General features: G+C 71.6%; 53 protein-coding genes and 3 tRNA genes (2 of these 56 running past the window's edge). 31 read left to right on the forward strand and 25 right to left on the reverse strand.

The features are described from left to right. On the forward strand, nucleotides 1–1,361 hold the 3' portion of the coding sequence (locus DEJ34_RS00545; RefSeq protein WP_110910735.1) for a S53 family peptidase. It extends 439 nt beyond the left edge of the window; 1,361 of the gene's 1,800 nt are visible here — the last part of the coding sequence; its start codon lies beyond the left edge, outside the window; the stop codon is at nucleotides 1,359–1,361. After that, a complete protein-coding gene (locus tag DEJ34_RS00550; RefSeq protein ID WP_110910734.1) occupies nucleotides 1,358–4,084 on the forward strand; it encodes a hypothetical protein in 2,727 nt (908 codons plus the stop codon). The genes DEJ34_RS00545 and DEJ34_RS00550 overlap by 4 nt, the downstream gene beginning before the upstream one ends. A 196-nt stretch (nucleotides 4,085–4,280) precedes the next feature. On the opposite strand, the gene DEJ34_RS00555 is transcribed toward DEJ34_RS00550, so the two are convergent. Beyond that, nucleotides 4,281–4,805, reverse strand: coding sequence for a MarR family winged helix-turn-helix transcriptional regulator (locus tag DEJ34_RS00555; protein ID WP_181422188.1), 525 nt, complete (start codon nucleotides 4,803–4,805; stop codon nucleotides 4,281–4,283). A 175-nt stretch (nucleotides 4,806–4,980) separates the two neighbouring features. On the opposite strand from DEJ34_RS00555, the gene DEJ34_RS00560 reads away from it, so the two are divergent. Further along, nucleotides 4,981–5,292 carry a hypothetical protein gene (locus DEJ34_RS00560; RefSeq protein WP_110910732.1) on the forward strand — a complete coding sequence of 104 codons (312 nt, stop codon included), beginning with the start codon at nucleotides 4,981–4,983 and terminating at the stop codon, nucleotides 5,290–5,292. A gap of 183 nt (nucleotides 5,293–5,475) precedes the next feature. On the opposite strand, the gene DEJ34_RS00565 is transcribed toward DEJ34_RS00560, so the two are convergent. The 3 genes from DEJ34_RS00565 to DEJ34_RS00575 form a co-directional block, all read right to left on the reverse strand. Then, on the reverse strand, nucleotides 5,476–7,281 hold the full coding sequence (locus tag DEJ34_RS00565; protein WP_284180693.1) for a pectate lyase-like domain-containing protein: 1,806 nt from the start codon (nucleotides 7,279–7,281) through the stop codon (nucleotides 5,476–5,478). Nucleotides 7,282–7,577: 296 nt separating this feature from the next. Next, nucleotides 7,578–8,525: an alpha/beta hydrolase gene (locus DEJ34_RS00570; protein WP_181422187.1), complete on the reverse strand. Its 948-nt coding sequence runs from the start codon at nucleotides 8,523–8,525 to the stop codon at nucleotides 7,578–7,580. A gap of 111 nt (nucleotides 8,526–8,636) precedes the next feature. Beyond that, entirely contained in the window at nucleotides 8,637–9,512 is an 876-nt protein-coding gene (locus DEJ34_RS00575; RefSeq protein ID WP_110910729.1) for a DUF808 domain-containing protein, read from the reverse strand. 103 nt (nucleotides 9,513–9,615) lie between these two features. On the opposite strand from DEJ34_RS00575, the gene DEJ34_RS00580 reads away from it, so the two are divergent. After that, nucleotides 9,616–10,494 (forward strand): serine hydrolase domain-containing protein, encoded by an 879-nt coding sequence (locus DEJ34_RS00580; protein ID WP_110910728.1) that lies wholly within the window; start codon nucleotides 9,616–9,618, stop codon nucleotides 10,492–10,494. 148 nt (nucleotides 10,495–10,642) lie between these two features. On the opposite strand, the gene DEJ34_RS00585 is transcribed toward DEJ34_RS00580, so the two are convergent. Both DEJ34_RS00585 and DEJ34_RS00590 read right to left on the reverse strand, forming a co-directional pair. Beyond that, nucleotides 10,643–11,839 (reverse strand): PP2C family protein-serine/threonine phosphatase, encoded by a 1,197-nt coding sequence (locus DEJ34_RS00585; protein WP_181422186.1) that lies wholly within the window; start codon nucleotides 11,837–11,839, stop codon nucleotides 10,643–10,645. 25 nt (nucleotides 11,840–11,864) lie between these two features. Further along, on the reverse strand, nucleotides 11,865–12,362 hold the full coding sequence (locus DEJ34_RS00590; protein WP_110910726.1) for a MarR family winged helix-turn-helix transcriptional regulator: 498 nt from the start codon (nucleotides 12,360–12,362) through the stop codon (nucleotides 11,865–11,867). Between the two features lie 119 nt (nucleotides 12,363–12,481). Between DEJ34_RS00590 and DEJ34_RS00595 the strand changes: the two genes are divergently transcribed. Both DEJ34_RS00595 and DEJ34_RS00600 read left to right on the forward strand, forming a co-directional pair. After that, nucleotides 12,482–16,018 carry a proline dehydrogenase family protein gene (locus DEJ34_RS00595; RefSeq protein WP_110910725.1) on the forward strand — a complete coding sequence of 1,179 codons (3,537 nt, stop codon included), beginning with the start codon at nucleotides 12,482–12,484 and terminating at the stop codon, nucleotides 16,016–16,018. A 59-nt stretch (nucleotides 16,019–16,077) separates the two neighbouring features. Then, nucleotides 16,078–16,290: a hypothetical protein gene (locus DEJ34_RS00600; RefSeq protein WP_110825686.1), complete on the forward strand. Its 213-nt coding sequence runs from the start codon at nucleotides 16,078–16,080 to the stop codon at nucleotides 16,288–16,290. Nucleotides 16,291–16,365: 75 nt separating this feature from the next. Here the strand turns inward: DEJ34_RS00600 and DEJ34_RS00605 are convergent, their stop codons facing one another. The 7 genes from DEJ34_RS00605 to DEJ34_RS00635 form a co-directional block, all read right to left on the reverse strand. After that, nucleotides 16,366–17,688: a hypothetical protein gene (locus DEJ34_RS00605; protein ID WP_110910724.1), complete on the reverse strand. Its 1,323-nt coding sequence runs from the start codon at nucleotides 17,686–17,688 to the stop codon at nucleotides 16,366–16,368. Between the two features lie 101 nt (nucleotides 17,689–17,789). Then, a complete protein-coding gene (locus tag DEJ34_RS00610) occupies nucleotides 17,790–18,143 on the reverse strand; it encodes a hypothetical protein (RefSeq protein WP_110910723.1) in 354 nt (117 codons plus the stop codon). Beyond that, entirely contained in the window at nucleotides 18,140–19,138 is a 999-nt protein-coding gene (locus DEJ34_RS00615) for an SDR family oxidoreductase (protein ID WP_110910722.1), read from the reverse strand. The genes DEJ34_RS00610 and DEJ34_RS00615 overlap by 4 nt, the downstream gene beginning before the upstream one ends. Nucleotides 19,139–19,219: 81 nt before the next feature. Next, nucleotides 19,220–20,020, reverse strand: a complete 801-nt coding sequence (locus DEJ34_RS00620) for a YqjF family protein (protein ID WP_258368195.1) — start codon at nucleotides 20,018–20,020, stop codon at nucleotides 19,220–19,222. Beyond that, complete coding sequence (locus tag DEJ34_RS00625; RefSeq protein ID WP_110910721.1) at nucleotides 20,017–20,859, reverse strand: nitroreductase family protein; 843 nt, start codon at nucleotides 20,857–20,859, stop codon at nucleotides 20,017–20,019. Before DEJ34_RS00625 ends, DEJ34_RS00620 begins: the two co-directional genes overlap by 4 nt. Nucleotides 20,860–20,891: 32 nt before the next feature. Further along, nucleotides 20,892–21,197, reverse strand: a complete 306-nt coding sequence (locus DEJ34_RS00630; RefSeq protein ID WP_110900843.1) for a hypothetical protein — start codon at nucleotides 21,195–21,197, stop codon at nucleotides 20,892–20,894. Nucleotides 21,198–21,283: 86 nt separating this feature from the next. After that, nucleotides 21,284–21,721: an Lrp/AsnC family transcriptional regulator gene (locus DEJ34_RS00635; RefSeq protein ID WP_110825680.1), complete on the reverse strand. Its 438-nt coding sequence runs from the start codon at nucleotides 21,719–21,721 to the stop codon at nucleotides 21,284–21,286. Nucleotides 21,722–22,004: 283 nt separating this feature from the next. On the opposite strand from DEJ34_RS00635, the gene ddaH reads away from it, so the two are divergent. Both ddaH and rocD read left to right on the forward strand, forming a co-directional pair. Continuing rightward, nucleotides 22,005–22,829, forward strand: a complete 825-nt coding sequence (gene ddaH, locus DEJ34_RS00640) for a dimethylargininase (RefSeq protein WP_110825807.1) — start codon at nucleotides 22,005–22,007, stop codon at nucleotides 22,827–22,829. After that, nucleotides 22,829–24,064 carry an ornithine--oxo-acid transaminase gene (gene rocD, locus DEJ34_RS00645; protein ID WP_110889581.1) on the forward strand — a complete coding sequence of 412 codons (1,236 nt, stop codon included), beginning with the start codon at nucleotides 22,829–22,831 and terminating at the stop codon, nucleotides 24,062–24,064. Before ddaH ends, rocD begins: the two co-directional genes overlap by 1 nt. A 212-nt stretch (nucleotides 24,065–24,276) precedes the next feature. Here rocD and DEJ34_RS00650 read toward each other — a convergent pair whose 3' ends face one another. Beyond that, nucleotides 24,277–25,278: an SDR family oxidoreductase gene (locus DEJ34_RS00650; RefSeq protein ID WP_110910720.1), complete on the reverse strand. Its 1,002-nt coding sequence runs from the start codon at nucleotides 25,276–25,278 to the stop codon at nucleotides 24,277–24,279. A gap of 59 nt (nucleotides 25,279–25,337) precedes the next feature. Next, nucleotides 25,338–25,877: a hypothetical protein gene (locus tag DEJ34_RS00655; RefSeq protein WP_284180694.1), complete on the reverse strand. Its 540-nt coding sequence runs from the start codon at nucleotides 25,875–25,877 to the stop codon at nucleotides 25,338–25,340. A gap of 331 nt (nucleotides 25,878–26,208) precedes the next feature. On the opposite strand from DEJ34_RS00655, the gene DEJ34_RS00660 reads away from it, so the two are divergent. After that, nucleotides 26,209–27,219, forward strand: a complete 1,011-nt coding sequence (locus tag DEJ34_RS00660; protein ID WP_110900846.1) for an aldo/keto reductase family protein — start codon at nucleotides 26,209–26,211, stop codon at nucleotides 27,217–27,219. 192 nt (nucleotides 27,220–27,411) lie between these two features. Here the strand turns inward: DEJ34_RS00660 and DEJ34_RS00665 are convergent. The 3 genes from DEJ34_RS00665 to DEJ34_RS00675 all read right to left on the reverse strand — a co-directional run bounded on the left by DEJ34_RS00665 (nucleotide 27,412) and on the right by DEJ34_RS00675 (nucleotide 27,706). Continuing rightward, nucleotides 27,412–27,484 (reverse strand) — tRNA-Phe (locus DEJ34_RS00665). A 1-nt stretch (nucleotide 27,485) separates the two neighbouring features. Further along, a tRNA-Asp gene (locus DEJ34_RS00670) sits at nucleotides 27,486–27,562 on the reverse strand. A gap of 71 nt (nucleotides 27,563–27,633) precedes the next feature. After that, nucleotides 27,634–27,706: transfer RNA gene (locus tag DEJ34_RS00675), tRNA-Glu, on the reverse strand. Nucleotides 27,707–28,036: 330 nt separating this feature from the next. Here DEJ34_RS00675 and DEJ34_RS00680 point away from each other — a divergent pair. Then, the gene (locus tag DEJ34_RS00680; RefSeq protein WP_146236874.1) at nucleotides 28,037–29,338 is read left to right on the forward strand and encodes a M23 family metallopeptidase; all 1,302 of its coding nucleotides are present in this window, start codon (nucleotides 28,037–28,039) and stop codon (nucleotides 29,336–29,338) included. Between the two features lie 30 nt (nucleotides 29,339–29,368). Further along, a complete protein-coding gene (locus DEJ34_RS00685; RefSeq protein ID WP_110910718.1) occupies nucleotides 29,369–30,820 on the forward strand; it encodes a C40 family peptidase in 1,452 nt (483 codons plus the stop codon). A 103-nt stretch (nucleotides 30,821–30,923) separates the two neighbouring features. Here DEJ34_RS00685 and DEJ34_RS00690 read toward each other — a convergent pair whose 3' ends face one another. Continuing rightward, nucleotides 30,924–31,415 carry an inorganic diphosphatase gene (locus DEJ34_RS00690; RefSeq protein WP_110825673.1) on the reverse strand — a complete coding sequence of 164 codons (492 nt, stop codon included), beginning with the start codon at nucleotides 31,413–31,415 and terminating at the stop codon, nucleotides 30,924–30,926. Nucleotides 31,416–31,481: 66 nt separating this feature from the next. Between DEJ34_RS00690 and tilS the strand changes: the two genes are divergently transcribed. From tilS to DEJ34_RS00760, 14 genes are all read left to right on the forward strand, one after another. Then, nucleotides 31,482–32,519, forward strand: coding sequence for a tRNA lysidine(34) synthetase TilS (tilS, locus tag DEJ34_RS00695; RefSeq protein WP_110910717.1), 1,038 nt, complete (start codon nucleotides 31,482–31,484; stop codon nucleotides 32,517–32,519). A gap of 9 nt (nucleotides 32,520–32,528) precedes the next feature. Beyond that, the gene (hpt, locus tag DEJ34_RS00700; protein ID WP_110889508.1) at nucleotides 32,529–33,080 is read left to right on the forward strand and encodes a hypoxanthine phosphoribosyltransferase; all 552 of its coding nucleotides are present in this window, start codon (nucleotides 32,529–32,531) and stop codon (nucleotides 33,078–33,080) included. 118 nt (nucleotides 33,081–33,198) lie between these two features. Next, entirely contained in the window at nucleotides 33,199–35,187 is a 1,989-nt protein-coding gene (gene ftsH, locus DEJ34_RS00705; protein WP_110825670.1) for an ATP-dependent zinc metalloprotease FtsH, read from the forward strand. 6 nt (nucleotides 35,188–35,193) lie between these two features. After that, complete coding sequence (folP, locus tag DEJ34_RS00710; RefSeq protein ID WP_181420312.1) at nucleotides 35,194–36,156, forward strand: dihydropteroate synthase; 963 nt, start codon at nucleotides 35,194–35,196, stop codon at nucleotides 36,154–36,156. Then, on the forward strand, nucleotides 36,153–36,545 hold the full coding sequence (gene folB, locus DEJ34_RS00715) for a dihydroneopterin aldolase (protein ID WP_110889509.1): 393 nt from the start codon (nucleotides 36,153–36,155) through the stop codon (nucleotides 36,543–36,545). Before folP ends, folB begins: the two co-directional genes overlap by 4 nt. After that, the gene (gene folK, locus DEJ34_RS00720; protein WP_110910716.1) at nucleotides 36,542–37,078 is read left to right on the forward strand and encodes a 2-amino-4-hydroxy-6-hydroxymethyldihydropteridine diphosphokinase; all 537 of its coding nucleotides are present in this window, start codon (nucleotides 36,542–36,544) and stop codon (nucleotides 37,076–37,078) included. The genes folB and folK overlap by 4 nt, the downstream gene beginning before the upstream one ends. After that, nucleotides 37,075–37,551, forward strand: coding sequence for a DUF3180 domain-containing protein (locus DEJ34_RS00725; RefSeq protein WP_146232834.1), 477 nt, complete (start codon nucleotides 37,075–37,077; stop codon nucleotides 37,549–37,551). The genes folK and DEJ34_RS00725 overlap by 4 nt, the downstream gene beginning before the upstream one ends. A gap of 50 nt (nucleotides 37,552–37,601) precedes the next feature. Beyond that, a complete protein-coding gene (locus DEJ34_RS00730) occupies nucleotides 37,602–38,123 on the forward strand; it encodes a PH domain-containing protein (RefSeq protein ID WP_110825666.1) in 522 nt (173 codons plus the stop codon). A gap of 6 nt (nucleotides 38,124–38,129) precedes the next feature. Next, the gene (locus tag DEJ34_RS00735; RefSeq protein ID WP_110910714.1) at nucleotides 38,130–39,947 is read left to right on the forward strand and encodes a PH domain-containing protein; all 1,818 of its coding nucleotides are present in this window, start codon (nucleotides 38,130–38,132) and stop codon (nucleotides 39,945–39,947) included. After that, nucleotides 39,944–40,636, forward strand: coding sequence for a Rossmann-like and DUF2520 domain-containing protein (locus DEJ34_RS00740; protein ID WP_110910781.1), 693 nt, complete (start codon nucleotides 39,944–39,946; stop codon nucleotides 40,634–40,636). The genes DEJ34_RS00735 and DEJ34_RS00740 overlap by 4 nt, the downstream gene beginning before the upstream one ends. Nucleotides 40,637–40,709: 73 nt before the next feature. Beyond that, nucleotides 40,710–42,254, forward strand: a complete 1,545-nt coding sequence (gene lysS / locus DEJ34_RS00745; protein ID WP_181422185.1) for a lysine--tRNA ligase — start codon at nucleotides 40,710–40,712, stop codon at nucleotides 42,252–42,254. A 77-nt stretch (nucleotides 42,255–42,331) separates the two neighbouring features. Continuing rightward, entirely contained in the window at nucleotides 42,332–42,535 is a 204-nt protein-coding gene (locus DEJ34_RS00750) for a hypothetical protein (protein ID WP_110910713.1), read from the forward strand. 180 nt (nucleotides 42,536–42,715) lie between these two features. After that, a complete protein-coding gene (locus DEJ34_RS00755; RefSeq protein ID WP_258368190.1) occupies nucleotides 42,716–42,847 on the forward strand; it encodes a hypothetical protein in 132 nt (43 codons plus the stop codon). Between the two features lie 342 nt (nucleotides 42,848–43,189). Further along, a complete protein-coding gene (locus DEJ34_RS00760) occupies nucleotides 43,190–44,242 on the forward strand; it encodes a sigma-70 family RNA polymerase sigma factor (RefSeq protein WP_110825663.1) in 1,053 nt (350 codons plus the stop codon). Nucleotides 44,243–44,420: 178 nt separating this feature from the next. Here DEJ34_RS00760 and DEJ34_RS00765 read toward each other — a convergent pair whose 3' ends face one another. Continuing rightward, the gene (locus DEJ34_RS00765; RefSeq protein WP_110825662.1) at nucleotides 44,421–45,353 is read right to left on the reverse strand and encodes an NAD(+)/NADH kinase; all 933 of its coding nucleotides are present in this window, start codon (nucleotides 45,351–45,353) and stop codon (nucleotides 44,421–44,423) included. Between the two features lie 237 nt (nucleotides 45,354–45,590). Here DEJ34_RS00765 and DEJ34_RS00770 point away from each other — a divergent pair, with 237 nt between their 5' ends. Beyond that, nucleotides 45,591–48,113: an ATP-dependent Clp protease ATP-binding subunit gene (locus tag DEJ34_RS00770; RefSeq protein ID WP_110900855.1), complete on the forward strand. Its 2,523-nt coding sequence runs from the start codon at nucleotides 45,591–45,593 to the stop codon at nucleotides 48,111–48,113. 138 nt (nucleotides 48,114–48,251) lie between these two features. Here DEJ34_RS00770 and DEJ34_RS00775 read toward each other — a convergent pair whose 3' ends face one another. Beyond that, nucleotides 48,252–48,704, reverse strand: a complete 453-nt coding sequence (locus DEJ34_RS00775) for an SRPBCC family protein (RefSeq protein ID WP_110900856.1) — start codon at nucleotides 48,702–48,704, stop codon at nucleotides 48,252–48,254. A gap of 125 nt (nucleotides 48,705–48,829) precedes the next feature. Here DEJ34_RS00775 and DEJ34_RS00780 point away from each other — a divergent pair, with 125 nt between their 5' ends. Continuing rightward, nucleotides 48,830–49,372 carry an amino-acid N-acetyltransferase gene (locus DEJ34_RS00780; protein ID WP_181419499.1) on the forward strand — a complete coding sequence of 181 codons (543 nt, stop codon included), beginning with the start codon at nucleotides 48,830–48,832 and terminating at the stop codon, nucleotides 49,370–49,372. A 64-nt stretch (nucleotides 49,373–49,436) separates the two neighbouring features. Further along, a complete protein-coding gene (locus DEJ34_RS00785; protein ID WP_110910712.1) occupies nucleotides 49,437–50,123 on the forward strand; it encodes a hypothetical protein in 687 nt (228 codons plus the stop codon). A gap of 257 nt (nucleotides 50,124–50,380) precedes the next feature. On the opposite strand, the gene DEJ34_RS00790 is transcribed toward DEJ34_RS00785, so the two are convergent. The 3 genes from DEJ34_RS00790 to DEJ34_RS00800 form a co-directional block, all read right to left on the reverse strand. Further along, entirely contained in the window at nucleotides 50,381–50,959 is a 579-nt protein-coding gene (locus DEJ34_RS00790; RefSeq protein ID WP_258368189.1) for a DUF3800 domain-containing protein, read from the reverse strand. 97 nt (nucleotides 50,960–51,056) lie between these two features. Continuing rightward, a complete protein-coding gene (gene cspE, locus DEJ34_RS00795) occupies nucleotides 51,057–51,263 on the reverse strand; it encodes a transcription antiterminator/RNA stability regulator CspE (protein WP_065963953.1) in 207 nt (68 codons plus the stop codon). Nucleotides 51,264–51,385: 122 nt separating this feature from the next. Continuing rightward, entirely contained in the window at nucleotides 51,386–52,492 is a 1,107-nt protein-coding gene (locus tag DEJ34_RS00800) for a fatty acid desaturase family protein (protein ID WP_110889515.1), read from the reverse strand. A gap of 193 nt (nucleotides 52,493–52,685) precedes the next feature. Here DEJ34_RS00800 and DEJ34_RS00805 point away from each other — a divergent pair, with 193 nt between their 5' ends. Genes DEJ34_RS00805 through DEJ34_RS00815 form a run of 3 tightly spaced genes read left to right on the forward strand, consistent with a single transcriptional unit; the run spans nucleotide 52,686 to nucleotide 54,562 of the window. Beyond that, nucleotides 52,686–52,973, forward strand: a complete 288-nt coding sequence (locus tag DEJ34_RS00805) for a hypothetical protein (RefSeq protein WP_110825657.1) — start codon at nucleotides 52,686–52,688, stop codon at nucleotides 52,971–52,973. A 43-nt stretch (nucleotides 52,974–53,016) separates the two neighbouring features. Further along, on the forward strand, nucleotides 53,017–53,400 hold the full coding sequence (locus tag DEJ34_RS00810) for an SseB family protein (RefSeq protein ID WP_110858042.1): 384 nt from the start codon (nucleotides 53,017–53,019) through the stop codon (nucleotides 53,398–53,400). 46 nt (nucleotides 53,401–53,446) lie between these two features. Next, a complete protein-coding gene (locus tag DEJ34_RS00815; protein ID WP_110910711.1) occupies nucleotides 53,447–54,562 on the forward strand; it encodes a VanZ family protein in 1,116 nt (371 codons plus the stop codon). 22 nt (nucleotides 54,563–54,584) lie between these two features. Here DEJ34_RS00815 and radA read toward each other — a convergent pair whose 3' ends face one another. After that, nucleotides 54,585–55,431 carry the 3' portion of a DNA repair protein RadA gene (gene radA / locus DEJ34_RS00820; protein ID WP_110910710.1) on the reverse strand. It continues 515 nt past the right edge of the window, so the window shows 847 of its 1,362 coding nt (coding positions 516–1,362); its start codon lies beyond the right edge, outside the window — the gene reads right to left on this strand; its stop codon occupies nucleotides 54,585–54,587.

The following is a 55,431-nucleotide window of genomic DNA, read 5'->3' on the forward strand; positions in this document are numbered from 1 at the left end:
ACGGGATGCGACCGACCGTCGCCGGTCCGACCGACGATCCGACTCCCGGTCCGGGCGAGACGGACGCCCGGCCTCCGGTCCTGGCGGACGACGGCCAGTGCGCCGCCTACTGGGGTGAGCGGGTGACCGATGCGTGGCCCGCCTCGGTGGACGTCACCCACCGCTCGAACGCCCTGTGCGGGTACCAGCCGCAGCAGCTCCGCGAGATCCACCACGTCCCGGCGGAGTACACCGGCGAGGGTGCACGGATCGCGATCGTCGCCGCGTACGACGACCCGGACGTGGAAGCGAACACGAACACGTACTTCCGCGCGGCCGGCGCCCAGCCGTTCCGCAGCGGGCAGTACCAGCACCACGCACCGGCCTCGCCCGACGTGGACCGGTGCGGCGGCCCGCAGAGCTGGACCGAGGAGCAGCACCTGGACGTGCAGGCGGTCCACGCGATGGCGCCCGATGCCTCCGTCGCCTACTGGGGTGCCGACGACTGCAGCACCACAGCGCTGTTCACACGGATCCTCGACGTCGTCGAGGACGACCAGGCCGACGTCATCAGCCTGTCCTTCGGGTCGACCGAGGACCTCGACAGTGCTGACGACCGCGAGCTCCTGAACCGGGTGCTCGTCGAGGCGGCGTCGCGGGACATCTCCGTCTTCGCGTCCTCGGGCAACGACGGCGACCACAGCGACTTCGGCGACCACGACGAAGGTGCCGACGTGACGTCCCCGGCCTCGAGCCCGTACATCACCGCCGTCGGCGCGACGAGCACCGGTCTGGCCGCCGACGGGTCCGTCGCGGTCGAGGCCGGGTGGGAGACCGAGACCCGGTTCGCCCGCAACGGTGCCCTGATCCCGCCCGGCTTCGCGTACGGCGCCGGCGGTGGGGAGTCCGACGTGTACGACCGTCCGACGTGGCAGCGTCAGCTGCTCGACGAGCCGGGGACGGGGCGCCTCGTCCCGGACGTCGCCTCGATCGGCGACCCGAACACCGGGTTCGTCGTCCACGGCCCGCACAACGGCCGCGTCGAGTACGCCACACATGGCGGGACGAGCCTCGCGACGCCGATGGTCGCCTCGATGGTCGCGCTCGCGAAGGCCGCGACCGGAGTCGAGGTCGGGCTCGCCACCCCGGCGCTGTACGACCTGCTCGGCACCGACGCGATCCGTGACGTCACGCCCGCATCGGCGGCCACCTGGTCACCGAAGGGCCCCGACGCCGGAGCCCTCTGGCCGGAGACCGTCTTCGTCTGGGACACGAAGCCGCAGAGCCTGCAGTCCGCCCCCGGCTGGGACGACGTGACCGGCGTTGGTGTGCCCGACGGACGCGCCTTCATCGAGGGCTTCGGCAAGGAGGACGACCGATGACCGCACGCACCAGCACCCGCAGCAGGACCAGCACGAGGGCCGCCGTCGCGCTCGCCGCGACGATGCTCCTCGGACTCGGGATCGCCACCCCGGCGCTCGCCGCCCCGGCGCTCGCCGCCGACGGGGCACCGCTCGCGAAGGCGTCCGGTGTCGAGGTCGTCGACATCGACGGCGGCACGCTCACCCGTCCGACGCCCGCCGTCGAGTGGCGTTCCGGCGAAGCCGTGGAGGCCCGTGCCGACGGGACGACGGACGTCCTGAAGCTCAACACGACCCAGACGACCGGGCTGCGGACGACGGCAGGACCGGACGGCGCCGTGTCGACGATCGAGTCGGGGACGTTCACGCTCCGTGACCGCCCGGCGGTGACCTTCCGGGACCTCCGGGTCGCCTGCACCCCGGGTGCCGATCCGGTCGTCACCCTCGGCAGCCTGTCGATCGGTGGCACCGACGTCACCGCGGAGGCGACCGCCCGACCCGGGTGGAGCACCGACCTGCCGGACTCCCGGTACGGCCCGACGCGGGTCCTGGTGGGGACGACCACGACCAGCGCGGACGGGACGGCGACGACCGTCGGTCTGCGGATCGACGGCGACTCGGGTGCCTCCGAGATCTCGCGCGTCCGGGCCGGCTCCGTGTCCTGCGCACCGGCGACCAGCTGGCCGACGCCGACGCCGACACCTGCCCCGTCACCGGAACCGGCGCCTGCTCCGACACCCGCCCCGTCACCGGAACCGAGCGCTCCGCCGACCGCTGACCCGGACGACGCGACACGCGCCCGGTCCGTCTCCGGGGTCAGCGTCACCGCCGTGGACGGCACCGTCCTCGTCGACGGCCAGCCGGCACTGACCGGGACCGGTACCCGCACCGCGGAGCGGGTCGCAGCGGCCGACGGATCCCCGTCCACAGGCCGCGGTGTCACCGTCACGACGACGGCCGAGGGCACCTCGGACATCGGCATCGACTCGTTCGAGCAGATCCCCGACGCCGCGACCGACCCCGTCGCCGCGTACCGCTGGCCGGCGCTGCGCGTGTACGGCCTGCACGCACACGTCACGCCCGAGGGCACGATGACGGTCGGGTTCGACGACGAGTCGAGCGCGGTCTTCGTCAACGGCGTCTGGATCAACACCGCCACCGACCTGTACACCGGGGTCGACGCCGAGGGGGAGGAGCGGGTGCGGATGCGCTTCGGGGAGCGCGTCGTCAACCCCGACGGCAGCACGACCCTCACCGCCCTGCACTACACGGACCTCACCGGCACCCACCCGGAGGTCGCACTCGGGATCGTCACCCTCCCGCCACCCGCCGCGAGTCCCGCTCCCGAGGCGCGGGTCACCGAGGCGTGGGGCGTCGGTGTCACGGCCGCGGACGGCAGCACCCTGGTCAGCCCGCAGCCGCGGGTGACCGCAGCCGGCGACCGACGGTCAGCCGAGCGGATCGGAGCCCTGGACGGCTACCCCGCCCGTGCCACGGACGTGACGGCGACGATCGGCGCGACGGGCGACACCGCCACCCTCTCGGTCGGACACTACGAACAGGTCCCGGGCGAGGGCGACGACCCCGTCGCCGAGTACCGGTGGCCCGCCCTCAAGGTGAACGGGCTGCACGCCGAGGTCACGGCGGGCGGCACGATGGACGTCACGTTCGACGACGAGGCGAACGCCGTGTTCGTCAACGGCGTCTGGATCAACACCGCCACCGATCTGTACACCGGCCTCGACGGGGACGGGGACGAGCGGGTCCGCGTGCACGTCGGGGAGCGGGTCGAGAACGCCGACGGCACCGTCACGCTCACCGCCCTGCACTACGAGGACCTGACCGGCACGTACCCGGAGGTCCGACTCGGCCAGGTCACCATCGCCTCGACCGCGGGCGGTGACCCCGGCGACGGCGACGGCGACGGCGACGGGGCGCCCGCACCGGCTCCCGGCACCGACGACCCGGCACCCGGACGTTGGTACGCCTACGGGCTCCGGAGCACGGGAGCCAGTGACGTCGGCGCGCAACCCCTCGCGGCACCGGCTGCCTCCGGTGGTCCGGTCACGGCCCGCGCGGACGTGGTCGGCGACGGTGGTGCCGGGCAGCTCCGGGTGACCGGGGCCTCCGTCCGGTCCGCACAGGACCGCGGTGCGGTGCGACTCGACCGGGTCGTGCTCTTCCCCGGCACCCGCCTTGCGGGTGAACTGCGCGACGTGCAGGTCACGGTCACCGGGACGGCCACCACGGTGACCACCGGCGGCGGTCGGATCGCCGGCACGACGATCCCGGCCGGTCCGGTCGCAGCGGACACCCGGATCGCGGTGCCGGGAGGCGCGGGCACGCTCGTCCTCAACGAGCAGCGCACCACGGGTGCCGACCGGTCCGTCACGGCCGTCCACTTCACGGACCGTTCCGGACTCGGTGCCGACGTCTCGGCAGCCGTCGTCACCACCGAGCGGGTCGATCCGCCGGTCGGCGGCGGGGCTCCGGGAGGCGGGGACGCCGGTCAGGACGACGGCGCGCCCGGGCAGGGCGGCGGCAACGAGGCAGCGCCCGGCGCGCTCTCGCCCGACGGGTCCAGCCCGGCCGGTACCAGCGGAACCAGCGGGACCGGCGGGACCGGCGGGCAGGCCCTGGCCTTCACGGGTGCGTCCGTCCGGTCGGCGCTGATCGCAGCGGCGCTCCTGCTGACGGCGGGAGTGGCCACGATCGCGCTCCGCCGCCGTCGTCACTCCTCGTGACCAGCAGCGGGAGGCCACTCGTCGGCCTCCCGCTGTGCGGCGACGCGTGACACGGTGAGGTCCGGGCTGCTGCAGTGCGTCTCCGCGACGCCTGCAGCAGCCCGACCGCGTCCCCGCGACTCCTGGGGTGGCCCCGACCGCGTCGGTCAGCGCCGTCAGCGGGCGGCGCTCACGAGTCGACACCCGGCGGAGCGGTTCAGCCGTCGGATCTCGCGTCGTCGCGCTCGCCGGCCCGGCGGATCGCGTCCGCGAAGCGGGAGGCGAACCGGGTGACCACGGCGGCCTCGTCGTCGGAGAGCTCGTCGATGACGGTGATCAACGGCGTGTGGATGTGCCCGTACGCCCGGGTGAGGTCGGCGGTCGCGCTCTCGGTCGGCACCAGCACGACACTGCGACGGTCGCGCGGGTTCGGTCGTCGCTCGACCCGGTCAGCGCCGCTCAACCGGTCCACCAGCTTCGTGGCGCCGGCCGTGGTCAGGCGGAGTTTCGCCGCCAGTTCCGTAGGGCTGAGGAACCGCTCCGTGCGCCCGGCCTCCACCAGGTGCAGCAGGGCCACCGCGTCGACGGGACGCATCTGCAACGCCCGCAGGGCCTGCTCGTCGGCGTCGTGCACGCTGTCACTCAGTGCCTGCAGGGCTTCGATGGCGGCCGCTCCCGCCGCGCTGCGGGGCTCCTCTGCTCCGGAACGGTGGGCGTTGCGTGCGTTGTCCTCGTTCGGCATCAGATCGGACCTCGTCCTTCGGCTCTCGATGATGCTGCTCCTCCTCAGCGGCGGAAGCAAGCAGAGTGCGTATTCTGCGAAGTACGAAACTGGGTGAGTAATCAGCGCGGTTGGAGGAGTGTCGAGATCACGCGGCCACCGGACGCCCGGTGGCACTGAACACGAAGGAGACACCATGTCGAACACGACAGGGAACACCGCGCGCCACGACAACGTCGTGCGCCGCACCTGGAACGAGACCAAGTCCGCCCTGAAGACCACGGAGTTCTACGCGTGGATCGTCGTCTCGCTCGCGATCCTCATCGCGTCCGCCGTCGTCGACAACGCGGACGAGGGCCACACCGGCTTCGGCGCCGACCAGGCCTGGCTCTACGTCGCGCTCGTGACGATGGCATACATCCTCAGCCGTGGCATCGCGAAGGCCGGCGTCCGCAAGCCGGAGCACGACGACGACGACCGCCGCGACGGCACCGGCCGCTCGAACTAGTCGAGCGACACCGCGCCCCGGCTCCGGCCGGGTGCGCGCACCAGCACGTCACACGTGCGACTCCGGAGATGGTGGACCGGATCGAGACAGGCCGTCCCGCATCCCAGCGGGACGGCCTGTTCCGTCCGTGCGACCGCACGGTCGCCGCTCCGCCCTGAGGCGCCGGGGCGGGCAGCGCGGCTCCTACTCGACGGCCCCGTTCGAGTAGCGCGTCACGGTCTGTGGCTGCCCGGACACGGCTCCCGTCGCGGCGGAACCCCGGCCGTTGATGACGTGGTCGATCGTCCCCGCATCCGCGTTGAGCGCGACCGTCGTGAGGTCGTGCATGACCACGCCCGGTCGGTCCGGGACCTCGAAGGACTGCGTCGCGTGGAGCGTCGGGTCCACGTTCGTGAAGATGTAGCTCCCGAGGCCCCATGCTTCGTGCGTCCGGACGTGGTCGGACACCTTGTACGCCGCCCATCCATCGGTCTTCTGGTGTCGCCACGACGCCTGGTCCGGTGCGTCGTAGGGCAGCTCGTTCTGGAAGAAGACGGTGCGACCGCGCTCCCCGTTCCAGATCACGTTGTACTTCTGGTAGTGCTCGACGAAGAGGCCGGTCGCGGTCACGTCGTCGCCGTTCACGACGACCCCGGTGTCCGCGGTGTTGACGGTCCAGCCGACCGAGCCGGCGACCCCGTGGTCGGCCCGCCATGCCCAGATGTCGTCGAGGATCGTGTGGTCGCTGTTGACCTCGAGGCTCGTCGTCGCCTTGCCGACGTGCGGGCCGCCGATGCGGAAGAAGACGTCCTGCAGGGCGGTTGGGTCGGCTGCGCTGCCGGCGGTGGACCGGTGCCGGTCGCCCTTGTGGTGGCCGCTGCCGATCCTGAGCAGCGTCGGCGAGTTGACGGTGCCGGCGTCGAAGGTGAGCCCGGCGATGTCGACGCCCCGCACGTCGCCGACGACCATCGGGACCGTGCCGTGCTGCGCGGTGAGGGTGGCCAGGCCGAGTCCGAGCACGACGGTGTCGGCGCGCTTCACGGAGATGCTCCTCGCGACGTCGTAGACGCCCGGCGTGACGAGCAGGTTCTTCCCCTTCGCGAGGGCGGCGTTGATCTTCGCGACCGAGTCCGAGGGATGCGCGACGAAGAAGTCGCTGAGGGGCAACGACCGGCCGGGCGTGTGCCCGTTCGCCCAGCTCGGGCCGACCGAGTCGGTCACGGCGCGCGGCACGAACACGCGGTAGGCGCCGCGGCCGTCGACGTACAGGTACGGCTTCTCGCGGGAGACCGGCGTCGCCGTCAGTGTCGTGTACGGCGGCACCGGGAAGGACTGTGCCGGGGCGTTGAGGTCGCCGGAGAACACCTGGTTCCAGACCCCGTTCGACCATCCGGCACCGAGGTCGGTGTTGCGCACGTAGAACTGCTGCTGCGACCCGTTCAGCGCGCCGCCCTCGAGCTTCGAGTCGGCGACGAACCCGCCGCTGGCGTAGTTCGGGTCCTCGCAGTACGGCATGAACGTCGTGTGGTCCTTCACGTCCACCCGGCGCATCGGCGCGGCCTGCGACACCGCCCACATCTCGCTCGCCGTGTGGCACGCGTCGGCGGTCGGCACCACGTGGACGGTCAGGTTCGACACCGACCGCCAGAACGTGTCGAGTGAGCCGCTGCCGTTGCGGCCGGTCGCGGTGACACCGCCGTTGATGGTGACGCCGCTCGGGTCCTGCCCGAGGCCGTCGACCTCCGTGTAGTACCCGACGCGGATGTCGAGCGGGTCCGTGGCCGAGCCGTAGGTGCCGGGCTCGAACAGCAGCGCGTACCGGGACGTCCCCATCTCGTTGTCGACCTGCTGGTCGTAGACGGCGTCGACCTTCGCCTGGATGTCCGCCTGCGGCATGTCCGGGGAGAAGACGAGCACGTTCGGGCCGAGGTCGCCTGCCGGAGCGTGGCTGTGCGGTGCGGCGACGGCCGTCTGCGTCGTGGCGACGACGCCGAGCACCGCAGCGCTCACGGCCACCGTCGCGCCGATGACGCGTCTGCTGGTTCGGGCCCGTCCGAGGGGCGCTGGGGCGAAGGGGTTCACCGGGACCTGCTTCCTTGCAGATGTGCGGCACCCGTCGGCATCCGGGTGACGTCGCTGTCACCCGGGCGGAGACGGGCCATGCGGGTTGGGGTGGCGGAAGCGTAACCCCGTCCGGACGTCGCACCGACGACCGCCGCTGTGCGGGCTCGTTGCGTGGATGATCCGTCGGCATCCGGGCGGACTCCTCGGCACACGGCACACGGCACACGGCCCGTCGGCGCGGTTCATGCGACGGCGAGCGCCCGGCGGAGCTCCTGGCAGAGTTCTCCGAGGGCCTGGGGCACCGCACGACTGATGCGCGGGAACGCCATGAACCCGTGGGGCATGCCGAAGTAGGTCGTGGTCCGGACGGTGACCCCAGCGTCCTGCAGGGCAGCGGCGAACCGGAGGCCGTCGTCCCGGAGCGGGTCGTGCTCGGCGACCTGCACCAGGGCTGGCGGGAGCCCCGTGAGGTCCGCGGACAACGGCGACGCGTACGGCTCGCGCGGGTCGGCGCCGCCCAGGTAGTGCTGCCGGAAGGCCAGCATGTCGGCCTTGGTGAGGATGGGGGCGGTGGCGTTCTCGTCGATCGACGGACTGGCCATCGTCAGGTCGGTCGCCGGGTACAGGAGCGCCTGGAAGGCGATCGCGGGGCCGGACCGGTCGCGTGCCATCAGCGCGACCACGGCGGCCAGGTTGCCGCCGGCGCTGTCGCCGACGACCGCGACCCGGGACGTGTCCGCACCGAGTTCGCCCGCGCGCCCGACGAGGTCCACGGTGGCGGCGTACGAGTCCTCGGCGGCGGCGGGCCAGCGGTGACCCGGGGCGAGTCGGTAGTCGAGGGACGCGACGACCACCCGGGCGTCCCGTGCGATGTTCGAGGCCAACCAGTCGTAGGTGTCGAGCGTGCCCGAGGTCCAGCCACCACCGTGCACGAGGACCACGAGCGGCGGTGTCCCGGTGAACGTGGTCGGACGGTACAGACGCACCTCGATCGGCCCGTCCTGCCCGGCGGCGGTCGTGTCGCGGACGCTGACCCCCGGTGCGAGGCCGCCGAGCAGCAGGTCGGTGACGGGGTTGTGGCCGACCACTCGTCGCTGGTCGGCGGTGATCTGCGCCTCGGAACGCCGCGTCACCGAAGCCAGTCCGATCAGTCGTCCCAGGACCCTGGTCCGTCGGTCGAGTCCCGTCACCGTTGCTCCTTGCGTCTCCGCGCCGGTTGCGGCGCCGTCCTGGCCTCTGCCGGCAGTCTCCACCCGGCAGGGGGGCCAGCGGTCAGGGAACGGGAGGACCGAGCCTGCCCGTCAGTGCGTGCGCCCCCGCAGCCGGCCGATCCCGAGCACGATCCCGACGACGACCATGCCGAGCACGAGGCCCGCGACGGCCGAGATCGCGGTGTCGACGATCCACGTGACGACGGGTCCGGCGGCCTCGACCGCGTGCTCGACGTGGTGCAGCAGCTCGTACGGCCCCGCCCAGAACGTCTCCGCCATGTTGGCGATGACCAGGTGCCCACCGACCCAGAGCATCGCCACGGTGCCGACGATGCTGATGAACCGGAAGACCGCGGGCATCGCGCTGACGATGCGGGCGCCCGTGCGCCGGGTGCCGCGCGACGGGTTCTTCATCATCTGCAGGCCGATGTCGTCGACCTTGACCAGGAGCGCGACGGCGCCGTAGACGATCAGGGTCATGCCGAGACCGATGACCGCCAGGGCACCGAGCGTCGGCCAGAAGCCGAGGTCCGGGTCCAGGCTCGCCAGGCCGATGAGCATGATCTCGGTGCTCAGGATGAGGTCGGTGCGGATGGCCCCGAACACGAGCTTCGGTTCGGAGACCGTGCTGTCGCTGCTGGCCTCGTGGTGGACGCCGAACCACTCGGTGACCTTCTCGGCACCCTCGAAGCACAGGTACGTGCCGCCGATGACGAGCAGCCACGGCAGCACCCACGGCGCGAACGCCGACAGCAGGAGCGCCAGCGGGATGATGATGACGAACTTGTTGAACAGGCTGCCGAGGGCGATCCGTCCGACCACCGGCAGCTCCCGGGCCGGCTGGAGGCCCTGCACGTACTGCGGGGTGACGGCGGCGTCGTCGATCACGACACCCGCAGTCTTCGCGCTGGCCTTGAGGGCCGCGCTGAGGATGTCGTCCACGACGGCGAGCAGTCCGACTGACATGTGGTGGTCTCCTCGTCGCTTCCCGAACACTGTCCGATCGCACAGACTACTGGCGGCTGCCCGCGAACTCGTCTCCCGGCCGCCGAGGCGCGAGGATGGCCGGATGACACGCGCCGAGACCGTCCGCGACGCCGTCGTGGCCGAGGTCGCCCGGACCGGCTTCCGAGCGCACGGTCTGCACGTGCTCGTGGGCGACGACGACGCCGAGCACCGCTGGACGCCCGACGTGCGGGAGGACGTGCAGTCCATCGCCAAGGGCGTCTGCGTCATCGCGACCGGCATCGCCGTCGCTGACGGGGCGGTCGACCCGGACGCGCCGGTGTCGGCGTCCCTCACCGACGTGGACTTCGGAGCGGGTACCGACGCGGTCACCCTGCGCCACCTGCTGACCATGACGAGCGGCGTCGACCTGCCGTGGTCGCCGACGCTGCTGACCGACTGGCCGGACCTGGCGCGCGAGTTCCTCGGCCGACCCTCACGTGGGCGGGTGTTCCAGTACTCGAACGCCAGCACCTACACGGCCATGCGGGTCCTCGGGGCGCGGGTCGGCGACGTCGGCCGCTTCGTGCAGGACCGGCTGCTCACCCCGCTCGGCATCGACGACGCGGAGTGGGAGCGCTGCCCGAACGGTCACATCGCGGGCGGAGGCGGGCTCCTGCTCCGGACGGCGGAGGTCGCACGTCTGGGTCGGCTCGTCCGGGACGGCGGGAGGGTCGCGGACCGGCAGCTCGTCGCGCCGGAGTGGGTCGCGGCGATGCACGGTGACTGGGTCGCCGCCGGTCGGAGCCCGGCGTACGAGCGGTACGCGCTCGCCGGGTGGGACGGCCCGGGCCGGCTGTGGCGGATGCACGGGGCGAACGGGCAGCTGCAGCTGTTCGACGAGGCCGCGGGCGCGGTCGTGACGATCACGGCGGACGACCACGCCGGTGCCGACGCGGTGGCGGCGTCGGTCGCGGTGCTGCTCGCAGGCGGAGCCCGCTGACGCGTCGGCACACCACCGATGTCGGTGGTACCCGGCAGGCTCGTCCGCAGTTCGATGTTCCTGTTCGGGTCAGGCGCACGAGCCAACGGTGTCGGTACCTGTGGGCAGGTACCGACACCGCCTTCCGTCCGCGTCGCCCTGCTCGCGCTCAGCCGTCGGCGTCGCGCGCCAGCACCGCCACGGTCACGTCGTCCTCGGCGTGCTCCGCGGCGCGGAGGCGCACGGTCTGGAGGAACGCGGCGGTGTCCGGCGCGCGCCGCAGGGTCCGTCCGATGTCGGTCAGCGTGTCGATGGTCCCGTCGCCCAGGTCGAGCGCGCCGTCACTCGTGACGACGAGCGTGTCCCCGGGCTCGAGGACGAGCGCTCCGGCCCGGAAGGGGATGCCGCCCGGGTGCAGGCCGAGCGGGAGGTCCCGCGACCGGCGGATCTCCGACGTGCCGTCGGATCGCAGGTGCAGCACGAGGCCGTGTCCGGCGTCGACGAAGTCCAGACGGCCGGTGCTCGGCGTCAGGCGCGCGTGGAACAGCGTCGCGAAGGCCGAGGCGCGGCTGAGGTCCTCGCTGATCCGCGGCTCGATCGCGGCGACGGCTGCGACGGGCATGAGGTCCTCGTGCTGCCGCAGTGCTGCGCGGAGCCCGGCGGCGAGCAGTGCCGCGGGCTGCTCCTTGCCCATGATGTCGGCGAGGGTGAACGTCACGGCGTCGTCGCCCGCGGTCCAGTCGTGTACGTCCCCGCTGAGGTCGCCGTACGGCACGCTGATGCCGGCGAGACGGTAGCCCGGCACGTCCAGGGGCTGCGGAGCGAGGGCTTCGACGACTTCGAGCAGTCGATCGTGCTGGAGGCCCATGGCCAGGGCCCGCTCGGTCCAGTGACCGAGGTCGATGAGGGCCGCTTCGTCCTGGGGGCTGAACTCCCGCGGCTCGACGTCCATCAAGCACAGGGTCCCGATGGCGACGTCGCCCGGCATGGTCAGGGGGACACCGGCGTAGAAGCGGATGCCCCGGCTCGTGACGCCCGGCAGGTCGGCGGTGCGCGGATCGGCGGCGGTGTCGGGCACGACGGTCGGCCCGGGCCGCTGCACGGTGAGCTGGCAGAACGACCACTCGAGCGGCACGGTCGTGGCCTCGCCCGGGACGTTCGGCGTCAGCGTGTGCAGGAGCGCGTCGTCGAGCAGGTTCACGTACGACATCGGCACGGCGAAGAGGTCGCGCGCGATGCGGACGATGCGTTCGAGGCGCTCGGTCGGGGCCGCGTCGACGATGTCCAACGCCGCCACGAGTGCCGCGCGCGCGGACGGCGAACCGTCGGTGTCCATCTGCTCCCCCACGAGGTCGATCGGAGGCATCCTCCCACGCCCGTCCCGGGCACGGTCAGGTGTCTCCCGGGTCGGCCCCGCCCTCGGTGTCTGTGTCGGTGTCGACCGGACCGAGCGCGTCGAGGACGCGGTGCGAGACCGACCGGAGGGTCTCCGCATCCGCCGCCACGGGCCTCCAGAACAGCTGCTCGAGGGCGGCGGTGTGTGCGCGGATGCCGGCGAGGACGGCCCGGCGGCCGTCCGGGGTCATGACCACCCAGCTGCCGCGGCCGTCCGACGGGCAGTCGGCGCGCTCGACGAGTCCCCTGGCGACCATGCGCGTGACCTGGTGGCTGACGCGCGACTTCTCCCACCCGATGCCGACGGCCACGTCGCGGACCCGCAGTCGGTGCTCGGGGTCGCGGTGCAGCCCGATGAGGATCTCGAACTCGGGCACGGAGATGCCCGCACCGCGCTGCACGGCCAGGTCCAGCGCCCGGTCGAGCCCGCGCCAGACGTCGTGGAACGCGTCCCACGTGGCCCAGTCGTGGCCGTCGACGCCGTGCTCCACCATCCGGCCAGCGTATCCAAGGCGGCGGCGGTCGGGGCCGAGGATCGTCCGTCCGGCTGACTCCTGGGCGGCACACGGCGGCCTCCGAGGAGACGTCGGGGGAGCGGCCTACGATCGAGAGCATGCCGCCCGCACGCCTCCAGGACTGCACCGACGACGCGCTCGCCCTCGTCGGGCGGTGGCTGGACGCCTCTCGGGGCGCGAAGCCCGACGCCGGGGCGGCCCGACTCGCCGAGGTCCTGCGCGACGACCGCGGTCTCGACTTCGCCCGCGGGTTCATCGACAAGGTGATCCGCCCTGACGACCCGAAGGTCGCGGCGCGGAACCTCGAGAAGGCCAGCCGGGACGTCCCCGACTTCCTCGCCTGGTACCTCCGCGGAGCGGTCACGGTCGGCGGCGGGTTCGCGACCATGGCACCGTGGGCCGTCATCCCGTCCGCGCGACGTGTGCTGCGACGACTCGCCGGGCACCTGGTGGTCGACGCGCCACCCGCGCGGCTCGGGTCGGCGCTCGCCAAGGTCGCCGGGACCGGCAGCCGCCTCGACGTCGTCCCGCTCGGCCCGGCCGTGCTCGGCCCGGACGAGAGTGCTCGCCGCCTCCGCTGGACCACCGACCTGCTCGGTCGTCCCGACGTGCCGGCCGTGTCCTTCGCGGTGTCCGAGGTCCTGCCGCCGTCGTCGCCATGGGCGCTCGACACCGCCACCGAGCAGGCCGTCGAACGGCTCGTCCCGGTGTTCCGCGCCGCCGTCGCGGGCGACAGCACGATCACGTTCCGGACCGGTGACCCGCGCGACCTCGACCTGACCGCGGCGGTCTTCCGCGAGCTGCTCGACATGGACGAGTTCGCCCACACCACCGCCGGGATCACCCTGCCGGCCGACCTCCCCGACAGCGCCGGGGTGCTCGCCTCGTTGACCGAGTGGGCGACGGCGCGGCGCCACCGTGGTGGGGCACCGGTCCGGGTCCGGCTCGTCGCCGGTGCACGCGGTGCGTCCGGCCTGGCCGACGCGCTCGTCCACGACCGTCCCCTGGCCACGTACGCGACGCGCCAGGCGACGGACACCGCCCTCCTCCGCCTGCTCGACGCGGCGCTGACGCCCGAGCACACCGACGCGGTCCGGGTGACGCTCGCCGGACACGACCTGTTCGCGATCGCCGCCGCGCGGGTGCTCGCCGACCGCCGCGGGGTGGGCGACGCGCTCGAGGTCGAGGTGCTCCTCGGGACGGCGGGCACCGCCCTCGACGCCGTCCGGGCCGACCTCGGGACCGTCACCGTCAGCACCCCGGTCGTGCAGCCCGACGAGTTCGACGCCGCGATCCCGTACCTCGCCCGACGGCTCCGCGAGGGTGCGACCTCGACGGCGTTCTCGATCGGCACGGACGACGCCGTGGCCGCACGGGAACGCGAGCGCTTCACCACCGCCGTCGCCGCGCTCGACGACCCGGCGCCGACGACCCTCCGCACGCAGGACCGCCGTGCGCCCCTCGGCCCTCCCGCGATCACCGTCGTGCACCCACCCGCAGCGGACACCGACCCCACCGTCGCCGCGAACCGGGAGTGGGCGGCCGACCTGCTCCGCCGGGTGACCCGTTCGCAGCTCGGCACCGCGACGATCCGCGGTGCCCGGGTCACCGACCGTCAGCGACTCGAACGGACCATCGCCCGGACCGCCCAGGCGGGCGTGAACTGGGGGCGGCAGGATCCCCAGGACCGTGCCGAGCTGCTCGACCTCGTCGCCCACCAGCTCGAGGTCCGTCGCGCAGCCCTGGTCGAGGTCGTGGTCACCGAGACCGCGATGACCCTCACCGACGCCGACCGGCAGGTCAGCGCAGCGGTCGACGCCGCGCACCACGCCGCCGACCGTGCCCGGCACCTGACCGACGTCGCCGGCGCCGTCTTCGTCCCACCGCGTCTGACCGTGGTCGTCCCGCCGTGGAACTCCCCGGTCGCGACGCCCGCCGACGGGGTGCTCTCGGCGCTCGCGGCCGGCAGCGGTGTCGTGCTGAAGCCGTCCCCCCTCGCCAAGCGGTCCGGCGCCGTGCTCGCCGACGTGCTCTGGGACGCCGGGGTCCCGCATTCGCTCCTGCAGCTCGTCGACCTCGACGTCGACGAACTCGGCCGTGACCTCGTCGCCCACCCCGCGGTCGACCGGGTGCTGCTCACCGGCTCCTCCGACACCGCCCGGTCCTTCCGCTGGTGGCGGGCGGGCCTCCCGCTGATCGCGGACACCGGAGCGGTCAACGCGGCTGTGGTGACCCCGGCGGCGGACGTCGACCAGGCGGTGCGCGACGTGGTCGCCTCGGCGTTCGGTCAGTCCGGCCAGGCGGCCCGCGCGGTGTCACTCGTCGTCCTGGTCGGGTCCGTCGGCGAGGACGACCGCTTCCGACGTCAGCTCGCCGACGCCACCCGCGCGCTCCGGGTCGCCTGGCCTACGGATCCCGCCGCACAGGTGGGACCGCTCCTCGTCGAACCGACCGGCGCCGCCCGCGCCGCGCTGACCGAACTCGCGCCGGGGGAGTCCTGGCTCGTCGAGCCCACCGTCCTCGACGAGTCCGGTCGGCTCTGGTCGCCGGGCGTCCGCGTCGGCGTCCGTCCCGGCAGCGCCTTCGCGCAGACCGCCGCGGCCGTCCCCGTGCTCGGTGTGGTGCACGTCGAGACCCTCGACGAGGCGATCGCGATCCAGAACGGCACCGAACACGGCCTGGTGGAGGCCCTGCACACGCTCGACGTCGACGAGGTCGCGGCGTGGACGGACCGCGTGGCCGCCGGCTCCCTCGTGGTGAACCGGCCGACCACGGACCCGGTCGTCGGACGACAGCCGGCCGGGGGATGGGGGCGCGCCGCGGTCGGCGCGGGTGCCGCACGCGGTGGACCGGAGTCCGTCGCCGTGCTCGGTCACTGGGCACCCGTCCCGCGCACGGTCCACAAGAGCATCCAGCTGCACGGCCTGCCGCCGCGGGTCACCGCGCTCATCGAGGCCGCCCGCAGCGGGCTGTCGTTCGAGGAGTTCGACCTGGTCCGAGCCGGTGCGACGAGCGACGCGGAGGCCCGGCAGACACGGTTCGGCCGGTCCCGCGACACCGCCGACCTCCGGGTCGAGCGGAACGTGCTCCGGTACCGCCCGCAGTCCGTGGTCGTCCGGCAGTCCGAGGGCGTCGGGACGGGTGAGCTCGTCCGGACCCTCGCCGCCGCGACCGCCGCCCGCGCGCACGTCCTGCTCAGCACCGCCCGCGCGCTGCCCGGCCCGCTGACCCAGCTGTTCGCCGGGCGTCGGTCACCGCTCGACGTGGTCGACCACCTGGTGGAGACGGACGAGGAGTTCCTCGCCCGGGCGGCGTCTGGTGCCCTCTTCCGCGAGGACTGGTCGGGTGGCACCGACGAACCGCAGGACGCGATCGACATCGTGCTGTCCCAGGGCTTCGAACCGCGGCCGCACACCGCGTTCGCCGGGCCGGGCTCCCGGATCCGGCTGCTCGGCGGGGACCCCCTCGCGGTCGAGGAAGCGCTCGGCGCCGGCATCGAGACCGCCATCCACGACGCGCCCGTCGTCGAGGCCGGTGTCGTCGAGATGGCGCACTACCTCCGCGAGCAGACGGTCATCGTCACGGCCCACCGTCACGGCGACGTCGACCCGGAGTTCGCCCGCCTCCGGCTCTGACCGCGTGGACCTGGGGCATCCCCGTGAGGGCACTGCCGGAGCGGCGTAACGTCGCGACCATGACTGCAGGAGAGCGTGACAACGGCGTCCAGACCGAGCCGATCATGGACGGTGCGAACGACGCGACGAACGACGACAAGCTGCACGGCCTCGTGGAGCAGGTCCAGCACGACCACGGCGACGAGGGCGCCGGCGTGATGGCCGACCACCTCCGTGACCGTCTCGACGAGACCGGTGTCGAGGCCGAGGACCCGGCGTCCGAGGTCGAGTAGCCCCGGCCCCCGCGCACGACGGAGCCCCGCCGACCACCTGGCCGGCGGGGCTCCGTCGCGTCGGCGTCCCCGTCCTCAGTCGACGACGTGCACGAGCGCGGTCTTCTCCTCCGTGGCCCCGGAGCCGTCCGGGACGAACAGGAACCGCACACCGTGGTGCCCCGCAGCGAGCGGGACGTCGACCGACCAGCGACCGCCGGACGCGCGGGTCTCACCGATCTTCTCGCGCAGACGGAAGGCGACCAGGCGGCCCTCCGGCGCGGTGCCCTCGAAGTGCACCAGCCCGTCGTGGCGCTGGTACTCCGCCGCCTGCTCGAAGGTGAAGGGGGTGCTCGGCTGTGCCGCGACGACGAAGGCCTGCCGCACGCTGTCGCTGACCGGGCCGCCGCGCTCCGGTCGCAGGTCGAAGCGCAGGACGAGCACGCCGGACTCCGTCGCGGGCACGTCGAGGCGCCACCGCCCGTCCTGCACCGGCGCGGTCCCCAGCGGCACGCCCTCGGTGTCCGTCACGGTCACCGCACCACGGGTGGCGGTCCCACTGACGGTCACCTTCCCGTCGACGGGCTGCAGGGGGTGGGCACGGTCGACGTCGACGGAGAACGCGTCGTCGGACGGGACGGTCGACCCGTCGTCGCCGCCGGAGCCCTCGCCGGGGCCGGGGTGTCCGCCGCCGTCGCCCTCACCGGGGCCGGGGTGTCCGCCGCCGTCGCCACCGCCGGCCTCGTCACCGTCGAAGCGGTAGTGGTCCACGTCCACGTCTGAGGACGCGCTGCCGAGGGTCTGACGTACCGAGACCTCGTTCTCACCGCGGACGAAGTGGACGTGGACGGTGGCGATGCCGTCGGCGCCGGCCACGGCGGTCTCGGTCCGACCGTTCGCGGAGACCTCGACCTCCGCTCCCGGCACCGCGCGGTACCGGATCCCGTGCTCGGTGTCGCCAGCGACGATCGCCCGGCGGAGGCGCTCGAGGCCGCGCTCGTCGGTCTGGTCGACGGGTGCACTCAGACCGAGACCGTGGAAGTCCACGTCGACGGGCCGTTCCGTGCCGTTCGCGACGATCGTGTACCGGGCCGTGTCCGCTCCCGCGGGTTCGAGCCGGAAGACGGCGTCGTGCTGCGGCGTCGCCGACTCGGCCTGGACGACATCACCGGAGGCGTCGCGGAGCAGGACGGCGGACGGCGCGGAGACGCTGACGGCCAGGCGCACCCATCGCTTCGCGCCGGAGGCGTGCTGCTCCTGGACGACGTCGGTGACGACGGAGGACGCGGCGGCCGCAGCGGCGGTGTGCACGGTCGGCGCGAGCGGAGCGGCGTTCGCCGGGGCGGCGAGGACCGCGGGGGCGAGCAGACACGTGCCGAGCACGGCAGCCGAGCCGACGAGGACTGGGCGGATGTTCATGGTGCACCTTCCTGGAGTGTGTACGGACTCCTGGATGATGACGCGCGGCCATGAACATCACATGGGTGTGATGTATACCAGTCGCGCCGACGTGTCGGCGATCAGCGGCGGCGCCCGGTCCCCACGAGGGCGACCTCCAACACCGTCAGCAGCGTGGCGATCCACACCTGCCGGACCGCGAAGCGTCGGGACTGCCGGTCGAACAGCGCGAGCGGGACCATCGTGAGCCCGTGCACGGCGTCCACGACGGCGCCGAGCGTGTGGGCCTCCGGGGTCCCGGCACGTCCCGTGATCGTCGCCTGTGAGAGCTGCCGGACGCCGAGGACCCGCCCGAGGACCGCGGGCCGACCGAGCGCCCGCCGTGCCCCGAGCAGGTGCGCCACACCGATGCCGGCGCGGAGGACCTCGACGACGGCGGCGCGGTCCACCCCGGTGGTGCTGGTCCGGCGGCTCATCGGCGGCGTCCTGCCGCGGTGGCGAGGGCGACCCCGGCGATGCCGAGCGCCGCTCCGAGGATCCCGTTGCCGAGTCGGCGGTGCTCGACCCACCAGGTCTGCGGTGACCAGTCGTGCGACTGCTCGTCGAAGGCCCCGTGCGCCCCGTGGTCGCCGGGTACCGGCTCGTACAGGTTGACGCCGATCTCCTCGCCGTCCTTGTCCGGGATCTGCTGCCCGCTCACGAGCGTCTTCGCCGCGTACCAGTCCGCGAAGCGCCCGCTGATCCGGTTGGCCAGGATCGTGTAGACCGTGGACTCCCCGACCCAGGTGCGACGACGGGGGCGTTCGGCGGTGACGGCGATGGCGCGGGCACCGACCTCGGGCTGGTAGATCGGCGCGACCGGCTGCGCGTGGTGCGGGAGCGACGACTGCACCCACCCGAACTGGATCGTGTTGAGGGCCGGCATGTCCACCCGGCTGATCTGCACCTTGCTGCCCTGCTCGATGAGCTCGGAGACGACCGACTCGGTGAACCCGACGATCGCGTGCTTCGACCCGCAGTAGGCACCCTGCAGGGGGATGCCCCGCGAGCCCAGGGCCGAACCGACCTGGATGACGTGCCCGGAGTCGCGCGGCACCATGCGCGTCAGTGCCGCACGGGTGCCGTTCACGAACCCGAGGTAGTCGACCTGCGTCGCGCGCTCGAAGTCCTCCGGCGCGGTGTCGAGGAACCTGCCGAACACCCCGACCATGACGCCGTTCACCCAGAGGTCGATCGGACCGAGCTCCGCCTCGACGCGGTCGGCGGCGTCCTCGACGGCCTGGCGGTCGGCGACGTCGGCCACGAGCGCGAGTCCACGCTGCCCGGCCGCCTCGACCTCCGCGACGGCCGCGCGCACGCCGTCCTCACCACGGGCGAGCACGGCGACGTCCCAGCCGCGTGCCGCGAGCTCCCGGACCGTGGCCCGTCCCAGTCCAGCCGATCCACCGGTCACCACAGCCACTCGTGTCATGCGTCCCTTCTACCGGACGCTGCGACCCGTGTGTCAGCCGGTGTCCCCCGATCCCCGGCCCGCCGTCGCGCTCGCGATCGGTCAGGCGCGCGGCCCCGCGAACCGCGTCAGGACGCCGGGGGAGTACAGCACCGAGTCCGGCTCGAGCTCGGTGAGCGCGGCGGGCAGGCCGGCGGCGCGGACCAGGTCGTCGCGCAGTCCGCGGAGCGTCGCCCGGTGCAGCACCCACGCGTCGTGCTCGTTCGGCCACCACGCGGTCCGACCGGCCCGTCCGACGTGCATGCCCCACCGTGCGGTGAGGAACGACTCGAGCGGCGTCGGCTCGGCGATCGGCTCGCCGACCTCGACCTCCAGACGGGACCGCAGGTGCGTGCCGTGGCGGTGCACCGCGTACGCCGTCCGGTCGCCGTCCTGCCGTCGGCCGGCCCGCGCCCAGTGGTACGGCGTCCCAGTGACGACCCGGGCGGCGGCAGCGGGCAGCAGCTTCCCCGCGTCGAGCGACAGGAACACGACGCCGCGCCGACCGGTGTCGTCCCGTGTGTAGACGCGGACGTTGACCTCGAGGAAGTCGCCGAGGCCGCCGGTCCGGCCGAGCGGTCCGAGCGGCGGGAACCGGGTGTCCTCGAAGCTGAACGCGATGAGCCCCACCCACGTCGTCACCCCGTCGTCGGAGCCGTCGGGACCCATGGTGTCCGGTCGGGTCCCGGCCGGCAGGAGCGGTGCGACCGCGGACACGTCCACCCGCCAGTGCACGAAGACGACGTCCCGCCAGGCCTGCTCGATCCACGGGCGCCCCGGCAGCGCGGGCGCGGTCGCCGAGACCGGGTCGACGGGCCCGCCCGGGAGGACCGGATCACCACCGGCAGGCACGGTCGCCGTCACCGCGTGCCCCCGTCCGTCGCCTCGGGGTCGATGTGTCCGACGGCCGAGACGTCGTCCCAGCCCTCCTGCGGCGTCGCACACGTGCCGCGGAACACGTACTGCGAGGGCCGCTTCCGCTCGTTCGACACCCAGTCGATCGCCGGCCGGCGACGCTCCGGCGGGGTGTACCCGATCCGGTAGACGGCCATCAGTTCGAGCTCCGGTGGCACCTCGAGCAGCTGCTCCACCTCGTTCCACGACTCCTCGATCTCCATCGGGAACGAGACGAACTGGATGCCGAGACCGAGCTCGGTCGTGGCGAGCCAGATGTTCTCCATCGCAGCGCCCATGCTGAACACCGAGTAGAAGGCGTTGCGGGCCTCCTTCCGGTACTCGTCCCGGTCGAGCATCACCCCGAGGAGCAGCGGCGAGCCGGCCACGAGCTTCCGGTTCTCCTCGCCGAGGGTCTGCGGCACCCGGAGCGCGTTCATGAGGAACTGCCCGCGCTTGGTGAACACCTGGCTCGTGAACGGGCGCAGCGGCGCGGGGAGCTTGTCGAAGAGCATGCCGGAGCGGCGCTCGTCCATCTCCGCCTGCGAGAACCGGAAGTACGGCTTGTACCGCTCGAAGAACGTCCCCTCGGACATGGTCTTCGTCATCGTCCGACCGCTGATGTCGGCGATCCGGTCGATCGTCTCGCGCTCCTCGACCAGGACGAACCGCCACGGCTGGCTGTTCAGCTGCGAGGGCGCGCGACCCGCGAGTTCGACCAGCAGTCGCTGGTGTTCCTCGGACACCGGGTCGGGCAAGAACGCCCCGTTGGTGGTGCGACGGCGCCGGATGGCCTCGATGAGTTCCACTGCTGTCCTTCGGACTGGGTCGGCTGGGGCGGTCAGCGCCGCAGGAGGACCGCCCCCAGGTAGGACGGTGCCGCGGCGACCGCGGTCTTCCAGTGTGCTCCGCTGCGGGGGTCGGTCCGTGGAGCGAGCGCCAGCGGCACGAGCGCGGGCAGCAGGAACAGGCCGGCCCGCGACCGCGTCCACACCGGCGTCGTCGCGGCGGCACCGGTCAGCGCCGCGGTGACGACGAACAGGCCGTGGTGGACGACCCGCAGCTTCCGGGTGCGGATGAGGCGCACCGCCACGGCGGTGCCCCACAGGCAGTTGACCACGTACGCGACGGCCGCAGCGGTGACCATCCGCCGGGCGGTGGTCGAGCCGGGAGGCGTGCCGCGCCTCCCGGCTGTCGTCGTCCGTCCCATGGTCGCGAAGCTCCGCACCGGGGTCAGTCGGAGCCGCGGCTGACGAGCTTCGACAGCACGATCGCCGAACGGGTGTGGTCGACCTGGGGCGCGAGGCGGACCCGGTCGAGGGCTTCCTCGAGCGCCGGGAGGTCCCGCGACCGCATGTGCACGACGGCGTCGGCGCTGCCGGTAACGGTGCCGGCGTCGACGACCTCGGGGACGGCGTCGAGCAGCGTCCGGAGTTCGTCGGGTGAGACCGTGCCGCGGCAGTACAGCTCGACCCAGGCCTCGGTGCCGCGGTCGTCCACCGCGGGGTCGACCTTGATCGTGAAGCCCTGGATGACCCCGTCGGCCACGAGTCGGTCGACGCGACGCTTCACGGCGGAGGCCGAGAGCCCGACGACCGAACCGATCTCGCCGTAGCCCGCGCGGGCGTTCTCCCGGAGCTGGTCGAGGATGCGGTGGTCGAGCGAATCCATTGTCCCGATCCTACGCGGGCTCCTTGCGAGACCAGCACGTCCGACGCAGGAATCGTGCGCCCGGAGCGCGGCGTCGGTGCTGTGCCGGACCTCCCTCCTGTGCCAGACTCAGGACAGGCGTCGACCTGGTCCGCCTCCGGCGAGTGAGCCTGCGTCTCGTCGGAGCTCTCACCGTGGTGGTTCCTGGCAGGCTCGGGCCCCGGTCCTGGAGGACCTCGTGTCGAACACCGCACCCCAGCCCACCGCCGTTCCGCAGCGCACGGCCACCAAGCGCACCATCCTCATGTGCAAGCCGACCCACTACACGGTCAGCTACCGGATCAACCCCTGGATGCACCCGGAGGAGCCGACCGACACCTCGAAGGCCGTCGAGCAGTGGCAGTCCCTGGTCGACGTCTACGAGCAGCTCGGCTTCGAGATCCACCAGATCGAGCCCGTCGAGGGCCTGCCAGACATGGTCTACGCGGCCAACGGTGGCTTCGTGCTCGACGGTGTCGCGTACGGCGCGAAGTTCCAGTACCCGGAGCGCCAGCCCGAGGGTCCGGCGTACATGGACTGGTTCCGCCAGGCCGGCCTGACCGTCGCCGAGCCCGAGGAGACGAACGAGGGCGAGGGCGACTTCCTCCTCATCGGCGACACCATCTACGCCGGCACGGGGTTCCGTTCGGACAGCACCTCCCACGAGGAGCTCGCCCGGGTGTACGGCCGCGAGGTCGTCACCCTGAAGCTGATCAACCCGAGCTTCTACCACCTGGACACCGCCATCGCGGCGCTCGACCCGGTGCCCGACGCCGAGGGGAAGTCGAACATCGCGTACCTCGAGAGCGCCTTCGACGAGCCGTCCCTCGCCATCCTGCGCGAGCGCTTCCCGGACGCGATCATCGCCACCGAGGAGGACGCCGCGATCCTCGGCCTCAACTCGTACTCCGACGGGTACAACGTCGTGATCGCCTCCCGGGCCACCACGTTCGCCTCGCAGCTCCGTGAGAAGGGCTACAACCCGATCGGCGTCGACCTGTCCGAGCTGCTCCTCGGTGGCGGCGGCGTGAAGTGCTGCACGCTCGACCTGCACCCCGTCGGCACCGGCACCTCGGTGGCGCGGTCCTGATGGCCGGCGCGCTGGGGGCGAACACGGCCGCCGCGCTCGCCGTGGAGGACCGCACCCTCGCCCACAACTACAGTCCGCTGCCGGTCGTCATCGCGTCCGGTTCCGGGGCGACCGTCACCGACGTCGACGGCCGGACGTACCTCGACGGGCTCGCGGCGTACTCGGCGGTGAACTTCGGGCACGGCAACCCGCGCCTCCTCACCGCGGCCCGCGACCAGCTCGACCGCGTGACCCTGACCAGCCGCGCGTTCGTCACCGACCGGCTCGGACCCTTCGCCGAGGGGCTCACCGCGCTCACCGGCACCGAGATGATGCTGCCGATGAACACCGGCGCCGAAGCGGTGGAGTCCGCGATCAAGGTCGCCCGAGCCTGGGGCTACCGCGTCAAGGGCGTCCCGCAGGGGCAGGCCACGGTCATCGTCGCGAGCGGGAACTTCCACGGCCGCACCACGACGATCATCTCGTTCTCCGACGACCCCTCGGCGCGGGACGACTTCGGTCCGTACACGCCGGGCTTCCGGACCGTCCCGTACGGCGACGCGTCGGCGCTCCGGGACGCGATGGACGACACCGTCGTGGCCGTGCTGCTCGAGCCGATCCAGGGCGAGGGCGGCGTGGTGATCCCGCCGGCGGACTACCTGCCCGCGGTCCGCGCGGTCTGTGACGAGTTCGGTGCGCTATTCATCGCCGACGAGATCCAGTCCGGGCTCGGCCGCACCGGGCACACCCTCGCCGTCGAGCGCGTCGGCGTGACCCCGGACCTCGTCACGCTCGGCAAGGCGCTCGGTGGGGGGATCGTCCCGGTCTCGGCCGTGGTCGGGCGCGCGGACGTGCTCGGGGTCCTGCGCCCCGGGGAGCACGGGTCGACCTTCGGCGGCAACCCGCTCGCCGCGGCCGTCGGCACCGAGGTCGTGGCGATGCTCGCCGAGGGCACCTTCCAGCAGCGGGCGCTCGACGGCGAACCGGTGCTCCGCGGGTACCTCGACGAGCTCATGGACGAGGGCGTCGTCGCACACCGGGTCGCCGGACTGTGGGCCGGCATCGACATCGACCCCGCGCTCGGCACCGGCAAGGAGGTCGCGAAGGACCTCGCGGACCGCGGGGTGCTCGTGAAGGACACGCACGGCTCGACGATCCGCTTCGCCCCGCCGCTCGTCGTCACGGACGAGGAGATCGGCACCGCGATGCAGGCCCTCGGCGCGGTCCTCCGCGCCCGCGCCCCGCGCGGCGCCTGAGCGGCGGCCAGCCGGCTGGCCGGCGCGAGCCGCACCCGCACAACAGGAACCGGCTCGAACCACGGACGTCCGCGGTTCGAGCCGGTTCCTGTTGTGCCCGCCAGTGCGCGCCGCGTTGCGCGCCTCGCGCGCCGTGGCGGCCGGAGCCTGCTGCGCAGCGGACGGGAGGCGCGGTGCCAGTCCGCTCCGCGCCTCCCGTCCGACGGCGCTCGCTAGACGCGGCCCGGCGCGTACGCCTCGGCCAGGCGGTCCATCAGTGCGTCCTTCTCCTCGTCGACGACCTGCGCCTCCGGGTGGGCGTCGTACCAGGCGACCAGCTCGCGGGCACCCTCGCGGAACGTCGTCCGCGCCGCCCAGCCCGGCACGAGCGTCCGCACCTTGCTGTTGTCGAAGACCATGCTGTTCGCCTTGTCGCCCACGACCCCGGCACCCCAGTCGGCGTCGGCGGCCATGATCGCGTCCGAGGGGACGTGCACGATCGTCGGCTCGGGCGCTCCCGCCGCGGCTGCGACCTCCTGGTGGATGCGGTCCCACGTCGGCGACTCCTGCCCGGTGATGTGGAACGCCTCGCCGATCGCCTCGGCCCGGTCGAGCACCCCGACGAACGCGACCGCGAAGTCCCGCACATGCGTGAGCGTCCACAGCGAGGTCCCGTCGCCCGGCACGATGACCGGCTTGCCGCGGCGCATCCGGTCCACGACCGTCCACCCGCCGTCGAACGGCAGCAGCGTCTCGTCGTAGGTGTGCGACGGCCGGATGATCGTCATCGGGAAGTCGTCCTGCCGGTAGGCCGCGACGAGCAGGTCCTCGCACGCGATCTTGTCCCGCGAGTACTGCCAGTACGGGTTCTTCAGCGGCGTCGACTCCGTCACCGGCAGGTGCGTCGGCGGGGTCTGGTACGCCGAGGCCGAGCTGATGAAGACGTACTGCCTGGTCTTCCCGGCGAACAGGTCGATGTCGGCCTGCACCTGGTCGGGCGTGAACGCCACGAAGTCCGCCACGACGTCGAACGTGCGGTCGCCGAGCGCCGCCGCGACGGCGTCGCGGTCCGACACGTCGGCCTGGAGGCGCGTCACCGCGTCCGGGAGCGCCCGCTTCTCCGTCGTGCCCCGGTTGAGCACGCTGACGTCGAAGCCCTGGTCCACCGCCTCGCGGACGCAGGCGGCGCTGATGACGCCGCTCCCGCCGATGAACAGCACACTGGGTCCGGTCATGGATGCTCCCTTGCTCCCGGCGGTGCATCCGCGCACCGCGTCCCTTGCGATCCTGCACCTCAGGGGCTGGGGCGGGCGTCGAGGACCGCGGGGAGGCTCGTCGTCGCGGACGCCCACTCGGCGGCTATCGGGCTGACCCAGCGGAGCAGTTCGATCGCGTAGTCGTGGTCCCGGCGAAGGTCTCGCTGGTGGATCGGCTCGTGGTGAGCCGCGCGGTTGCGGACGAAGTGCAGTTGCTGCAGCCGTGCTCGTACCTGGCGCTGGCGGGTCAGGACGTCGACGGGCCCTTCTGGGAACGCGCGGTGGAGAGCCGGTGTCCAGAGGGCCGTGAGGTAACGGCTCTCGACGAGGTACCGCCAGAAGCCGAAGCTCAGCTCGGCCAAGACCCGTCCATGCGTCTCCGCTCCACCGTGTCGCGCGGCCCGTGAGCGCGCCTTCGCAAGGTCTGCGCTGCCCTGCCGGTCGAGCGGGACGTGGTCGAACCACGATCGGGACGAGTATCGGCGTTCCGACCAGTTGCGCAACGCACGGTCCATCGCGTTCCTCGCCACGACCTCGACGATGCCAGTGAGTTCCAGGACGCTGGAACTCGCGCGCATGTTCCACTCGTAGAGACGCAGTGCTCGACTCTGGCTCGTGGTCGCTCGGGAGTAGGAGGACAACCGTGCCGGGGTCAGCAAGACGGCGACGTCATCGTCGCTTCGGTGCATCTCGTGTCCTTTCGTCGCGTCGGGTCGTCGTGTAAAGTCGTTGCCGAAGACCCCGGAACGATCACTGGCCACGGCCACATCGCCGGGGTTTCGTCTTGTCCGGCCGCAACTGATACTTCAGCGTACCGGTGCCTGCCCCGCTGCAGAGGCGGCTCACCCGCTGAGGACTACCGTCACGGGCGGTGCCGCACCGACGCGGCCACGACAGGAGTGACAGCACATGGAGTACCGCTACCTCGGCAACTCGGGCCTCAAGGTCTCCGAGATCACGTACGGCAACTGGCTCACCCACGCCTCCCAGGTCGAGAACGACGCGGCGATCGCCTGCGTCAAGGCCGCCCTCGAGGTCGGCATCTCGACGTTCGACACCGCGGACGTCTACGCCAACACCGGCGCCGAGACCGTCCTCGGTGAAGCGCTGAAGGGCGAGCGCCGCCAGTCGCTCGAGATCGCCACGAAGGTCTTCGGGCCGACCGGTCCCAAGGGCCACAACGACACCGGGCTGTCGCGCAAGCACATCCTCGAGTCGATCGACGGCTCCCTCGGCCGCCTGCAGACCGACTACGTCGACCTGTACCAGGCGCACCGCTTCGACCACGAGACGCCGCTCGAGGAGACGATGCAGGCGTTCGCCGACATCGTGCGCCAGGGCAAGGTCCTGTACGTCGGCGTCTCCGAGTGGACGGCCGACCAGCTCCGTGCCGGTGCCGCACTGGCGAAGGACCTCGGGTTCCAGCTCATCTCGAACCAGCCGCAGTACTCCGCGCTGTGGCGGGTCATCGAGGAGGAGGTCGTCCCCACCTCGAAGGAGCTCGGCATCTCGCAGATCGTCTGGTCACCGATCGCGCAGGGCGTCCTGACGGGCAAGTACCAGCCCGGTCAGCCGCTGCCCGAGGGCTCGCGCGCCACCGACGACAAGGGCGGCGCGAAGATGATCGAGCGCTTCATGAACGACGAGGTCCTCTCGGCCGTGCAGGAGCTCAAGCCGATCGCCGACGAACTGAGTCTCTCGATGGCGCAGCTCGCCGTGGCGTGGGTCCTGCAGAACGAGAACGTGGCGTCGGCGATCATCGGCGCTTCGCGACCGGAGCAGGTGCACGACAACGCCGGCGCTGCCGGGGTGCAGATCCCGGCCGAGCTGATGAGCCGCATCGACGACGCCCTCGGTGGTGTCGTCGAGCGCGACCCGGCGAAGACGAACGACAGCAGCCCGAAGACCCGCGAGGCGTAGGCCGCGCTGCCCGGCCGGGAGGAGCCTCCCGGCCGGTGCCGCACAACAGAAAGCGGCTCGAACCGTGGATTCCCGAGGTTCGAGCCGCTTCCTGTTGTGCGGGGACGATCCGAACCGCGACCGCGACCGCGGACCGGGACGACGCCCACCAACGCAAAAGAGCCCCTCACTCTCGTGAGGGGCTCTTCACCGTGGCTGGACGCGGCGTCGATCCGCGGACCTTTCGATTTTCAGTCGAACGCTCTACCAACTGAGCTACCCAGCCGTGGCGACCCTGACGGGACTTGAACCCGCGACCTCCGCCGTGACAGGGCGGCACGCTAACCAACTGCGCTACAGGGCCATGTGGAATTACTTGTGGTGCTGATCTTGCTCGGTTTCGTTCTGTTCTGCTTGCTGTCCCCCGATGAGGAGTGACCCCAACGGGATTCGAACCCGTGCTGCCGCCGTGAAAGGGCGGTGTCCTAGGCCACTAAACGATGGGGCCGCAAGCAGTGCATCGCGCTACCGATGGACAAGCATACGGACGGCCGGCCCTCTTGCCAAATCGAGCCCGTCCGACGCCGTCCTTCGGCGTGTCGCGGGTGTTCCCGCACGAACGAGCGTGCTGACTCCCGCACCGCTCAGGACGTGCACCTCGATGGACCTTCAGCAAGCAGGCCGAGCGGTGTCCCACGGTGACGCCCGCCGCGGTGGAACCATCGACAGCGGCCACTCACCCCTCCACGGGGGTGTCCCCGGGCTCGGTCGTGTTGTTACTGTTGCGTTTGTTGACAGTGTGACGCACGCCGCACCGCACCGTTACGAGATCGAGACCATGACGACATCCTCATCGCCCGCTCGCCCCCGCCGCCGCTTCGTCGCCGCCGGGGTGTCCGTCGTCCTCGCGGCCGGAGCCCTCGTGGCACTCGTGCCGAGCGGCGCCGCTTCCGCCGCGAGCTACCCGAGCTGGGACGACGTGCAGGCCGCCAAGCAGTCGCAGGCCGCACAGTCCGAGAAGGTCTCCGAGATCAAGGGCCTCATCGCCCAGCTCGAGTCCGCGTCCGCCGCCAAGGAGAAGGCCGCCGCTGCTGCCGGGACGGCCTACCAGGACGCCCAGACGGAGTACGACCGCAAGGCGCTCGAGCAGCGGAAGCTCCAGGCCCAGGCGGACGAGGCGGCCAAGACCGCTTCCGCGTCCGAGGCGCAGGCGGGACAACTCGCCGCGCAGCTCGGCCGCTCGAACGCCGAGGACGTCACCACGGACCTCCTCACGAAGCCCTCGGCCTCCGGCGACCTGCTGTACGAACTCGGCGCCATGTCGAAGCTCACCGAACAGGCCGACGGCATCTACTCCGAGGCGAGCCAGGACCGCGGCACCGCGCAGGCGCTGGCCGACAAGTCGAAGGTCGCCGAGGACGCCCTCGGTGACCTCGCCGACGAGGCCCAGGCGAAGATGCGCGCTGCGCAGGACGCGGCCGACCAGGCGCAGGCCGCGGTCGCCGCCCAGCAGGCGAACCAGGACCGCCTGGAGGCCCAGCTCGCCGCCCTGACGTCGAAGACCGAGACGACGCAGGCCCAGTACGAGAAGGGCGTCCGTGCCGAGAAGGCGCGGCAGGCCCGCCTCGCGGCGGCCCGCGCCGCGGCGGCTGCCGAAGCGGCGAAGGCGCTGCCGCCGGTCGCGACCGCCGGAGTGCCCGCACCCGCGACCGGGAACGTCCCCGCGGCCTCGTCCGGGTGGGTCCGGCCCGCCGCCGGCTACCAGTCGAGCCCGTACGGCCTGCGCGTCGACCCGTACACGCACGTCTACACACTGCACGCGGGCGTCGACCTGGCCCCGGCCTGCTACTCGCCCATCTACGCAGCGGCATCCGGCACGGTGACCTTCGCGGGGAACGGCGGCGGGTACGGCAACGAGGTCATCCTCGACAACGGCGGCGGCATCTCGACGGCCTACGGGCACATCGTCGACGGCGGGATCATGGTCTCCTCCGGGCAGCACGTCACCGCCGGCCAGCAGATCGCCCAGGTCGGCTCGACCGGCTGGTCGACCGGCTGCCACCTGCACTTTGAAACCCGGGTGAACGGCGCAGCCGTCGACCCCGTCCCCTTCATGGCAGCGCGGGGGATCTCGGTATGAGCACGAGCACTGCCAGGAGGCACTGACCCGATGAAGAAGCCTGCACGTTCCCTGGTCTGCGGGATCGCCACCGTCTTGATGCTCAGCCTCGGGCTGTCCGTCGCGGTCGCCGTCCCCGCCCAGGCCGCACCGTCCGCTCCGTCGTGGAAGGACGTGCAGGCAGCGAAGGACGACCAGGCGGAGCAGCAGCGCACCGTCAACGCGCTCACCGCCCGGATGGCGACGCTGCAGGACCGGGTGGACCGCACCGGTGCGACCGTGCAGGAGGCCGGGCAGACGTACGCGCTGGCGGCCTCCCGGCAGCAGCAGGCGAAGGACGCCCTCGACGGCCTCACCGCGGAGTCAGAGCGGGCGAAGGCCGCGGCGGACGAGTCGGCCGGTCAGGTCGCGGCGCTCGTCGTCGAGCTGTCCCGGTCGGGTGGTGGGGATCTGTCGACCTCGATGCTCGTCGACTCGCGTGACGTCGACGACCTGCTCTACCAGGTCGGCACGATGTCACACCTGTCAGAGCGATCGGCCACCGTGCTCGAGCGGGCGCAGGCCGACCGCCGCACGGTCGACTCCCTCGCGGCCCAGCAGCGTCAGGCGACGAAGGCCCTCGCGGACGCCACGGACGCCACGAAGGACGCCTTCGACGCCGCGAACGACGTCGCCGCCGACGCGCAGTCGGCGCTGCAGGCCGGCCAGGAGGCGCAGGACGAGGTGCTCGAGCAGCTCGCCTTCCTCAAGGGCACGACGGTCGCGACCGAGCAGGCGTACTGGTCGGCGAAGCAGGCCGAGCAGGCGGAGATCGAGCTCGCGGCGCAGGCGAAGCGTGCGGCGACGCGTCCGACCCGGCCGGGCGCTGCTCGTCCCACCGCCGAGACCGGTGCCGACGGTGCGGCCGCGGGTGGGGGGAACGCCACGGGGTCGACGCCGTCGAGGAACCCGGCGAACCCGTCCGTCCCGGCACCGGCAGCACCGAAGCCCGCAGCCCCGAAGCCCGTCGCACCGGCCCCGCAGCCGGCGGCGCCGAAGCCGGTGGCACCGAAGCCCGCCCCCGCTCCTGCGCCCGCGCCGGCTCCGGCACCCAAGCCCGTGAGCAGTCCGTCGAAGGCCGCCGGCGCGATCGCGTACGCCCGTGCGCAGCTCGGCAAGCCGTACCTCATCGGCGGCGCCGGGCCGAACTCGTGGGACTGCTCGGGCCTCGTGATGATGGCCTACAACTCGCAGGGCATCGCGACCGGTGGCCACAACGTGGTCTGGCAATACAACTACTTCGGCTCGATCGGCCGACTCGTGCCGCTGTCGCAGCGTCAGCCCGGCGACATCCTGTTCTACTCGCACACCGGTACCGCTGCCGGCGGCTACCACGACTCGATCTACACGGGCGGCGGCATGATGGTCGAGGCCGCGAACCCCCAGGTCGGTGTGGTCGAGCGGCCGATCTGGCTGCCGGGCGACCTGCTGCCCTACGTGGCGCGGCCCTCCGGCGCGGTCTGACGCGAGCCGACCCGGCGCACTGCCGCGGAACGCGCCCCACAACGAACAACGCGCCCCGTCGGAACGGGGCGCGTTGTGCGTTGCGGGGCGCGAGGCCCCGGCGTCAGTGACCAGTCGGCACGTACGCGGCCTGGCCGGCCTGCACGATGGCCTCGGCCTCGGCGGCGTCGCCCCAGCCCTCGGCCTTGACCCACTTGTTCGGCTCGAGGTCCTTGTAGCGCTCGAAGAAGTGCGCGATCTCGGCCTTGGTCTGCTCCGGGACGTCCGCGATGTCCTGGATGTGCGCCCAGCGCGGGTCCTTCGCGGGGACGACGAGGACCTTCTCGTCCTTGCCGGCCTCGTCGCTCATCTTGAAGACGCCGACCGGGCGGACCTTGACGCCCACACCGGGGAAGGTCGGGAACTCGAGGAGGAGCAGCGCGTCCACGGGGTCGCCGTCGTCGGCCAGGGTCTTCTCGAAGAAGCCGTAGTCCGTCGGGTAGACGAACGAGGTGAAGAGCACGCGGTCCAGGTACACGCGACCGGTCTCGTGGTCGACCTCGTACTTGTTGCGGCTGCCCTTGGGGATCTCGACGACGACGTCGTACGCGGCCATGTGCACTCCTTGGTTCTTCCGGTGGTGGTCTGTCGGCCGTCGGGACGGCCCGGCTAACGTTACCGGGTGAACACTCCGCGCCCCCGGCTGGACCCCGCGGTCGCCGAGATCAGGCGGTCCGTCCGGTCCCTGCTCGAACGCGCCCGGGCCGACGGCACCATGGCGTCGGGCGACCTCGTGCTGGTCGCCCTGAGCGGCGGCCCGGACTCGCTCGCGCTCGCGGCCGCCACCGCGTTCGAGGCGCCGAAGCAGGACCTCCGTGCCGGTGCCGTCGTCGTCGACCACGCGCTCCAGGCGGGGTCCGAGGCGGTGGCGGGACGGGCCTCCCGGCAGGCCGCCGAGCTGGGACTCGACCCGGTGACGGTCCGCCGGGTCACCGTCGGCTCCGACGGCGGCCCGGAGGGCGCCGCCCGCGAGGCCCGCCACGCGGCCCTCACCGAGGTTGCGGCCGCCACCGGGTCACCCCTCGTGCTCCTCGGGCACACGCTCGACGACCAGGCCGAGACGGTGCTGCTCGGCCTGTTGCGCGGCAGCGGACCGGACAGCCTGTCCGGGATGGAGCCGTTGACCGCCCGCGCCGCGGGGCCCACGTACGGACGTCCGCTCCTCGGGGTCCGGCGGCACGTGACCCGGCAGGCCTGCGCTGCGTCCGGCCTGGTGCCGTGGGACGACCCGCAGAACACCGACCCGACGTACGCCCGCGTGCGGGTGCGGACCGCGCTGATGCCCGTGCTCGAACGCGAGCTCGGGGCCGGCGTCCCGGAGGCGTTGGCGCGCACGGCCGACCAGCTCCGCGAGGACGCCGCGGCGCTCGACCACTTCGCCGAGGAGATGGCCGAGGACCTCGCCGAGCACTCCGAGGCGGGGATCTCGCTGTCCGTCCCCGAGCTGGCCGCGAACCCCCCGGCGCTCCGGCAGCGGCTGGTCCGGCTCGCGGTGGAGGGCGAGTTCGGGGTGACGCTGTCCCGGACGCAGACGCTCGAGGTGTGCCGGCTCGTGACCGACTGGCGCGGGCAGGGGCCGATCGACCTCCCCGGCGTCCGGGCCACCCGGTCCGGTGAGCGGGTGTCCTTCGCCGCCAGGGAGCCCCATCCGGGCGGTTAGGGTGGTGTGGTGGAACTCTCCGACGTGCAGGCAGACCTCTCCGAAGTGCTCTTCACCCCCGAGCAGATCGACGACAAGATCGCCGAGCTCGCCGCAGCGGTGGACCGTGACTACGCCGGGCGCGACCCGCTGCTCGTCGGCGTGCTGAAGGGCGCGGTCATGGTCATGGCCGACTTCTCCCGCCACCTCAAGATGCAGGCGCGGATGGACTGGATGGCCGTGTCCTCCTACGGCTCCGGCACGAAGTCGTCCGGTGTGGTGCGGATCCTCAAGGACCTCGACACCGACCTGCACGACCGCGACGTCATCATCGTCGAGGACATCATCGACTCCGGCCTGACGCTGTCCTGGCTCAAGCAGAACCTCGAGTCCCGCGGGGCCGCGAGCGTCGAGATCGTCGCGCTGCTCCGCAAGCCCGAGGCCGCCAAGGTCGAGGTCGACGTCAAGTACGCCGGGTTCGAGATCCCGGACGCCTTCGTCGTCGGGTTCGGTCTCGACTACGACGAGCGCTACCGCAACCTGCGCGGCATCGGCGTCCTCGCGCCGCACGTCTACTCCTGACGGGCGAGCGGGAGTTCGCCCGCAGAGGACACCCATTCTCGCCACAGAGTCACCGCCGTATGCTGACTCGCACGCACTTCAGGCAGAGAAAGGTGTCGGGCCGTCGGGCCCGGATCACATGGACTTCAAGCGCATCCTCCGCGGGCCGTACATCTGGATACTGGTCGCGCTCGTGGGGATCTTCATCGGATGGACGTTCATCGCCCAGTCCGGCACCCAGGAGATCTCCACGCAGAAGGGCCTCGAGCAGCTCTCGGACGGCAAGGTCTCGGCGGCCGTCATCAACTCCACGGAGCAGCGCGTCGACCTGACCCTCCGCGGCGAGGGCGGCACCGAGCAGTTCTACTACTCGACGCCCCGCGGGCCCGAGGTCGTCGAGGCGGTCTCGCAGGCCGACCTGCCGAAGGGCTACAACGACCACGTCCAGCAGTCGAACGTCCTCGTGTCGCTCCTGCTGACGCTGCTGCCGTTCCTGCTCATCGGCGCGCTGTTCTGGTTCCTGCTCTCGAGCGCCCAGGGGGGTGGCTCGAAGGTCATGCAGTTCGGCAAGTCCAAGGCCAAGATGAACAACAAGGAGAACCCGCAGGTGTCGTTCGCCGACGTCGCGGGCTCCGACGAGGCGATCGAGGAACTCCACGAGATCAAGGAGTTCCTCAAGGAGCCAGCGAAGTTCCAGGCCGTCGGCGCGAAGATCCCGAAGGGCGTGCTGCTGTACGGCCCTCCCGGTACCGGCAAGACCCTCCTCGCCCGCGCCGTCGCGGGAGAGGCCGGCGTGCCGTTCTACTCGATCTCCGGTTCGGACTTCGTCGAGATGTTCGTCGGTGTCGGTGCGAGCCGTGTCCGTGACCTGTTCGACCAGGCCAAGCAGAACTCGCCCGCCATCGTCTTCATCGACGAGATCGACGCCGTCGGTCGTCACCGGGGCGCCGGCATCGGCGGCGGCAACGACGAGCGCGAGCAGACGCTGAACCAGCTCCTCGTCGAGATGGACGGCTTCGACGGCAAGACGAACGTCATCCTCATCGCGGCGACGAACCGCCCCGACGTGCTCGACCCCGCGCTCCTCCGCCCGGGTCGCTTCGACCGGCAGATCGGCGTGGATGCGCCGGGCCTGCAGGGCCGCAAGCAGATCCTCGAGGTGCACGCGAAGGGCAAGCCGCTCGCCGCGAGCGTCGACCTCGAGTTGCTCGCCCGCAAGACGCCGGGCTTCACCGGCGCCGACCTGGCGAACGTCCTGAACGAGGCCGCGCTGCTCACCGCACGGTCGAACGCGCAGCTCATCGACAACCGCGCCCTCGACGAGGCCGTCGACCGCGTCATGGCCGGGCCGCAGCGCCGCACGCGCATCATGTCCGACCAGGAGCGCCTCATCACGGCGTACCACGAGGGTGGACACGCCCTCGCGGCCGCCGCGATGCGTCACACCGACCCGGTCACGAAGATCACGATCCTGCCGCGCGGCCGGGCACTCGGCTACACGATGGTCCTGCCGCTCGAGGACAAGTACTCGGTCACGCGCAACGAACTGCTCGACCAGCTCACCTACGCCATGGGTGGTCGCGTCGCCGAGGAGATCGTCTTCCACGACCCGACGACGGGCGCGTCGAACGACATCGAGAAGGCCACGGGCACCGCGCGCAAGATGGTCACCGAGTACGGCATGAGCCGTGCCGTCGGGTCCGTCAAGCTCGGCGCCGGGTCGACCGAGCCGTTCGTCGGCCGCGACATGAGCGGCGGCACCGGTCGCGACTACTCGGAGAACATCGCCGAGACCGTCGACGCGGAGACCCGCGCCCTGCTCGAGGCCGCGCACGACGAGGCCTACCAGGTGCTCAACGCCAACCGGGACATCCTCGACCGCCTCGCCGGCGAACTCCTCGAGAAGGAGACGCTCGACGCGCCGGAGCTCGTGGAGATCTTCAAGGACGTCCGCAAGCTGCCCGAGCGCCCGCAGTGGCTCTCGAGCGACAAGCGCCCGGTGAGCGACCTGCCCGCGATCGAGGTCCCGGGCAAGGCCGCCGCGACGGCCGAGGAGCCCGTCGGCATCGACGCCTCGAAGCCCCGTCGCCACCGCCCGTTCGGCAACCCCGGTATCGCCCCCGCGTAGGCCGGCATGACCGACCTGCCGACGAGACGGTCGCGTCGGCTCGCCGAGGTGAGTCGAGCGCGCGAAGCAGCAGCAGGACCGGCGACGGTCGCGATCGACCTCCGAGCACCCTCCCCGGTGCCGGAGGTCGTGACCGGCCGTCGCCGCGACCGCTCCACCGGAGACGCCACCCGTGTGATGGGCATCCTCAACGTGACGCCCGACTCGTTCAGCGACGGCGGCCTGCACCTGGCCGTCGACGCGGCGCTGGAGCACGCCCGGACCCTCGTCGCGACCGGTGCCGACATCGTCGACGTCGGCGGTGAGTCCACCCGGCCCGGGGCCGAGCGGGTCCCTGCCGAGGTCGAACAGCAGCGTGTGCTGCCGGTCGTGCAGCAGCTCGTCGCCGAGGGCGTCGCGGTGAGCGTCGACACCATGAACGCCAGCACCGCTGAACGGGCGGTCGACCTCGGTGCCGTCATCGTCAACGACGTCTCGGGCGGACTCGCCGACCCGGACATGGTCCACGTCGTCGCGGACTCCGGCGTCGGCTACGTCGTCATGCACTGGCGCGGCCACAGCGACCGGATGCACCGGAACGCCGAGTACACGCACGCGGTCGAGGAGGTGCGGCGCGAGGTGGAGATGCGCGTCGCGGAGCTCATCGTCCTCGGCGTCCGCCAGGAGCAGGTCGTCATCGACCCGGGTCTCGGCTTCGCCAAGCAGGGGCGGCACAACTGGGAGATCCTGGCGGGCTACGACCGCTTCGCCTCGATCGGGCTCCCGGTGCTCGTCGCCGCGTCGCGGAAGCGGTTCCTCGACGGCGTGGGCAGTCCGGCCGGGGCGCCACCGGCCGAGCGCGACCTGGCCACGGCGGCGATCAGCCTGCTCGCGGCCGAACGCGGCGCATGGGGCGTCCGCGTGCACGACCCGGCGCCGACCCGCGCCGTACTCGACGTCTGGGACGCCTGGAGGGCAGCTCGATCATGAGGGACACCATCCGCCTCGTCGGGGTCCGCGCGCGCGGCAACCACGGGGTCTTCGAGCACGAACGCGCCGACGGGCAGGACTTCGTCGTCGACGTCGCGGTCGAGGTCGACGCCACCGCGGCCGCCGACTCGGATGACCTCGCCGAGACCGTGCACTACGGGGTGCTCGCCGAGCAGGTCGTCGCCGAGATCGAACGCGACCCGGTCGACCTCATCGAGACCCTGGCCGAGCGCATCGCCGCGGCCGTCCTGACGCACCGGGCGGCCCTGGCGACCGAGGTCACCGTGCACAAGCCGCAGGCTCCGATCACGGTGCCCTTCACGGACGTGTCCATCACGATCCGTCGGGAGCGCACGAGCGCTGCCGACGGGACCGAGGAAGAGGAATGACGCGCGTCGTCATCGCCCTCGGCGCCAACCTCGGCGACCGGGGGAGCACCCTCCGTGCCGCCGCGCGAGCGATCGCCGCGCTGCCCGGGGTCCGTCCGATCGCGTCGAGTTCCGAGGTCGAGTCCGTCGCCGTGACCCTCGACGGTCCGGACGCGGCGAAGCCCCGCTACCGGAACGCGGTCGTGGTCGTCGACACCGACCTCGAGCCGGACGAGCTCCTCGACGCCCTGCACGGCATCGAGGACGAGCACGGCCGGACGCGCACGGTCCGGTGGGGCGACCGGACGCTCGACCTCGACGTCATCGCCGTCGACGACCGGCACATCGACACCGCGACGCTCACCGTGCCGCACCCCCGGGCGCACGAGCGCGCGTTCGTCCTCGCGCCGTGGGCGGACGCCGACCCGGACGCCGTCCTGCCCGGGCGCGGACCCATCGTGGCGCTGCTCGCAGCCCTCGGCGACGACACCGAGCGGGTCGACGAGCCGCGGCTGTTCGACGCGATCGCGCCGGCGGCGGGAGCCGCCTCGTGAAGCCGACGCGGGCCTCCACGCTGGTCAGCGTCGCGATCGTCGCCGCGGTCGCCGGGTTCGCCCTCGACACCGCCCTGACCGCACGGCAGTCCCCGACGCTCCTCATGTCGGTGCCCCTCGGCCTGACGCTCGCGTTCATCGGCATCGCGCTGCTGTTCATGGCCGCGCCGATCCGTCGGCAGACCCGGGGCCGCGCCGAGCGACGGGTCGACCCGATGTACGCGACCCGCGTGGTGTTCCTCGCGAAGGCCTCGAGCATCTGCGGTGCGCTGTTCGGCGCGTTCGCCCTCGGACTGCTCGTGTACCTCCTGACCCGGTCGGTCCTGCCTTCGCTAGGCTCGACCCTGCCGAACGCGGTGGCGTTCGGCGGCGGGATCGTGCTCACCGTGTGCGCCCTCGTCGCCGAGCGGATGTGCATCGCGCCGCCCCCGGACGAGGACGACCACGACGGGCGGGGCGCCACCACGGCCTGACCGGTGATGCCGGTCGACGAGGACCGATCCCCGCAGACCAGGAGACCCCGATGCCGCTCGAACGCCTCGACGAGACCGGACTGGGTCTGCACGACGTCACGTGGACCCGGGTCTCCGCGAAGCTGGTCTGGACCGACCTCGTCGGGACCGTCCTGGTCGGCGGTGTCGTCACGGCGGGGCTCGTGCTCCTCGGCGTCGCGAGCGGCGGCACGGGCGGCACGGCGGGCCTCGTCTGGTTCGTCCTCGGCGCCGTCGTCGCCGTCGTCACGCTCGTCACCGCCGTCCTCACCCCGCGCCGCATCCGGTCCATCGGGTACGCGCTGCGCGAGGACGACCTGGTGCTGCGTCGCGGGCTGATGTGGCAGCGCTTCACGGCCGTGCCCTACGGTCGGCTGCAGCTCGTCGACGTGAACCGGGGCCCGCTCGACCGGGCGCTCGGGATGAGCGAGCTGAAGTTCGTCACCGCGGCGGCCTCGTCGAACATCCGGATCCCGGGCATCCCCGCGAGTCAGGCCGACGAGCTGCGCGACCGCCTCGTCGAACTCGCCGAGTCCCGTCGCGCGGGGCTGTAGGCCGTCGTGACGTTCCGACCCGAGGCCCCGATTCCCGCGCCGCCCCGCAAGGGCGACGCGGCAGCGGCTGCGCCCCTCACCGACGGCGAGTGGCACCGCCTGCACCCGCTCACCCCGCTGCTCAAGGGCGGCATCTTCCTGGTCGTCATCCTCGGCTACGTCCTCAACAACCTGCGCGACCAGATCGTCGAGGTGTTCATCCCGGGCGAGGGCGGCCCGCAGGAGGACGGGGACCCCGTCCGCTACGTCTACGAACACGGCGTGGTCGGCTGGGTGCTGCTCGGGATCGCGGTCCTGTTGCTCGTGCTCATCGGGCTGTTCCACCTGTCCTGGCGCATGCACGAGTTCCGCGTCACGGGCGAGATCGTCGAGGTGCGCTCGGGCGTCGTGTTCCGCACGCACCGCAAGGCCCGGCTCGACCGCATCCAGGGCATCAACATCTCGCGGCCGCTCATCCCGCGGCTGTTCGGCACCGCCAAGCTCGAGGTGGCGCAGGCCGGCAACGACGCCAACGTGCAGCTCGCGTACCTGGGGGCGAAGGCCGCGGACGACCTCCGGCAGCGCATCCTCGTCCTCGCCTCGGGCGCGAAGGACCCGGCACGCGACCCGCGGGCCGCTGCCGCTGCCGCCGGAGGCGCGTACGGGCGCGTGGGGGAGTTCCTGGCGCCCGAGCTCGACCCCGAGGCCGTGCACGCGACCCGGGTCGTGCGGGTGCACCCCGGACGGCTCATCGCGTCGATGCTGCTCTCCGGCACGACGGTCGCCATCCTGCTGCTCGTCGTCGCGATCATCGTGAGCATCAGCCTGACCGGGCAGTACTTCCTGCTCGTGTCGCTGTTCCCGGCGGTCATCGGCGCGGGCGGCTATTACGTCCGCAAGTTCTCGAAGTCGCTCCGGTACACGATCGCGGAGACCCGGGACGGCATCCGGATCGGCTTCGGGCTGTTCTCCACCTCGAACGAGACGCTGCCGCCCGGCCGCATCCACGCCGTGAGCGTTGCCCAGCCGCTGCTCTGGCGCCCCTTCGGCTGGTGGGACATCCGCATCAACCGGGCGACGAACGCCGGCAACGGCGCGACGACGAACCAGCAGGCCTCGTCGATCGTGCTTCCCGTCGGCACCGCGGCCGACGTCCGTCAGGTGCTCGAGATCATCCTGCCGGAGCTCGTCGGCGCGGCGGTCGTCGGACCGGCGGCGTCGATGGAGCGGTTGCGCGAGGGGTCGGCCAAGGCCGTGGGTGTCGTCGACGACAGCCTCACGACCACGGGCGACCAGGGCGGTTTCGTCCACTCGCCCCGTCGCGGTCGGTGGCTGCGCCCGTTCTCCGCGTCGCGCAACGGCTACCGCTTCGTGCCCGGAGCCGTGTTGCTCCGGCTCGGTGCCGTCTGGCGCTCGCTCGTCGTGGTCCCGCTGCCGCGCGTGCAGAGCGTCAAGGTGACGCAGGGACCGCTCGAGCGCGCGCTGCGCGTCGCGTCGGTGCACGTGCACACGGTCTCCGGTCCGGTGTCCGCCCGCGTCGGGGCGCTCGACGCCGGTGACGCGCAGCGGCTCTGGTCCGGCACGACCGAGCGCGCGGTCGAGGCGGCGGCCGCCGACACCTCGCACCGCTGGCGCGACGGCCAGGAGGCCCACCCCACCGCCGACACGTCGGCGCACGGTCCCCAGGTGGCCGGATCGCACGCGCCCGGATCGCACGTGCCCGGGCCGCACATGACCGAGCCGCACGGCGGAGGCCACGCCGACGGTCGACCGGCACCCGCGTGGCTGACGCAGGACGGGCCTCCCGGCTGGCACACCGTCCCGTGGCCGGGAGCCCTGCGATGAGGGCCGGGCGTCTCGGTGTCGGCATCATCGGCGCCGGACGGGTCGGCCCCGTGCTCGGAGCCGCCCTGGCGAACGCCGAGCACGCCGTCGTCGGCATCACCGCCGTCTCCGAAGCCGGACGCGACCGCGCCGAGGCGATGCTCCCCGGGGCGCCGGTGCTCGGCACGCCGGAGCTCGTCGAGCGCAGCGAACTCGTGCTCCTCGCCGTGCCGGACGACCAGCTCCCGTCACTCGTGCAGGGTCTGGCGGACGCGGGCATCTGGCAGCCGGGTCAGCTCGTGGTGCACACCAGCCCGGACCACGGGGTCGACGTCCTCGCCCCGGCGATGCGCGCCGGGGCGATCCCGCTCGCGATCCACCCCGCGATGGCGTTCACCGGGACCAGCGTGGACCTCGCCCGGCTCCGGGACGCGTACTGCGCCGTGACCGCGCCGTCGCCGGTGCTCCCCATCGCGCAGGCCCTCGTCGTGGAGATGGGTGCCGAGCCGTTCGTCGTCGCCGAGCGGGACCGACCCGCGTACGCCGACGGGGTGCGCGCGGCGGTGAGCTTCTCGACGGCGATCATCGACCAGTCCGTCGGCGCGCTGGCGGGCATCGGCGTGGAGCACCCCGGGCGGGTGCTCGGCGCGCTCGTGCGCTCGGCCGTCGACAACGCGCTGACCGCGGCCGACGGGCAGTCGACGCTCTGAGGGACGGCGGGGGGAGCGCAGCCGGGCGGGTAGCATCGACGCGATCCCCCACGACCTCCGGAGCCGCACCAGCATGACCGACGAGACCGCCCCCGCACGCACCGACACCGCGGCCGAGACCGCGGTCGCCGACGCCGCCGCACTGGCCGAGCAGGAGACGAGCGAGCAGCGTCAGGTCCGACTCGACAAGCGCGCGCGACTCCTGGCGTCCGGAGTCGACGCCTACCCGGCCGAGCTGCCGATCACGACGACGATCCCGGCCGTCCGCGAGCAGTACGCGCACCTGGAGACCGGCGAGGAGACCCAGGACGTGGTCGGCGTCGCCGGGCGCGTCGTGTTCTCCCGGAACACCGGCAAGCTCTGCTTCGCCACACTGCAGGCGGGTGACGGCTCCCGCATCCAGGCGATGGTCTCCCTGGCCGAGGTCGGCGACGAGTCGTTGGCCCGCTGGAAGGAGTTCGTCGACCTCGGGGACCACGTGTTCGTGCACGGCCGCGTCATCTCCTCGCGTCGTGGCGAGCTGAGCATCATGGTCGACGAGTGGGCGATCGCGGCGAAGGCGATCCTGCCACTGCCGAACCTGCACAACGAGCTGAACGAGGAGACTCGGGTCCGACAGCGGTACCTCGACCTCATCGTGCGCGAGGACGCGCGGAAGACCGTGCGGGCCCGCGCCGCCGTGATGTCGTCGCTCCGCCAGACCTTCACGTCGCACGAGTACCTCGAGGTCGAGACCCCGATGCTGCAGACCCAGCACGGCGGCGCCTCGGCCCGACCCTTCGTCACGCACTCGAACGCCTTCGACACCGAGCTGTACCTGCGCATCGCGCCCGAGCTGTTCCTCAAGCGTGCGGTCGTCGGCGGCATCGACCGGGTGTTCGAGATCAACCGCAACTTCCGGAACGAGGGCGCCGACTCGTCGCACTCGCCCGAGTTCGCGATGGTCGAGGCGTACCAGGCGTACGGCGACTACGAGCAGATGGCCGACCTGACCCAGGAGCTCGTGCAGAACGCCGCTCGTGCCGTCACCGGCGGACCGCTCGTCGTGACGCTGCCCGACGGCACCGAGTACGACCTCGGCGGCGAGTGGGCGCGCATGGACATGTACGGCTCACTGTCCGAAGCCGCCGGTCGGGAGATCACCCCGGAGACCCCGCTGTCCGAGCTGCAGGCGCTCGCCGAGGCCGAGGGCGTCGAGGTCGCGCACGCCACCCACGGCAAGTACGTCGAGGAGCTCTGGGAGCACTTCAACTCGGACGCGCTGTACGCGCCGACGTTCGTGATGAACTTCCCGGTCGACACCTCGCCGCTGACCCGACAGCACCGGACCCGTCCGGGCGTCGTCGAGAAGTGGGACCTCTACGTCCGCGGGTTCGAACTCGCGACGGCCTACTCCGAGCTCGTCGACCCGGTCGTGCAGCGGGAGCGCTTCGTCGAGCAGGCCCGACTGTCCGCGGGCGGTGACCCGGAGGCGATGCGCGTCGACGAGGAGTTCCTCCGTGCGCTCGAGCACGCGATGCCGCCGTCGGGCGGCATGGGCATGGGTGTCGACCGGCTGCTCATGGCCGTCACCGGCCTCGGCATCCGCGAGACCATCCTCTTCCCGCTGGTGAAGTAGGCCCGACCCCGCGGAGGAGGCCCGGTCTGCGTCGGACGCAGGCCGGGCCTCCCGACCGGGCGGGGTACCATGAACGCGTGCCGAATGGACTCGTGAGTGGGATCGTCTTCGCCCTGACCCCGACCGTCCTGCTCGGGCTCATCTTCTGGTTCATCATGCGCGCGATCATCCGCGCCGACCGCACCGAGCGCACCGCCTACGCGAAGATCGAGGCGGAGGAGCGCGCCCGCTTCGAGCGCGAGCGCGGCACCGCCACCACGGCCCCCACGAGCGCCGAGTAGTCGGGCCAGCGGCGAGTAGTCGGGCGAGCGCCGAGTAGCCGGGCGAGCGCCGGGCGACCCGGCCGGCGCCGACGAGTCCGGACCGCTCTCCCGCTGCACCGTCCGCGCGGCACCGTCCGGTGTCCTGCCGGTCACCCGTCGTTCACGCCGTCGTCGCCGTGCCGTGTGAGCATCGTCGGCATGTCCGTCCTGCAGCTCTCCACAGCCCGCAGCCTCGTCGGCGACATCGAGAGCGAGTACGACGAGTTCGACCGCGACGCCGACCACGAGGTCTCGAAGGCCAGGGACGGGTGGCTCGAACCGTCCTGGTGACACCGCCGCGACATCCTCTTCGGGGTACGTCGACCGGATCCCCCGATCCGGCACGACGTACCCCGTTCCCGTTGTCCGGATGGCGTTGCACCCCGGGGTACAGGTGTCCCCCTCCACGCTCAGCGGGAGTTGCACCCGTGTGATTCCGCGCCGATCCGCGTCCTGGCGGCGATCGACGGCGAGCACGCAGGGCAGGGGCGGAGTACCGCCCGGTTGTCCCCCGGTCGTGAACCACGGAGATCCCTGGGAATCGATCCAGCGGGTTTGTGGGGTACAGCCCCCGACCGCCAAACTCGGTCTCAGCCCACGAAGGACCATCCGTCACAGGCAGGGAGAGTCACCATGGCGATCGCAACGGCCGCACCCAGCACCACCTCGCGCCGCACCAAGAAGGCAGCGACCAAGACCACCTCCGCCGAGGTCACCACCCTCGACACCGTCGCCGAGGTCGAGGCCGACGAGCAGCTCGCCGGCGTACGCGGCGCATCCGTCGACCAGGTCGGCGACTACCTCCGTCACATCGGCCGGCTCGCCCTCCTCACCGCCGAGGAAGAGGCGGACATCGCCCGCCGCATCGAGGTCGGCCTGTTCGCCGAGGAGAAGCTGCACAACGAGCCGGGCCTCGAGAAGTCCCTCGAGCGTGAGCTGCGCTGGCTCGTCCGCGACGGTGAGCGCGCCAAGGAGCGGATGATCACCTCGAACCTCCGCCTGGTCGTGAGCATCGCGAAGCGCTACTCGCAGCGCGGCCTGCCGTTCATGGACGTCATCCAGGAGGGCAACCTCGGGCTGGTCCGTGCGGTCGAGAAGTTCGACTTCACGCAGGGCTACAAGTTCTCGACCTACGCCACCTGGTGGATCCGCCAGGCCATCTCGCGTGGTCTCGCCGACAAGGCACGCACGATCCGCATCCCGGTGCACACGGTCGAGCTGATCAACAAGATCTCGCGCACCGAGCGCGACCTGACCGTCGACCTCGGCCGCGCGCCGATGCCCGACGAGGTCGCCGCCGAGCTGAGCATGAGCGTCGAGGAACTCGTCGACCTCAAGGGCCGCTCGCACGAGCCGGTCTCGATCCACACCGTCGTCGGCGACTCCGACGACAGCGAACTCGGTGACTTCATCGAGGACGAGGACGCCGCGAGCCCGAACGAGCTCACCGAGACGACGCTCCTGCACCGCGACATCCGCTCCATCGTCGCCGAGCTGCCGAGCGACGAGGCCAACGTCATCCGCATGCGCTACGGCCTGGACGACGACAAGCCGATGACGCTCGACGAGATCTCGAAGATCGTGCACACGACCCGTCAGGCCGTGAGCCGTGTCGAGTCGCGCGCCAAGCTGCGCCTGTTCGCCAAGGCGGTCTCGCAGGACATGCAGCTGTACCTGACCGAGTAGGTCAGCAGACTCCGGTCGGCCCGTACGGGCCGGCCAGGGGATCCGGGTCGGTCCGTGGGAAGACGATCCGTGGGGTGATGGGATGAGGCCCGTCCGGTGCGAACCGGACGGGCCTTCCGTCGTCCCCGGGACGCGCGACGGGGACGCGCCGGGGACGGGCCGGGAGGCGCGGACCGCGTCAGTCCTCGGTCTCGCGTCGCAGCTTCTGCCGCAGGTCGTGCGGGATGAGCTCGATGAGCTGGTCCGGCCGCAGCGGCAGGTCCAGGAGGCCGAGCTTGAGCCGTCCGGTCCGACCGTGCCGTTCCGCGTCGAGCCGAACCACGCTGCCGGCGTCCTTGCGCAGCCGCACCTCGAGCTGCGCGCCGGTCGCGACCTCGCCGACGACCAACCCGTCGACCTCGAGCGCCGCGCTGCGGGTGCCCTCGGCGATGTCGAACCGGTAGCGCTCACGGGCGGCGAGCACCACCGAGCGGTCGATCCCCGCCATCGGGGCCACCGGCGTGACGACGGAGCCCGACAGTGCGGGGGACAGGACCGGGCCACCCGCAGCGTAGTTGTAGGCGGTGGACCCGGCGGGCGTCGCCGCGACGACGGCGTCCGCGCGGTAGTACCCGTACATGAGCCCGCCGACGCTGAGGTCCGCGGACACCTGGCCGGCACCGGGGCGGCGGACGATCGTGATGTCGTTGAACGCCAGGTAGTCGGTCCGGGCACCACCCCAGGAGAGCCGGGCCTCGAGGGCGTGGTGCGGTTCGAGCTGGTACTGCCCGGCCGAGAGCCGTTCGAGCGCGGCCTCGAGCTCGGGCGGCTCGATCTCCACCAGGAACCCGACGTTGCCGTAGTTCACGCCGAGCACCGGCACGGGCCGACGGGCGACGAGCCGCATCGCGCCGAGCATCGTGCCGTCCCCACCGAGCGCGACGACGAGGTCGACCCGGTCGGTGAACTCGTCGTCGTCCACGACGTCGATGTCGCTCCGGAGCCGAGCGGCGTCGATGCTCCGCGCCATGAGCCGGCCCGCGCCGGACGCGTTCCAGCGGTCCAGGATGTCGACGGACTCCTGGACGTTCTTCGACGGGTGGACGACGAGGCCGACGACGGGCTGCTCCATGGTGCGGATCGTACCCGGCGGCGGTCCGGAACCGTCGGGCGGGCCTGCCTGCGGGACCCGTCCGCGGGAGCCGGGGCGGGCCTCCCGGCAGGGCCGGTGCGCCGCACGCACCGAGGTCACGCCCACGGCGAACAGGGGCAGCCCTGACGGGGAGCGCTGGTTAGTCTCGATGTACGTGACCGGACTCACACGAGTCCGGCTGTCGGCCCCCGTCCCAGCGGGGCCAAGGGAGAGCACATGTTCGAGAGATTCACCGACCGGGCCCGTCGTGTTGTCGTCCTCGCTCAAGAAGAAGCGAAGATGCTCAACCACAACTACATCGGTACGGAGCACATCCTCCTCGGCCTCATCCACGAGGGCGAGGGCGTCGCCGCCAAGGCGCTGGAGTCGCTCGGTATCTCGCTCGACGCCGTGCGCGAGCAGGTGCAGGACATCATCGGGCAGGGCCAGCAGCAGCCGACCGGGCACATCCCGTTCACGCCGCGCGCCAAGAAGGTCCTCGAGCTGTCCCTGCGCGAGGCGCTGCAGCTCGGCCACAACTACATCGGGACCGAGCACATCCTGCTCGGCCTCATCCGCGAGGGCGAGGGTGTCGCAGCCCAGGTCCTTGTCAAGCTCGGCGCCGACCTGAACCGGGTCCGCCAGCAGGTCATCCAGCTCCTGTCCGGCTACCAGGGCAAGGAAGCGGTCGCCGTCGGCGGCGAGCAGCAGCAGAACGGCCAGCAGCAGGGTTCGCAGGTCCTCGACCAGTTCGGTCGGAACCTCACCCAGGCCGCGCGCGACGGCAAGCTCGACCCCGTCATCGGGCGCGAGAAGGAGATGGAGCGGGTCATGCAGATCCTCTCCCGCCGCTCCAAGAACAACCCCGTCCTGATCGGCGAGCCCGGTGTCGGCAAGACCGCCGTCGTCGAGGGCCTCGCCCAGGCGATCGTCAAGGGCGACGTGCCCGAGACGCTGAAGGACAAGCAGCTCTACTCGCTCGACCTCGGGTCGCTCATCGCCGGGTCCCGCTACCGCGGTGACTTCGAGGAGCGCCTGAAGAAGGTCACGAAGGAGATCCGCACCCGCGGCGACATCATCGTCTTCATCGACGAGATCCACACCCTCGTGGGTGCCGGTGCCGCCGAGGGCGCGATCGACGCCGCGTCGATCCTCAAGCCGCTCCTCGCCCGCGGTGAGCTCCAGACCATCGGTGCCACCACGCTCGACGAGTACCGCAAGCACTTCGAGAAGGACGCCGCACTCGAGCGCCGCTTCCAGTCGGTGCAGGTCAACGAGCCGTCGCTGCCGCACACGATCAACATCCTCAAGGGCCTCCGCGACAAGTACGAGGCGTTCCACAAGGTGTCCATCACCGACGGGGCGATCGTCTCCGCGGCGAACCTGGCGGACCGCTACGTGCAGGACCGCTTCCTGCCGGACAAGGCCATCGACCTGATCGACGAGGCCGGCGCCCGCCTGCGCCTGTCGATCCTGTCGGCACCGCCGGAGCTCCGCGAGTTCGACGAGAAGATCTCGACGGTCCGCGGCCAGAAGGAAGCCGCCATCGAGGAGCAGGACTTCGAGAAGGCCGCGAGCCTGCGCGACGAGGAGAAGAAGCTCCTCGGCGAGCGTCTCCGCCTCGAGAAGCAGTGGCGTGCGGGTGACGTCGCCGCGTCCGGCACCGTCGACGAGGGCATCATCGCCGAGGTCCTGGCGCAGGCCACGGGCATCCCGGTGTTCAAGCTCACCGAAGAGGAGACCTCGCGTCTCGTCTTCATGGAGAAGGCACTGCACCAGCGCGTCATCGGTCAGGAGGAGGCCATCTCGGCACTCTCCAAGACCATCCGCCGCACCCGTGCCGGCCTGAAGGACCCGAACCGCCCCTCGGGCTCGTTCATCTTCGCCGGCCCCACGGGCGTCGGGAAGACCGAGCTCGCCAAGGCGCTCGCGGAGTTCCTGTTCGACGACGAGGGCGCGCTCATCTCCCTCGACATGTCGGAGTTCGGCGAGAAGCACACCGTCTCGCGCCTGTTCGGTGCCCCTCCCGGGTTCGTCGGGTTCGAGGAGGGCGGCCAGCTCACCGAGAAGGTGCGCCGCAAGCCGTTCTCCGTGGTCCTGTTCGACGAGATCGAGAAGGCCCACCCGGACATCTTCAACTCGCTGCTGCAGGTCCTCGAAGAGGGTCGCCTGACCGACGGTCAGGGCCGCGTGGTCGACTTCAAGAACACCGTCATCATCATGACCACGAACCTCGGTTCGCAGGGCATCGCCGGTGGTCCGGTGGGCTTCCAGGTCGAGGGTGACTCGGCCGTCGGCTACGACCGCATGCGCTCGAAGGTGAACGAGGAGCTCAAGAAGCACTTCAAGCCCGAGTTCCTGAACCGCGTCGACGACACGATCGTGTTCCCGCAGCTCTCGCAGTCCGAGCTGCTGCAGATCGTGGACCTGTTCGTGAAGCGTCTGTCGGACCGTCTGCTCGACCGCGACATGACCGTCGAGCTGTCGCTGTCGGCCAAGGAGCAGCTCATCAAGGTCGGGTTCGACCCCGCCCTCGGTGCACGACCGCTGCGCCGCGCGATGCAGCACGAGGTCGAGGACCAGCTGTCCGAGCACATCCTGCAGGGTGAGCTCACCGCCGGTGACCACGTGAAGGTCGACTTCGCGGACGGTGCGTTCCAGTTCGAGACCGGGCGTCAGCCGGGTCGCGAAGAGGTCCTCGCCGGCGCCCCCTCGCTCGAGAAGGCGCCCGAGGCGCCGACCGGCGAGGTCGAGGGCTAGTCAGCCCAGGCACGTCACAGACGGGAGGCCCGGTACCAGCTGGTACCGGGCCTCCCGTCCGTGTGGGAGCAGAGCGGACATGACAGGAGGCGCGGTACCGAGCGGTACCGCGCCTCCTGTCAGCGCTGCGGGTGCGTCCTACGCCTGGACGTCACCGCGCCAGCCGTCGGCCGTGGGGGCCGCCTCGACGCGCTCCTTGTAGTTCTGCAGGTCCTTCTTGACGGCGTGACCGCCGACGCCGACCGCGGAGCCGAGCTTCTCGAGGATGCCCGAGGGCTCCCAGTCGATCTGCACGGTGACGCGGGTCTCGGCGTCCGAGAGCTTGTGGAAGGTGACGACACCGGCGTGCTCGGTCTCGCCGTCCTTGACGGTCCACGCGACGCGCTCGTCCGGGTGCTGCTCGGAGATGACGGCGCGGAACGAACGCTCCTGGCCGGCGACCTTGACGGTCCAGTCGGTGGTGGTGTCGTCGACCTGGACGATCTTCTCGACCTCGTCCAGGAACGTGGGGAACTCCTCGAAGCGGGTCCACTGGTCGTAGGCCGCACGCACGGGGACGTTGACGTCGACGGTCTCGATGATCTGGGGCATTGGTGCTCCTCCTGCTCGTCGTACTGGTGTACCTGGGACGGTAGGCCGGTGCGGCTGTGGGACGTCCCGGTGTGTGTCCCCCGATGACGCGGCCCGATCGTCGCCCGCGCCGTAGGCTGTGGCGGATGACTGAGCACGGACGGCATGCGTTCTCCGAACGGGACGAGCACGGGATCCTGGTGCGCCCCGCCCTGGCGTCCGACGTCCCGCACATCCAGCGGCTCATCGCGCCGTACGTCGACCGGCGGATCCTGCTCGGCAAGGAGAACGTCGTCCTGTACGGCTCGATCCAGCAGTTCCGGATCGCCGAGGGACCGGACGGCGTGCCGATCGGCTGCGGTGCCCTCGCGGTGTTCTGGGACGACATCGCCGAGGTCCGCACACTCGCGCTCGACCAGGACTGGATCCACAAGCGGGTCGGCCATCGCATGCTCGAAGCGCTCGAACACGACGCCCGGGAGCTCGGCATCGCGCGGATCTTCTGTCTGACCTTCGAGGTCGACTTCTTCGCGAAGCACGGGTACCTCGAGATCGGCGAGACCGTCGTCCCGCCCGAGGTGTACGCCGAACTCGTCCGCTCGTCGGACGAAGGGGTCGCGGAGTTCCTCGACCTGGCCCGGGTCAAGCCGAACACCCTCGGCAACACCCGCATGCTGAAGATCCTCTGACGGCTCCACCCCTGCCTCGGCGGGGGTCCCCGACACGCGCCGTGCAGGTGTCTACCCTGTGCGCATGTCGTCGATCCGCCACCCCGTCGGTCCCGAGCGCCCCGGGGTCTACTGGCGCCGCCGCGCCCTCGTGCTCGGGGTGGTCCTGCTCGTCGTGGTCGTCGTCGTCCTCATCGTCGTCGGACGGGGCAACGGCGCTCCTGGTGCGGGGCCGACCGCATCCCCGTCGGCGTCGTCCGCCGCCCCTGGCGCGGGCGTGACGCCGGCCGCTGGAGCGTCGTCCGCCCCGTCGTCATCGGCTGCGGCGTCGTCCGCTGCGGCGTCGTCCGCTCCGGCGCGGAAGGACGGAGCGGCGTGCGCCGAGGACCAGATCATGCTGACGCCCGTCGTCGACGAGCGCGTCTACGCGGCCACCGACGACCCGCAGATCGCCATGACCATCGAGAACACCGGGTCGAACTCCTGCCACATGGACCTCGGGTCGGCGCAGCAGGTGCTCACCATCACGTCCGGCACCGAGCAGTACTGGACGTCGAAGGACTGCCAGACCGGTGGGACGAACCAGGACGTCACGCTCAAGGCGGGTCAGGAGCTCACGACGCCGGCGATCACCTGGGACCGCACCCGGTCGTCGGCCACGACGTGCGACGCCGCACGGGCGACCGTGCCGGCGGGCGGGGCCAGCTACCACCTGCAGGTCGCGGTGGGGGAGATCGAGTCGGCGGAGTCGGTGCAGTTCGTGCTGGAGTGACGGAAGCCTGCAGGAGCACGCGAGCCGGTGGTACCATCGCTGCAAGTGGATTGGGAAAGCCCGATCGGCGTGCGACCCCCGGCTCTGTCCGGGGGTCTTCGCTGTCAGGGGTAGACCTTCAGCCCCCATCCTCGGACGTCACCCGCGGGCGACTTGGGCATGCGTTCCAAGACCCGCTCCCACGCTCGGTTGGGTTGCTCCGGGTGAAGGAGGTGCGTCCCGATCGGCCGCGCGACCAAGTCGGCGATCTGGAGTCCTTAGCTGTTCGTCTGCTTGCTGGCGATGGTGAACCGGAACGACTCCGGCATACCGCGCATCTTCGTGGTTGCCATGATGCGGTCGAACTCGTCCTCGAGTTCGCGGTCTTCGCGCTTGCCGCGGCTCTCGAACACGAGGACCGTCTCCTGCCGGGCCACACCCCGCTGCTGCAACTGGAGGAAGACCCGTTCGAGGCCGTACTCAAACGCGACGTGGTACGGGCTGATGTCAGCGCCGACGCGCTCCTTGAACTCGAGTTTCCGGATGGCAGTGGCGATGACCCCGAAGCGCTCGTCGAAGACGGAGTCGATCCGGGACATGAACCGTTGCCGCACGTCGGACCGCAGGAGGACGTCGAAGGGCGGCAGGGACTTACGGATCTCCCGCTCGTGGAAGACGATCATGTCGTGGTTGAAGAAGTCGAACTTGATGCGCTGCATGAGCGGGACGACGCGGTCCACGTACACGTCGATGCGGAAGACGCAGAAGGCGAGGACGAAGACCGGGAAGTCCGCGTTGATGCTCGTGAGGCTGTGGTCCCCGCTCTCGTCCACGTAGACGACGTAGCCGCTCGACATGGAACGTCACCATATCAGTAGGTCGTGTAGCGCCCGGGACGACGAAGCGCCGGGCCGGAGGATTGCTCCTCCGACCCGGCGCTCACGATGACCGAGGTCAGCCGATGACGGTGATGTTCTCCGCCTGCGGGCCCTTGCGGCCTTCGGTGATCTCGAATTCGACCTTCTGGTTCTCCTCGAGCGACTTGTAGCCGTTGCCACCGATCGCGGAGAAGTGGGCGAAGACGTCAGCGCTGCCGTCGTCCGGCGCAATGAAGCCGAAGCCCTTTTCGTTGTTGAACCACTTGACAGTTCCAGTTGCCATTTCGGCGTTCCTTACTTTCTTACGTGCGCGGCGAGAGAATTCCACCACCGCGGGTTTCGACGACGTTGCCATCGAGTTGTGTGCGGCACCCGGCATCGAGCGGGGCGACGGAGATCAGAGGTTCAGTGCAATCGGTAGGCACTGACCATCGGGCAGGTGAACGGGTCGCGCGCTGCGAGACCGACCCGGTTGAGGTACCGGACGACGATCCCGTAGGAGCGGAAAATCGTGGTCTCCGTGTACGGGACCCCGTGCTGTTCGCAGTGCTCACGCACGAGGGCCTTCGCACGACGCAGGTTGGGCCGCGCCATGCTCGGGAACAGGTGGTGCTCCGCCTGGTGGTTGAGGCCACCGAGCAGGTGGTCCACCCACACGCCACCAGTGATGTTACGGGAAGTCCGGACCTGGCGCGAGAAGAAATCGATCTTGGCACCTTCGGCGATGACCGGCATGCCCTTGTGGTTCGGTGCGAACGACCCGCCCATCATCACGCCGAAGACCGCCATCTGGACGCCGAGGAAGGCGAACCCGATGCCGAGCGGCATCACGGCGAACACGAACCAGGCCAGCAGAGCGAAGCGCGCGAGGAGCAGGACGGCCTCGAACCGGCGCTCCTGCGGGGTGCCCTTCGCGGCCTTGCCGGTGACGACGGCGCGGATCGAGAGCCAGTGCAGGTTGGCGCCCTCGAGGGTCAGGAGCGGGAAGAACGCCCAGCCCTGGACCATCGCGAGGCGGCGGAGGAGTCCGCGACGCTCGACGGCGTCCTCCTCGATGAACACGACGCCGTCGGGCGCGATGTCCGGGTCCTTGCCGATGGTGTTCGGGTTGCCGTGGTGGCGGTTGTGCTTGTTCATCCACCACGAGTAGGACAGGCCGACGACGAAGACGCCGAGCCAGCGGCCCGCATGGTCGTTCCACTTGCGCGAGGCGAAGATCTGTCGGTGCGCGGCCTCGTGCGAGAGGAACGCGAACTGCGTGAAGAGGACACCGAGCACCGCGGCCGGGATGAGCTGGAACCAGGAGGCCCCGAGCATGGCGGACACGACGAAGGTCGCGGCGGTGAGGACGGTCAGGACACTGAAGACGGCCCAGTAGAAGCCGACACGGCGTTCCAGCAGGCCTTCAGTGCGGACCCGCTCGAGCAGGTCCTTGTACGTCGACGTCGGTGTCGGCGCTCCCGGGGTCCGGGCGGTGGTCGGTCGGTAGAGGGTGGGCGATGGTGCCGGCATGGAAGCTGCTTCCCCATCAGGAACAGCCCTTCGGCCGTACAACGAGAGTTCCCGCGATTGCGATTGGTCCGAAGGTAGTGGCGTTGGCTGAGTTCTCACTCCAAGGGTCGGCCTGAGTGCGCCTACAGGATCATCGCAGGCTGGCCCTCGGACTCCCCGCGTAGCGTCACGGCCATCGACGAAGGGCTGGGCCATGAAGTACCTCATCTACGGGGTCGCCTCGGTCATGACGAGCGACGAGGCGGCGTACGCCGTGCTCGACTACGCGACGGCGCTCGCCCAGTCCGGGCTCGCGGACCGGGTGGACGTGCCGTCGGTCGACGACTACGGCATGGCAGCCACGTCGAGCTTCGTGCTCGCGCCGGCGATCGGCGTCCTGGTGCAGTCCGCCCCGGACGACGAGCTCGCCCCCGAGACCGATGCCTTCACGGCCGACCTCCGGTGCCGCACGCACGCCGTCCAGGCGGGACGCGCCTCCTGAGCGGATGCCCCGCGCGCAGCGTCCGGCTGCTTGACTAGGGGCGATGGCACAGAAGGAACAGCGCTTCCGGAGCGAACAGCTCGAGGAGGCCCTCGCGAAGCAGGACGTCGCCGCGGTGGCGTACGCCCTGCGCAACGACATCGTGATCGTCCCGCGGCTCGTCACCGGGAAGAAGGACATGCAGGTCCGGGTGTTCGGCCGGGAAGGGTCGGACAAGCGCATCCTGCTGCTGTTCTCGTCGGCGGACGCCTACACCGCGATGGTGCCGGGGGAGAAGCTCCGGCAGGTCATGGTCTACGACGCCGAACGGCTCGAGGAGTTCCTGGCCGCGCACCTCGACTCCCTCGAGGGCGTGTTCTTCGACATCGCCGGCCCGCACACCATGCAGGCCGAACCCGCCGACCTGCTCGCGGCACTGCGCGCGTAACGACCGGTCCCGTACCGGACCCGGTCCATCCGGATAGCGTCGGTCCATGGGATCGATCGTGCCCGGCGTCATCGCCTTCGCCCTCGGCACCGTGCTCGCCGTCGCCGGGCTGGTCCCGTGGGCCGCGCGCGAGTACCGGCGACACGGGAAGCTCGGCGTCCGACGCGGTCTGCTCGCGTTCGGGACGCTCGTCTACGCGCTCGCGCTCGTGACCTACACGCTCCTCCCGCTGCCCGACGACGTCGCCGCCGTCTGCCGTACCGCTGCCCGGCCGCAGCTGCAACCGTTCGCCTTCGTGGGCGACATCGTCCGCGAAGGCGGCATCACCGGACCGCGGTCGGTGCTCGGCAACCCCGCCGTGGCGCAGCTGCTCCTCAACGTGCTGCTGTTCGTCCCGCTCGGTGCGCTCGTCCGGCACGCGGTGCTCCGCCGCCGACTCGTCGCGGGCCTCCTCGTCGGCGGTGCCGCGGGCTTCGTACTGTCGCTGCTCATCGAGTTCACCCAGCTCACCGGCGACTGGTTCCTGTACCCGTGCGCCTACCGTTTGTTCGACGTCGACGACCTCATCGCGAACACCGCGGGCGCCCTGCTCGGCACGCTCTTCGCACCCGTCGTCGGCTTGCTCGCCGGATCGGCGCGGACGACGGAGGAGGCCCGGGTGCCGCGACCGGTCACGGCCGGCCGGCGGTTCTTCGGCATCCTCGCCGACGTCCTGGCCATCTGGTTCACGACGGGCCTGCTCACATCGGTCACCTCGGTCGGCCTCGCGCTGCTCGGGGTGCCGGACGGCGGGCCGCTCGCCGTCGGTCTCGGCATCGTCGCCGCCGTCACCGCGCCCACGCTGCAGCTCGTCATCGTCCTGGTGTCGGGGCGGACCTTCGGCGAGCACGTCGTGCGGCTCCGGCCGGTGCCCGTCCCGGGAGGCGCGGCTCGGCTGGTGCGGTGGGCGCTCGGCTCCGGCGGGTGGTCGGCGCTCACCGCCAGCGGGCTGCCGTTCTCCGGGTTGATCGCGTTCGCGCTCGCCGTGGCAGCGGTCATCGGCGTGTGGGCGACGCGGGACCGGCGTGGGTTCGCCTCCGCCGTCGCGGGCACCGGGATCGAGGACGACGTGGACACCGAGGTGCCCGCCGCCGAAGTGGTCGCCGGCGACCAGCGACCGTGACGGCGTCGGTTCTCTCGCGCGGTCAGAAGGCGGCGTCGAGCTCGCGTTCCCGCGGGGACTTCGTCATCGAGAACGCGACCCGCAGGGCTTCCCGGAGGTGTTCCGCGTCGGCTCCGAGGACCGTCGTGAAGCCGAGTCGTCCCGCCTCCGCCACGCGCTGTTTCGCGCCGGTCGCCGTCCGGATCTCGCCGGCGAGGCTGATCTCGCCCACGGCAGCGAGCGTGTGCGGGTACGGGCGGTCACGGGCCGCACTCGCGAGCGCCAACACGATGGCGAGGTCGGCGCCGGGTTCGGTGAGCTTCATGCCGCCGACGGTCGAGACGTAGACGTCGGCGTCCGAGAGCTTGATGCCGGCTCGTCGTTCCAGCACCGCGAGGAGCATGGCCACACGGGATGCGTCCACCCCGTTCACGACGCGACGCGGCTGCGGTGCCGAACTGGGCACGACGAGGGCCTGGATCTCGACCGGCAGTGCCCGCCGTCCCTCCATCGCCACCGTGATGCACGTGCCGGACACCGGGGCGCCGTTGCGGGACATGAAGAGGCCGCTCGGGTCGGGTACCTCGTGGATGCCGTCGCCCGCCATGTCGAAGCAGCCGACCTCGTCCGTCGGTCCGAAGCGGTTCTTCAGCGCGCGGACGAACCGGAGTGCGGTCTGGCGATCGCCCTCGAACTGGCAGACCACGTCGACGAGGTGTTCGAGCAGTCGGGGTCCTGCGATCGTGCCGTCCTTCGTGACGTGTCCGACGATGAGGACCGGGAGCGCGGCCTGCTTCGCCACCCGGATGAGCGTGGAGGCCACCTCGCGCACCTGGGACGTCCCGCCGGCGATGCCGTCGATGGTCGCGGACGAGATGGTCTGCACGGAG

The organism is Curtobacterium sp. MCPF17_050 (genome assembly GCF_003224435.2).
GTDB lineage: Bacteria > Actinomycetota > Actinomycetes > Actinomycetales > Microbacteriaceae > Curtobacterium.

What these genes read in the sequence shown, in the direction of transcription:
- DEJ34_RS00770 (WP_110900855.1), top strand. Translation starts at nt 45,591, where the DNA reads ATGTTCGAGAGATTCACCGACCGGGCCCGTCGTGTTGTCGTCCTCGCT.
- DEJ34_RS00600 (WP_110825686.1), top strand. Translation starts at nt 16,078, where the DNA reads ATGACTGCAGGAGAGCGTGACAACGGCGTCCAGACCGAGCCGATCATG.
- DEJ34_RS00580 (WP_110910728.1), top strand. Translation starts at nt 9,616, where the DNA reads ATGACACGCGCCGAGACCGTCCGCGACGCCGTCGTGGCCGAGGTCGCC.
- DEJ34_RS00610 (WP_110910723.1), bottom strand. Translation starts at nt 18,143, where the DNA reads ATGAGCCGCCGGACCAGCACCACCGGGGTGGACCGCGCCGCCGTCGTC.
- folP (WP_181420312.1), top strand. Translation starts at nt 35,194, where the DNA reads ATGACCGACCTGCCGACGAGACGGTCGCGTCGGCTCGCCGAGGTGAGT.
- ddaH (WP_110825807.1), top strand. Translation starts at nt 22,005, where the DNA reads ATGTGCAAGCCGACCCACTACACGGTCAGCTACCGGATCAACCCCTGG.
- DEJ34_RS00775 (WP_110900856.1), bottom strand. Translation starts at nt 48,704, where the DNA reads ATGCCCCAGATCATCGAGACCGTCGACGTCAACGTCCCCGTGCGTGCG.
- DEJ34_RS00555 (WP_181422188.1), bottom strand. Translation starts at nt 4,805, where the DNA reads ATGCCGAACGAGGACAACGCACGCAACGCCCACCGTTCCGGAGCAGAG.
- DEJ34_RS00560 (WP_110910732.1), top strand. Translation starts at nt 4,981, where the DNA reads ATGTCGAACACGACAGGGAACACCGCGCGCCACGACAACGTCGTGCGC.
- DEJ34_RS00790 (WP_258368189.1), bottom strand. Translation starts at nt 50,959, where the DNA reads ATGTCGAGCGGCTACGTCGTCTACGTGGACGAGAGCGGGGACCACAGC.
- DEJ34_RS00575 (WP_110910729.1), bottom strand. Translation starts at nt 9,512, where the DNA reads ATGTCAGTCGGACTGCTCGCCGTCGTGGACGACATCCTCAGCGCGGCC.
- DEJ34_RS00605 (WP_110910724.1), bottom strand. Translation starts at nt 17,688, where the DNA reads ATGAACATCCGCCCAGTCCTCGTCGGCTCGGCTGCCGTGCTCGGCACG.
- DEJ34_RS00595 (WP_110910725.1), top strand. Translation starts at nt 12,482, where the DNA reads ATGCCGCCCGCACGCCTCCAGGACTGCACCGACGACGCGCTCGCCCTC.
- DEJ34_RS00655 (WP_284180694.1), bottom strand. Translation starts at nt 25,877, where the DNA reads ATGCGCGCGAGTTCCAGCGTCCTGGAACTCACTGGCATCGTCGAGGTC.
- folK (WP_110910716.1), top strand. Translation starts at nt 36,542, where the DNA reads ATGACGCGCGTCGTCATCGCCCTCGGCGCCAACCTCGGCGACCGGGGG.
- DEJ34_RS00550 (WP_110910734.1), top strand. Translation starts at nt 1,358, where the DNA reads ATGACCGCACGCACCAGCACCCGCAGCAGGACCAGCACGAGGGCCGCC.
- cspE (WP_065963953.1), bottom strand. Translation starts at nt 51,263, where the DNA reads ATGGCAACTGGAACTGTCAAGTGGTTCAACAACGAAAAGGGCTTCGGC.
- DEJ34_RS00780 (WP_181419499.1), top strand. Translation starts at nt 48,830, where the DNA reads ATGACTGAGCACGGACGGCATGCGTTCTCCGAACGGGACGAGCACGGG.
- DEJ34_RS00755 (WP_258368190.1), top strand. Translation starts at nt 42,716, where the DNA reads ATGTCCGTCCTGCAGCTCTCCACAGCCCGCAGCCTCGTCGGCGACATC.
- DEJ34_RS00660 (WP_110900846.1), top strand. Translation starts at nt 26,209, where the DNA reads ATGGAGTACCGCTACCTCGGCAACTCGGGCCTCAAGGTCTCCGAGATC.
- DEJ34_RS00630 (WP_110900843.1), bottom strand. Translation starts at nt 21,197, where the DNA reads ATGGTCACCGCTGCGGCCGTCGCGTACGTGGTCAACTGCCTGTGGGGC.
- DEJ34_RS00650 (WP_110910720.1), bottom strand. Translation starts at nt 25,278, where the DNA reads ATGACCGGACCCAGTGTGCTGTTCATCGGCGGGAGCGGCGTCATCAGC.
- folB (WP_110889509.1), top strand. Translation starts at nt 36,153, where the DNA reads ATGAGGGACACCATCCGCCTCGTCGGGGTCCGCGCGCGCGGCAACCAC.
- DEJ34_RS00805 (WP_110825657.1), top strand. Translation starts at nt 52,686, where the DNA reads ATGAAGTACCTCATCTACGGGGTCGCCTCGGTCATGACGAGCGACGAG.
- DEJ34_RS00765 (WP_110825662.1), bottom strand. Translation starts at nt 45,353, where the DNA reads ATGGAGCAGCCCGTCGTCGGCCTCGTCGTCCACCCGTCGAAGAACGTC.
- DEJ34_RS00680 (WP_146236874.1), top strand. Translation starts at nt 28,037, where the DNA reads ATGACGACATCCTCATCGCCCGCTCGCCCCCGCCGCCGCTTCGTCGCC.
- DEJ34_RS00760 (WP_110825663.1), top strand. Translation starts at nt 43,190, where the DNA reads ATGGCGATCGCAACGGCCGCACCCAGCACCACCTCGCGCCGCACCAAG.
- DEJ34_RS00800 (WP_110889515.1), bottom strand. Translation starts at nt 52,492, where the DNA reads ATGCCGGCACCATCGCCCACCCTCTACCGACCGACCACCGCCCGGACC.
- DEJ34_RS00810 (WP_110858042.1), top strand. Translation starts at nt 53,017, where the DNA reads ATGGCACAGAAGGAACAGCGCTTCCGGAGCGAACAGCTCGAGGAGGCC.
- DEJ34_RS00685 (WP_110910718.1), top strand. Translation starts at nt 29,369, where the DNA reads ATGAAGAAGCCTGCACGTTCCCTGGTCTGCGGGATCGCCACCGTCTTG.
- DEJ34_RS00690 (WP_110825673.1), bottom strand. Translation starts at nt 31,415, where the DNA reads ATGGCCGCGTACGACGTCGTCGTCGAGATCCCCAAGGGCAGCCGCAAC.
- DEJ34_RS00585 (WP_181422186.1), bottom strand. Translation starts at nt 11,839, where the DNA reads ATGCCTCCGATCGACCTCGTGGGGGAGCAGATGGACACCGACGGTTCG.
- DEJ34_RS00785 (WP_110910712.1), top strand. Translation starts at nt 49,437, where the DNA reads ATGTCGTCGATCCGCCACCCCGTCGGTCCCGAGCGCCCCGGGGTCTAC.
- DEJ34_RS00615 (WP_110910722.1), bottom strand. Translation starts at nt 19,138, where the DNA reads ATGACACGAGTGGCTGTGGTGACCGGTGGATCGGCTGGACTGGGACGG.
- DEJ34_RS00815 (WP_110910711.1), top strand. Translation starts at nt 53,447, where the DNA reads ATGGGATCGATCGTGCCCGGCGTCATCGCCTTCGCCCTCGGCACCGTG.
- DEJ34_RS00730 (WP_110825666.1), top strand. Translation starts at nt 37,602, where the DNA reads ATGCCGCTCGAACGCCTCGACGAGACCGGACTGGGTCTGCACGACGTC.
- ftsH (WP_110825670.1), top strand. Translation starts at nt 33,199, where the DNA reads ATGGACTTCAAGCGCATCCTCCGCGGGCCGTACATCTGGATACTGGTC.
- rocD (WP_110889581.1), top strand. Translation starts at nt 22,829, where the DNA reads ATGGCCGGCGCGCTGGGGGCGAACACGGCCGCCGCGCTCGCCGTGGAG.
- DEJ34_RS00635 (WP_110825680.1), bottom strand. Translation starts at nt 21,721, where the DNA reads ATGGATTCGCTCGACCACCGCATCCTCGACCAGCTCCGGGAGAACGCC.
- DEJ34_RS00590 (WP_110910726.1), bottom strand. Translation starts at nt 12,362, where the DNA reads ATGGTGGAGCACGGCGTCGACGGCCACGACTGGGCCACGTGGGACGCG.
- DEJ34_RS00740 (WP_110910781.1), top strand. Translation starts at nt 39,944, where the DNA reads ATGAGGGCCGGGCGTCTCGGTGTCGGCATCATCGGCGCCGGACGGGTC.
- lysS (WP_181422185.1), top strand. Translation starts at nt 40,710, where the DNA reads ATGACCGACGAGACCGCCCCCGCACGCACCGACACCGCGGCCGAGACC.